Origin of the sequence: Lelliottia sp. F153, from assembly GCF_002870005.1 — a bacterium.
In the GTDB taxonomy this organism is placed as follows: domain Bacteria; phylum Pseudomonadota; class Gammaproteobacteria; order Enterobacterales; family Enterobacteriaceae; genus Enterobacter; species Enterobacter nimipressuralis.
On sequence record NZ_PKFT01000005.1, the window covers coordinates 1 to 57,671 of the forward strand.

Genomic DNA, 57,671 nt, shown 5'->3' on the forward strand with positions numbered 1-57,671 from the left:
TGACCCAGCTATCCTGAGTACTGTCCAGCGTTCTGAATGAGTAGAGAATATTTTTATCATCGATAATGCCGACATATGTCACGAGGGCCGGAAGTGCTTTCGGCGTAAAAAATGCAAACTCCCACAGCCCATAAGGCATCTCACCGGTTTCTTCCGGAGTTATAGATCCGGCCGAGTGGCAACCTGCAACTGCAAGCAAAAGTGAAAGAAAGAACCGTTTGCCCAGTTTCATTTTTTATTGCCATCCATGTCATAGGTTGTCCGTTTCCATCCCTCATCAGGACGATTTACAAAACCAATTATCTGCGAGGGTGACATACCACCATAAATCTTCCTGTGTGAGTCGAGCGTAATGCTGTTCCAGTTTGCCGAGCAGTGGATATAATCTTGTGCAATAAGATCAATCTCTTGCTGGTTAAAAAGTGGAGGAGTTATTCCCGCTCTAGTTCTTTTTCCCATCATGATCGTCTTCCCAGAAAGTTCGAGAAGCTCTGAGGTAAGACTAAGATCGTCATTATCATCTGGAATATTTTCAAACACGACTCCCGCCTCCTGCGCCGCATCGAGCATGACCCTTAGTACCACTTTGGACCAGTCGTTCTTCACCAGTCTTTGCTTCATGGTCAGCGCCGCAAATGCCCGTTTTTGCATCCCCTCAATGTGATGGGCTGGCATTCGCTCGTCTTCCCACACATCCGCGCTAATGTCGTTGGTGCGGATAAGCGGGGCCACCACTGCGGAAGCCTCAAGTACAGACAATTGTGCTACGGCATGACGGTACGCCCGCGACTTTTGAGGAGGTGTGTTGAGCGGCACCGTTTCCCCCTCGGGGCGTGTAAGGAAGATATTTTCGCGCACCACTGGCAAATAACCTCCGCCGATATCGGAGTGAGCGCCGGGCAGCGCCAGTTCAGGCCAGGCGGGCTGGACACTGTTCAGCGCAAAGTTAAAGCGGCATTCGTTCTGTGCCGTGATATGAAACACTTTCTCCGCCACGCCAGGACGCAGCATGATATTGACCTCGCCGGTGTTCGCCGTGTGCGGGTTCAGGCCGTTCTGTGGCGTGCCGATGGCGGCGACAGTATCGAAAATGCCGATGAAACGCGTTTTCCCGGCTGGCGCACCGACATAATTGACCTCCCCCATTCCGTAGCGAATGGCATTGGCGATCACTCTGTCTTTATCCTGAATACGGTTGGCAAAATGGCGTGCGGCGGCGGCTCCACGGCTAAAACCAAAGATATCAAACTGGCAGGACGTGACCGTCATCCCACCCCCAGAAATTGTCTGTCGAAGTTTGCGTAAAGTCTCTTCGATCGCCACCGCAATCTGCTTCACCGCAAGGTCCGTCTTCGCAATCACCCCGGTATCCGCCACACCTAAGGTCAGGCCAAGCATACTGTCCGGTTTGCCCGCTTCGGTACCAATCCCTTCCACATAAATTGCTGCCTGCACTTGCCCTGTATCAATGGGGATATCCGTTTTGTACAACGTATTTAACCAATGAATATTTGTATAGCCCCCGATATAGCTGGTAGCGCTGGTACCTGAAATGCCCATCTTTTCCTCGGCAGTACGGGCCAGAATAATTTCAGCATCCGGATCGGAGAGTTCGAAATGGGCAGCGGTACAGGCAGCTAACATATTCTGCGTGTTCACGGCATTATTACCGGTTCCATCAAAAAAGACGCCCAGTGTCAAAATAATATGACGTATTTCTGGCTGCGGCTTTTCATTCGGCGGAAACAGCTGTTTATAGTTATCCGGTAGGATCAGATCACTGTATTCCGTGTTAGCGCCAAGATGTTTACTGCGAATATATTCATAACTCACAGTGATATTTTCGCTATCGAGAACATCCGGATTTATAGAATACATAATCCCCTGAATAGATGCCCCACGGAGTTCTATCTGATAGTATTTCTCCTGTCGCCCGTAGCGATTAGTACGATAAAAATCGAAGATCAGCTGCAGCTTTTCATTCTCATTAATCGCGGTCGTCAGTAATGGCGTGCTTTTATCTATCGGTTTAGTAAATCGCAGGCCCGGGTGGTTCATGCCATATGCGGTGCTCGTCATACTAGAGGCAAGCTGGTAAACAAGAATTTCATCCCGATGCTGATACTGGTAGCGATTACCAATGGATTTTTCTGTTCCGCAGCCTGAAGATATTTCACCCTGACGTTCGCCTTTCATCCTTAAATAAACGGTATTACTCATATGTTGATGTCCTTATCTGGCAACATTCCCTGAGCCAATTAAATGAGCATCATTATATTACTCTTTCTCACACTGAATAGTGTCTGACAGATCATATATTTTTTAAAAGAGAACACGTTCAGAAAATAAAAAACCCGCCTTTCAGCGGGTTTTTTTATATCGATAACCGATTACTGCAGCAGCGAAATATCCGCCACGCGCAGGAACAGTTCACGCAGTTTTTCGAGCATCGAGAGGCGGTTAATACGCAGCTCTTTATCCTCTACGTTTACCATCACTTTTTCGAAGAAGGCATCGATCACTTCACGCAGTTCCGCCAGTTCCACCAGCGCTTCCTGGTAGCGGCCTTCCGCGAAGAACGGCTCCAGCTTGTCGCGCAATACCACAACCTGCATCGCCAGCGCGATCTCTTCTGGTTCTTTCAGGGTGGCAGCGTTGACACGTTCGGTGAGCTGTTCATCGGACTTCGCCAGAATATTGGAAACACGCTTGTTAGCCGCAGCCAGCGCAGACGCAGCTTCCAGCGTACGGAAGTGCGAAACCGCCTTCATGCGTGCATCAAAATCTGCCGGACGCGTTGGACGGCGTGCCAGAACGGCCTGAATGGTATCGACGGTGTAGCCTTCGTCCTGATACCAGGCGCGGAAACGGCCCAGCATAAAGTCGATAACGTCATCCACTACTTTGGCGTTGGTCAGCTTATCGCCGTACAGACGTACCGCTTCTTCAGTCAGCGTCTGCAGATCCAGATTCAGGTTCTTCTCAACGATGATACGCAGCACGCCGAGCGCCGCACGACGCAGTGCAAACGGGTCTTTGTCGCCTTTTGGATGCTGACCGATACCAAAGATCCCCGCAAGGGTATCCATTTTATCGGCAATCGCGACGGCACAGGCCACCGGATTAGACGGCAGTTCATCGCCCGCAAAGCGTGGCTGATACTGCTCATTCAGCGCAACCGCGACATCTTCCGCTTCGCCGTCATGACGTGCGTAGTGCATGCCCATAACACCCTGGGTGTCGGTAAATTCGAACACCATGTTGGTCATCAGGTCGCACTTGGAGAGCAGGCCCGCGCGAGTCGCGTGGTTAACATCGGCACCGATTTCACGGGCGATCCAACCAGACAGCTCCGCGATACGATCGGTTTTGTCGCGCAGCGTGCCGAGCTGTTGCTGGAACAGAACGGTTTGCAGGCGCGGCAGGTGATCTTCCAGACGTTTTTTACGGTCGCTATTGAAGAAGAACTCAGCATCCGCCAGACGTGGACGAACCACTTTCTCGTTACCGGAGATAATCTGGCTCGGATCTTTCGACTCAATATTCGCCACAAAGATAAAGTTTGGCAGCAGTTTGCCGTCCGCCGCGTAAACCGGGAAGTACTTCTGGTCACCTTTCATGGTGTAAACCAGCGCTTCAGCCGGAACGGCAAGGAATTTCTCTTCGAACTTCGCCGTCAGGACCACTGGCCATTCCACCAGCGAGGTCACTTCTTCCAGCAGGCTTTCGCTCAGATCGGCATTGCCACCGATTTTGCGTGCCGCTTCTTCCGCGTCTGCTTTGATTTTGGCTTTACGCTGCTCGTAATCGGCAATGACTTTGCCGCGTTCCAGCAGGATCTGCGGATACTGATCGGCGTGCTCGATGGTGAACTCAGGCTCGCCCATAAAGCGATGGCCACGGATCACGCGATCGGACTGAATACCCAGGATTGTCGCAGGGATCAGCTTATCGCCCAGCAGCAGGGTCACGGTGTGAACCGGACGTACAAAGTGCACGTCGCTCGCGCCCCAGCGCATCAGTTTCGGGATCGGCAGTTTAGCCAGCGACGTGGCAATCATGTTTGGCAGCAGCGCTTCTGCGCTTTCGCCTTTCACATGGGCGCGATACAGCAGCCATTCACCTTTGTCGGTCGCCAGACGCTCAGCCTGGTCAACGGTGATACCGCAACCACGTGCCCAGCCTTCGGCGGCTTTGCTCGGTTTGCCTTCCGCGTCGAACGCCTGGGCAATGGCCGGGCCGCGTTTTTCGACTTCACGGTCTGGCTGGGAGGCTGCGAGATTAGCAACTTTCAGCGCCAGACGGCGTGGAGCCGCAAACCATTCGATTTTACCGTGCGCCAGGCCAGCGTTATCCAGCTCAGCCGTGACATTTGCAGCGAAGGATTCCGCCAGGCTGCGCAGGGCTTTTGGTGGCAGCTCTTCAGTGCCGATTTCCACCAGGAAAGTATTCTCAGACATGGCCGCCTCTTATTTATTTCGATTGCACATCGGGAAGCCAAGGGCTTCACGGGACGCGTAGTAAGCTTCTGCAACGGCTTTGGTCAGCGTGCGAATGCGCAAAATATAGCGCTGACGTTCAGTCACGGAGATGGCTTTACGGGCGTCGAGCAGGTTAAAGCTATGGGCGGCCTTCAGAATACGCTCGTAGGCTGGCAGCGGCAGCGGAGTTTCCAGCGCCAGCAGCTGCTGCGCTTCTTTCTCGTACTGCTCGAAGCAGGTGAACAGGAAGTCCACATCCGCGTATTCGAAGTTATAGGTGGATTGCTCCACTTCGTTCTGATGGAACACGTCGCCGTAGGTGGTTTTACCCAGCGGGCCGTCGCTCCAGACCAGGTCGTAAACGCTGTCTACGCCCTGAATGTACATGGCCAGACGTTCCAGACCGTAGGTGATCTCACCGGTGATTGGCTTACACTCAAGACCGCCAACCTGCTGGAAGTAAGTGAACTGCGTCACTTCCATGCCGTTCAGCCACACTTCCCAGCCCAGACCCCAGGCACCCAGCGTTGGGTTTTCCCAGTTATCTTCCACGAAGCGAATGTCATGAATGGTTGGATCCACGCCCAGCTCTTTCAGGGAACCGAGGTACAGCTCCTGGATATTATCCGGAGAAGGCTTAATCACCACCTGGAACTGGTAATAGTGCTGTAAGCGGTTCGGGTTTTCGCCATAGCGGCCATCAGTCGGACGACGGGATGGTTGCACATACGCGGTTGCCATAGGTTCAGGCCCCAGCGCACGCAGGCTAGTCATCGGGTGTGAAGTGCCGGCGCCAACTTCCATGTCCAAAGGTTGAACAATGGTGCAGCCCTGACGAGCCCAGTAATCCTGTAACGTCAGGATCAGGCCCTGGAAGGTCTTGGTATCAAACTTTTGCATAGTATTTCGTGCTGGATACGTGTGGTTTTAAATGGAAGGGATCAGTATACCCGCTGACTGCAAGATATACAGTACGAAACGGGTTTGTTTAGGGAAAATTGGGGAAATAAGGCGCTTAGCGCATTGAGAGATGCAAAAACTGCCCGTCTGCGTCAAAAGAGCAGACAAAGCCCTCTTTACGTGCCGTAGACCCGCGCATCTCATAGCTGCCCTGAAATTGCTCAAAGCCTGTCACATCAATTTTCTGTGTGCCGGTATTATAGCGATGGGCGGCCTGATCCTTACACAGCTGCTCCATATTTAACGAACGTTCCGGGCTGACTTTGCTTTTCTGCGCCCGCTGTACCGGAGCGTCTTCCTGTGAGCTGCACCCTGCAAGTAAAACCAGCAGAATCAGTGACGCAGCGCGCGTGATCATCATTTTTATTACCGCCCTATTTTCTGGCTGTTATTTTTAGTATTAAAACTTTATAGATTATGGCCCGGCATTCTGCGAATCTCGCGACTTTCGTTCAAGCGCGCCCAGGCAAACTCAGAATTATCCAGAGAGAGGCTAGCACACAATGACAGTCAGACCGTATTTACCACCAAAACAGAGGAACTGATGCAGTCAAAAATTAGCTGGATTGATAATTTGCGAGGGATAGCCTGTTTGATGGTCGTGATGATTCATACCACGACCTGGTACATCACTAATGCCCACAGCATCAGCCCAATGAACTGGGATATCGCCAATATCCTCAACTCGGCATCGCGCGTCAGCGTCCCGCTGTTTTTCATGATTTCCGGTTATCTGTTTTTCGGTGAGCGCAGCGCACAACCGCGCCATTTCCTGCGCATTGGCCTGTGCCTGCTGTTTTACAGCGCCGTGGCGTTGCTTTATATCAGCCTGTTTACGTCAATAAACGCCGAACTGTCGCTGAAGAATTTGCTGCAAAAACCCGTTTTCTACCATCTGTGGTTTTTCTTCGCCATCATCGTAATTTATCTGGTCTCCCCGCTGATTCAGGTCAAAAACGTCGGCGGGAAGATGTTGCTGGCGTTGATGGTGGTGATTGGCCTGCTCGCCAACCCTAATACCGTCTCGCAGAAAATAGGCGGCTTCGAATGGCTGCCGATCAATCTCTATATTAACGGCGACACGTTTTACTACGTGATTTATGGAATGCTCGGGCGGGCAATCGGTATGCTGGATACACGTAAGCCCTGGCTGACGTGGCTTTGCGCCGCGCTGTTCATCGGGGCGGTGTTTGTGATCTCACGCGGAACCCTCTATGAGCTGCGCTGGCGCGGGAACTTTGCCGATACCTGGTATGTGTACTGCGGCCCGATGGTCTTTATCTGCGCCGTTTCGCTGTTGACGCTGGTCAAAAACACTCTAAACACGCGCCCACTTCCGGTACTGGGGCTGATTTCACGCCACTCCCTCGGGATTTATGGCTTTCACGCACTGGTGATCCACGCTCTGCGCACGCGCGGACTTGAGCTGAAAAGCTGGCCGTTGCTGGATATCGTCTGGATTTTCACCGCGACGTTGCTCATCAGCCTGCTGCTGTCGATGCTGCTGCAGCGCGTGGACACGCGCCGGTTTGTCAGTTGATTGCACGCTGCTTTGCCCGGTGAAACTGGCGTGGAGACGAAAACCCTGCGGCGATGGACGCCTGCTCCACGCCGCGCCCCTGCAACAGCCACTGCTGTGCAATCGCCAGCCGCAGCTGCTCCAGATAATCGCGCACGCTGATCCCCAGATGTTCCTGAAAAAGACGTGTTAAATGCCGGGGGCTGACATGCGCCAGAGCCGCAATATCGGCCAGTTGCCAGCCTTTTTGCGGTTCGGCGGTCAGCGCATCCTGCGCGCGATGGATGGCCGGGTGCAGATGATTGCGATAACGCAGCCACGGCGAGAGCTGCGGATCGTCGCCCGAACGTCGGAACCACACCACCATTTCACGGGCGACGGCCAGCGCCTTTTCCGGCCCACACAGGCGGCTCATCAGGTGCAGAGTGAGATCAATCCCTGAGGTGATCCCGGCACTGGTCCAGATGTTACCGTCCTGCACAAAAATACGATTCTCTTTGATTAGCGCACCGGGGGCCGCGTCGCGAAGACGCCCGATAACATCGTGATGCGTTGTGCACTGCTTGCCGTTGAGTAAACCCGACTTCGCCGCCAGCAGTGCTCCGGAGCAAACGCACATAACGGTGATGGCCTGACGGTGAATCTCGGGCTGCAGGCGCATCAGCCAGTGCTGAACGCTCTGCGCCTGAGGCGTCGAAAACTGATGGCGCGAATCACTCACGCCCGGTAAAACCAGCAAACTGCCCTCGGGCAGCGTCTCGGGAAGAGGCGCAATTCCGCCCATCGTCAGGCCAATCGAGGTGGGGACCTCCGGCTGCGGGCCGATGTAGTGCAGACGAAACGCATCGCCTGCCAGCACAAAGGTTTCTGCCGGGCCGGACATATCCAGCGCCAGCACTCCCGGCAACATCACAAACCAGACGTCGATACTCATCAGAGCGACTCCAGCGTCTCCGCCACAGTTTTAATTTCTGCAAAACGCCCGGCCAGTACCGTTTCGGTACGATGGCGTAGCTCGTGGGTATCGAGCGTAGTGCCCTTCCAGGTCATCGGGAAAGTCAGCGTCGCTTCACTGACGAAGGTCACCGCATAGCCCAAATCCGAGGCCACTCGCGCGGTGGTTTCACAGCACTGTTCCGTACGCAGACCACAGATGATCAGACGATTAATATCCCGTTCGCGCAACCAGTGGTCAAGACCCGTATCGGTAAAGGCGTTATGCACATGCTTCTGGAAAACGACCGCAGGCTGATGACGTAAAAAGGACATAGGAGTGACATAGCCGCTTTGCAGTGAGAACGGCCCGGTATCGTCGACATGGAAGATATCCACAACGGGGATACCGCGCGATTCACAGCCTTCAATCAGCCCCAGCATGGCCTGTTGAAATGCCTCAAAACCCTCTTCCTGCCAGTATTCACGGTGATGGAACGACTGCTGAGTATCGATATTGATTAATGCGGTGCGCGACATGGTGATTCTCCTCGCCAGTGGGTATAACCCTATACTGACGAGGAGACGGCTCCACGAGAAGACCAAAAAAGGACATCCTCATGTCCCATTGGGACAACGTCGCCTTACGACATTAACGGCAAGAGCTGCTGATAGATTTTGCGGAACACTTCGCGCCGTTCGCCGTAGCGGCTATGACGCGCCGCATCCGGCTTATGTTCCTGCTCAAGCATGAGCTGCGGAAGTAGCTGCGAAAGCGGTTTGTCCGGGTTCAGCGCAATCTGCGCCAGACGGGCTGCGCCCAGTGCAGGCCCTACGTCGCCGCCCGTGCGGTAATCAAGCTGCAAGCCGCTGATATCCGCCAGCATCTGCCGCCAGTAGCTACTTCTCGCGCCTCCGCCGATGAGGGTAATGCTGGTCGGTTTTAGCCCGCAGTCGTGAACCACATCCATCCCATCTGCCAGCGCATAGCCAACGCCCTCCAGCACCGCACGCGCCAGTTCAGCTGGGCCATGCTGATGCGTTAGACCAAAGAACACGCCTTTCGCCTCTGGGTTGTTGTGCGGTGTGCGCTCACCGGAAAGATAGGGTAAAAACCAGACAGCACCGGCATCCTCATTGGCCTGCTGGGCCGCCGCGATCAGCGCCGGAACGTCCTTAAGCCCCGTTAGATTTGCCGCCCAGTCAAGGCATGATGCGGCGCTGAGCATCACCGACATCAGATGCCATTTCCCCGGCAACGCATGGCAGAAACTGTGTACGGCGCTTTCCGGATTGCTGCGATACCCGTCGCTGACGGCAAAATAGACGCCCGAGGTGCCTAACGACAGCATTGCCTGTCCAGCATCCACCATTCCCACGCCCACCGCCCCCGCCGCATTATCGCCACCGCCCGCCACTACCGGCACGGCAGGCATATTCCAGCTTTCCGCTAACGAAGGATTCAGCACGCCGGTGATTTCACTGCCTTCGAAGAGCGCAGGCATATGATCGCGTGTCAGCTGGCAGGCATCCAGCATCGCCTCGCTCCAGTCGCGTTTAGCGACATCGAGCCACATCGTCCCTGCGGCGTCCGACATGTCGCTGGCGAAATCACCCGTCATGCGAAAACGCAGATAATCTTTTGGCAGCAAGACCTTCGCCACCTGCTTAAAAACGTCCGGCTCATGGCGCTGCACCCACAGCAGCTTCGGTGCCGTAAAGCCCGGCATCATCAGGTTACCGGTAATTTGCCGTGACGTCGGCACCCGTTCTTCGAGGATGGCGCACTCTTCGGCGCAGCGGCCGTCATTCCACAAAATCGCCGGGCGCAGCACACAGTGCGCGCTATCCAGCAGCGTGGCGCCGTGCATCTGCCCGGCAATCCCCAGCGCTTTTATCTCACGCAGACTGTGCAGTTCGCCCAGCGCTTTGATCACGCGATCCGTCGCCTGCCACCACTGTTCGGGGTCTTGTTCTGACCATAAGGGATGTGGGCGCGAAACGTGCAGCTTCTCAGTGTGTGAGGCCAGTACGTCGCCCTGCTCGTTTAACAGGATGGCTTTCACACCCGATGTGCCAAGATCAATCCCGATATACATTGCGGTGACTCCTTTAACAGAAACGCCCGGTGGCGCAAAGCGTACCGGGCCTACAATACCAATATTTTCCGTAGGCCGGGCAGGCTCAGCACCGCCCGGCGACACTGACTATTTATCGAACAAATAGTGATTGACCAGGTTTTCCAGCAGTTCCTGGTGGCCGCTCTGATGGCTCGGCGCCAGGCTATGTTGTTCAGCGTACTTCGCGATCTCGGCAAGGGATAACTGCCCTTTCAAAATTTGCTGGCCGAGTTCACTGTTCCAGCCGGAATAGCGCTTCGCAACGCGTTTATCCAGTTCACCGTCTTCAATCATGCGGGCCGCCACTTTCAGCGCCAGCGCCATGGTGTCCATCGCGCCAATATGGCCGTAGAACAGATCGTACTTATCGGTACTCTGACGGCGTACTTTGGCGTCAAAGTTCAGGCCGCCGGTGGTAAAGCCGCCTGCTTTGATGATTTCGTACATCACCAGCGCATTCTCTTCCACGCTAATTGGGAACTGGTCGGTGTCCCAGCCGAGCTGCGGATCGCCACGGTTAGCATCGACAGAGCCAAAGATGCCCAGCGCGATAGCAGAGGCGATTTCATGATGGAAAGAGTGTCCCGCCAGCGTGGCGTGGTTGGCTTCGATATTCACTTTGATCTCTTTTTCCAGACCAAATTGTTTGAGGAAGCCGTAGACCGTTGCCACGTCGTAATCGTACTGGTGCTTGGTTGGCTCCTGCGGCTTCGGCTCAATCAGCAAGGTGCCACGGAACCCGATTTTGTGTTTGTGATCGACCACCATCTGCATGAAACGGCCAATCTGCTCACGCTCCTGACGCAGGTCGGTGTTGAGCAGGGTTTCATAGCCTTCGCGACCGCCCCACAGCACGTAGTTTTCACCGCCCAGCTGATGGGTGGCGTTCATAGCCGTCACCACCTGAGTGGCAGCCCAGCTGAACACTTCAGGATCAGGGTTAGTCGCCGCACCGGCACCATAGCGCGGGTTCGTAAAGCAGTTCGCCGTCCCCCACAGCAGCTTCACGCCACTTTTCTGCTGCTTCTCGCCCAGATATTCCACCATCTGCGCAAAGTTGTTCAGATATTCTTTCAGCGAGGCCCCTTCCGGCGAGACGTCCACATCGTGGAAGCAGTAATACGGGACGTTCAGCTTGTGGAAAAACTCGAATGCCACATCGGCTTTGCGCTTCGCCAGTTCCAGCGCTTCGCCAGGCTGCTGCCATGGGCGGTCAAACGAGCCGACACCAAACATATCCGCGCCATTCCAGCAGAAGGTGTGCCAGTAGCAGGCAGCGAAACGCAGGTGATCTTCCATGCGCTTACCGAGTACAAGCTCATCCGGGTTGTAATGACGAAATGCTAGAGGATTGGTGGATTTTGGGCCTTCGTAGCGAACGCGATCGAGTTGGTCGAAATAAGCTTGCATATTGAACTCCATAATCAAGAGGTGCGGCGAGTAATCGATAATGGAGTAATAGTGAATACTCATTGCAGCTTGCTCAATTACGTTATTTCACACTGCTATTGAGAGAATGCACAAACGTGCGCTGGCTCGCAAAAATAATACGCAAGCAAACGATTTTTCGGCGCTTATTCCAGAATCATGTGTAATTAATAAGTTGCACATTTTAAAATCAGATCGCGGTCATAAATTCGCAAATAAACCAAATATCGTAATGAGAAGATAAAAATCTGTAATTGCCAGTTTGCCTTTCCCCGTTAAGAATTTGCTGCGTATCTGGCAGTGAATGATTCTTTTGTCTCAGCCTTACCACCCTACAGAAAAAGGTAAAATAATTATGACGATAAGAAACCTGTGCCTTACTCTCTGTGCTTCGCTACTGCTAACCAGCTTTGCGGGGCATGCAAAAGAAGTCAAAATCGGAATGGCCATTGACGACCTGCGCCTGGAGCGCTGGCAAAAAGACCGCGATATTTTTGTGAATAAAGCGGAATCTCTCGGTGCAAAAGTGTTTGTTCAATCTGCCAATGGCAATGAAGAAACGCAAATGTCGCAAATCGAAAATATGATTAACCGCGGCGTAGATGTGCTGGTGATAATTCCTTACAACGGCCAGGTGCTAAGTAATGTGGTAAAAGAGGCCAAACAAGAAGGAATTAAAGTCTTAGCCTATGACCGCATGATTAATAACGCTGATATTGATTTTTATATTTCCTTCGACAACGAAAAAGTCGGTGAAATTCAGGCGCAAAGTCTGGTCGACAAAGTGCCGCAGGGGAATTATTTCCTGATGGGCGGCTCCCCTGTTGATAACAACGCCAAATTATTCCGTGAAGGGCAAATGAAGGTCCTTAAGCCGTATATCGACGACGGTAAAATTAAAGTGGTGGGCGATCAATGGGCCGACGGCTGGCTGCCGGAAAATGCGCTAAAAATTATGGAAAATGCGTTAACCGCGAACAATAACAAAATTGACGCTGTGGTCGCTTCCAACGATGCCACTGCGGGCGGTGCAATTCAGGCGCTGAGTGCGCAAGGTCTGGCCGGTAAAGTCGCGATTTCCGGTCAGGATGCGGATCTCGCGGGCGTAAAACGTATTATTGCCGGCACCCAGACCATGACGGTCTACAAACCTATCACCGAACTGGCCACTACTGCTGCGGAAATCGCCGTTGAGCTGGGCAACGATCAGCAGCCTAAGGCCGATTCCAAACTGAATAACGGCCTCAAAGATGTCCCTGCCCGTCTGCTGACGCCAATCGAAGTCAACAAAGAGAACATTGATTCCACCGTCGTGAAAGACGGTTTCCACAAGAAAAGCGAACTGTAATCCCGCATCGCCCCTGCTTTGCGGGGGCATGTCGACTTGTACGATTTGACTCGGGTCATGTGGAGCAGTTATGCCGTATTTACTTGAAATGAAAAGCATTACCAAAGCTTTTGGCGCGGTGAAAGCCGTCGACAACGTGAGCCTGCGCCTGAACCCCGGCGAGATTGTCTCGCTGTGCGGTGAAAACGGATCTGGCAAATCCACGCTGATGAAAGTGCTGTGCGGCATCTACCCGCACGGCAGCTATGATGGTGAAATCGTCTTTGCCGGTGAAACGCTGCAAGCCACGCACATTCGCGACACGGAGCGTAAAGGGATCGCCATCATTCACCAGGAGCTGGCGCTGGTGAAGCATCTCACGGTGCTGGAGAATATTTTCCTCGGTGCCGAGATCTCACGCTTCGGCGTTCTGGACTACGACACCATGACCCTGCGCTGTGAAAAGCTGCTGGCTCAGGTCAGCCTTCAAATTTCGCCCAATACCCGCGTCGGCGATTTGGGGTTAGGGCAGCAGCAGCTGGTCGAAATTGCCAAAGCCTTAAACAAACAGGTGCGCTTGCTGATCCTCGATGAACCTACCGCATCGCTGACAGAGCAAGAAACTGCGGTCCTGCTGGATATCATCCGTGACCTGCAGCATCACGGCATCGCCTGCATTTATATTTCTCACAAACTCAATGAGGTGAAAGCCATCTCGGACACCATCTGCGTTATCCGCGATGGGCAACACATCGGCACACGAGAAGCTGCCGGGATGAGTGAAGACGACATCATTACCATGATGGTGGGGCGTGAACTCACCGCGCTCTACCCAAACGAGCCGCACACCACCGGGGACGAAATCTTAAGAGTCGAAAACCTGACCGCCTGGCATCCGGTTAACCGCCATATCAAACGCGTCAACAATGTCTCCTTCTCGCTGCGGCGCGGGGAGATCCTCGGCATTGCCGGTTTAGTGGGTGCAGGGCGAACCGAAGCGGTCCAGTGCCTGTTTGGCGTCTGGCCGGGCCGCTGGGAAGGCAGCATTTATCTCGACGGCGAGCTCGTACATATCAACAGCTGTCAGCAGGCCATCGCCCAGGGCATCGCGATGGTCCCGGAAGATCGAAAAAAAGACGGCATTGTGCCGGTCATGGCAGTGGGAAAAAACATCACCCTCGCGGCCCTCAACCAGTTTTCGGGTGCGCTAAGCAGCCTGGACGATGCGGCGGAACAGCAGTGCATTCTCCAGTCTTTAGCGCGCCTGAAAGTCAAAACCTCATCACCTGAGCTGGCCATCGGGCGGCTGAGCGGGGGCAATCAGCAGAAAGCGATTCTGGCGCGCTGCCTGCTTTTGAATCCACGCATCCTGATTCTGGATGAGCCGACGCGTGGAATCGACATCGGCGCAAAATATGAAATCTACAAACTCATTAACCAGCTGGTGCAACAGGGCATCGCGGTCATTGTTATCTCGTCCGAACTGCCCGAAGTGCTCGGCCTGAGCGATCGCGTTCTGGTCATGCATGAAGGCAAACTGAAAGCCAATTTGATCAACCAAAACCTGACCCAGGAACAGGTGATGGAAGCCGCCCTGAGGAGCGAACGTCATGTCGAAAAGCAACCCGTCTGATATCAAAGTCCCTGTGTCTGCGCCAGGTTTGTTCTCGGGATTTAAAGCGTTGAACCTACAGGTTTTCGTGATGATCGCGGCCATTATCGCCATCATGCTGTTTTTCACCTGGATGACCGACGGTTCGTATTTAAGCGCGCGCAATATCTCCAACCTGCTGCGCCAGACGGCGATTACCGGCATTCTGGCAGTCGGAATGGTATTCGTCATTATCTCTGCCGAAATCGATCTGTCGGTCGGTTCGATGATGGGGTTACTGGGCGGTGTCGCCGCAATCTTTGACGTCTGGCTCGGCTGGCCGCTACCCTTGACGGTGGCCGTCACGCTGGTGCTCGGCCTGCTGCTCGGCACCTGGAATGGCTGGTGGGTGGCGTATCGTAAGGTGCCTTCATTTATCGTCACCCTGGCGGGGATGCTCGCATTTCGTGGCATCCTGATCGGCATCACCAATGGCACCACGGTTTCACCCACCAGCGCGTCGATGTCGCAAATTGGTCAGAGTTATCTCTCCGATGGCGTTGGTTTTACCTTCGGCGCTATCGGCCTGATGGCATTCATCGCCTGGCAGTGGCGCGCCAGAATGCGCCGTCAGGCGCTGGGGCTCGCCTCGACGCCTTCAACGTCGGTCGTCGGGCGGCAGGCGCTGACCGCCGTCATTGTGCTGGGCGCGATCTGGCTCCTGAATGATTATCGTGGCGTGCCGACGCCCGTGCTGATTCTGACCCTGCTGTTACTGGCCGGTATGTTTATGGCGACTCGCACCGCTTTTGGCCGACGCATTTACGCCATCGGCGGCAATATTGAGGCCGCACGTCTTTCAGGGATCAATGTGGAGCGCACCAAACTCGCCGTGTTTGCGATTAATGGTCTGATGGTGGCTATCGCCGGGCTGATTTTAAGCTCGCGCCTCGGCGCCGGTTCTCCCTCTGCCGGTAACATTGCCGAGCTGGATGCTATCGCCGCGTGCGTCATTGGTGGAACCAGCCTCGCAGGAGGCATCGGGAGCGTTGCGGGCGCGGTGATGGGGGCATTTATTATGGCGTCGCTGGATAACGGAATGAGTATGATGGACGTTCCGACCTTCTGGCAGTATATCGTTAAAGGCGCCATTTTGTTGCTGGCGGTCTGGATGGACTCCGCGACCAAGCGACGGGCATGAGTCACTGATTTGGGAAAGATAAACCATGTTTGAGAAGCGTCACCGCATTACGTTGTTATTCAACGCCAACAAAGCCTATGACCGTCAGGTAGTTGAAGGCGTGGGTGAATATTTGCAGGCGTCGCAATCGGAGTGGGATATTTTTATTGAAGAAGATTTCCGCACCCGCATTGAAAACATCAAGGACTGGCTGGGCGATGGCGTGATCGCCGATTACGACGATCCCGTGATCGAGCAGTTACTAACCGACGTCGACGTCCCGATTGTGGGCGTCGGCGGCTCATATCACTCGCCCGAAAAGTACCCTCCGGTCCACTACATCGCAACGGACAATCACGCGCTGGTCGAGAGCGCATTTTTGCATTTAAAAGAAAAAGGCGTACACCGCTTCGCCTTTTACGGCCTGCCCTCCTCCAGTGGCAAAGGCTGGGCGATGGAGCGCGAATATGCGTTTTGCCAGATCGTCGCGCAGGAGAAATACCGGGGCGTGGTCTATCAGGGGCTGGAGACCGCACCAGAGAACTGGCAGCACGCACAAAATCGGCTGGCCGACTGGCTGCAAACCCTACCGCCGCAAACGGGCATTATTGCCGTCACGGATGCCCGCGCGCGCCACGTGCTGCAGGTCTGCGATCATCTGCACATTCCTGTTCCTGAGAAACTGTGCGTCATTGGCATCGATAACGAAGAGCTGACGCGCTATCTGTCGCGCGTGGCCCTGTCGTCGGTGGCACAAGGGACGCGACAGATGGGCTATCAGGCCGCGAAATTACTTCATCGTCTTCTGGATAACGAATCCTTGCCTCTTCAGCGCCTGCTGGTGCCGCCGGTTCGCGTAGTCGAGCGCCGCTCCACGGACTACCGCTCGTTAAACGATCCGGCGGTCATTCAGGCCATGCACTACATCCGTAACCATGCCTGTAAAGGCATCAAAGTGGATCAGGTGCTGGACGCGGTCGGTATTTCTCGCTCAAATCTGGAGAAGCGCTTTAAAGAAGAGGTCGGGGAGACGATCCACGCGGTGATTCACGCCGAAAAACTGGAGAAAGCCCGCAGCCTGCTGATCTCAACTTCGCTGTCGATCAACGAAATTTCACAGATGTGCGGCTATCCGTCACTGCAGTATTTCTATTCAGTATTTAAGAAAGAGTACGACACCACGCCGAAAGAGTATCGGGAGCGGTATAGCGAAGTGTTGGTGTAACGCTGTTGTAGCGCTGATTCAGCAAAGAAAAACGCCTTCCGATGGAAGGCGTTTTTTTGAGATAACTTACATGTGAGCGGCAATTAAGCGCTGGTTATCCTGGTACATCGCAAACAGGTAGTTGTTGTAGCTCTGCCCCTGCGTTGAATACCCTTTCAGCTTGTGAATCATGGTACTCGCCGTCACTTCCTGATCCGCTTTACGCAACTGAGCGCGTGACTTACGGAACGAAGAGTAGGCCGGATGCGTGTTCAGGTTTACCACGTAGGCATTCACGGAATCTTTAACCGATTCGAACTGCGAATAGCCTTTCACTTTGCCTGGCGCGTTGTTACAGCGGCCTTTGGCGCACTTCATGCCGAAGAGATTGTTGTTGTTACGCGCCAGTTTTGACGTGCCCCAACCACTCTCTGCGGCTGCCATGGTCGCGACCATGCTGCCTGGAATAATATCCACGCGCTCAAGCAGTGAGTTCCACGGCACGCGGCGGGTATTACCATTCCAGCTCACCTTGTAGCGCTTCGCGATGTCTTTCAGACGTGCGCGTTCGCTGGGTGACCAACGGCTTTCGTACTGTTTTGAAACCAGCCAGTTACGGTCTGCAGTAATTGCAGAGTTTTGGCTTGTAATATAAGGCATTACCGTCCGGAGAAACGCTTTTTTCCTTGGTGTCCCGGAAGGGTATTTTCGCAAATCAGGAAGTGAACTGCTCTTTACACTATTGCGAGAATACTCTTGTTTACTGCTAACCTTAATCTTACTGCTACTGCTGGTCGTCTTTATGACGTGGGCTTTTTTACTCGTTGTATCCGTGTGCGTCTTCGCAAGCACCTCACCTGAAAATGTCACGGTGAGCAACATGAGTATCGTAGCCCCAAATCGTCGTATGGGAGTCGATATCATTAGTTCTCCTGGTCGGATATATGCATTCCAACACCTTATTTTTTTCACAAAATTGAGAGCGGAATCTCAAATCATATCAAAAATAGTCTTCAAGAGCATCCAAAGAAATAGTCTAATTCCGAAACTATGTCACCTGAAACTTGCTCACTTAACCATCATTTCTACAAATTTGTGTGCGATATCGCAGATAAACGCCTAATTTTGCGCGAGATCACTCACCCTTTCGACTCATCCCGCCATAAAGCTCAGGGGGAGGAGTCAGCGCGATAAACCTGATGGCACACTGGTTAAAATTGCCGCGACAGGAAAATGGAATGAAACGCTCCGCTTTAGCTCTTTTGCTACTGCCCGCGATAGCGAATGCAGACTGGTCATCTCCCGGCTTTTCTACCTTTAACGCCGAAGGCGCTGGGGTGTTCACAAGCCATGCAAAGCTCGCGAAGGGTACTCGTCCTCTGACCCTCAATTTTGACAATGCGTGCTGGCAGCCCACAAATCCCATTAAACTCAATGAGATGATGTCGCTTAAGCCCTGCGAGGGAACGCCACCTCAGTGGCGCCTCTTCCGCGAGGGCGATTATCAGATGCGCATTGATACGCGCTCAGGCACGCCAACGCTGATGTTGACGGTGCAAAGTGCCGCAGAGAAACCCGTCGCAGAGGTCACTCGCCAGTGCCCGAAATGGGACGGTAAACCGCTCACCATCGAGGTGAAAGACACTTTCCCGGAAGGCTCCGTGGTACGAGATTTCTACAGCCAGCAGACGGCCACGGTGCAGCAAGGGAAAATCACCCTGCAACCCGCCGCGAACAGCAACGGTCTGCTCCTGCTTGAACGGGCCGAAACCGATAAAGCCGCGCCATTCAGCTGGCAAAACGCCACCGTCTACTTTGTGCTGACAGACCGCTTCGTGAATGGCGATCCGTCTAATGACAACAGCTATGGCCGCCACAAAGACGGTATGCAGGAAATTGGCACCTTCCACGGCGGCGATCTTAAAGGACTCACCACTAAGCTCGATTATCTCCAGCAGCTTGGCGTCAACGCCTTGTGGATTAGCTCGCCGCTGGAGCAGATTCACGGCTGGGTTGGCGGCGGCACCAAAGGCGATTTCCCGCACTATGCCTATCACGGCTACTACACGCAGGACTGGACAAAACTCGACGCCAACATGGGCAGCGAAAACGATCTCCGCCACCTGGTCGACGAGGCGCACAAGCGCGGTATCCGCATTCTGTTTGACGTCGTGATGAACCACGTCGGCTACGCCACGCTTGCGGATATGCAGGAGTATCAGTTTGGCGCGTTATACCTGCAGGGCGATGAGTTGAAAAAAACGCTGGGCGAACGCTGGACCGACTGGAAACCCGCGGCCGGGCAAAGCTGGCACAGTTTTAACGACTACATCAATTTCAGCGACAAAGCCGGGTGGGAAAAGTGGTGGGGCAAACACTGGATCCGCACCGATATCGGCGATTATGACAATCCTGGCTTTGACGATCTGACCATGTCGCTGGCCTTTTTACCCGATCTCAAAACCGAATCGACCACCCCTTCCGGTTTACCGAATTTCTACCGCCACAAGCCGGACACCCATGCCGAAGCAATCGCCGGTTACACCCCGCGCAATTATCTTACCCACTGGCTCAGCCAGTGGGTGCGCGACTACGGCATTGACGGTTTCCGGGTGGATACGGCTAAACACGTTGAACTGCCCGCCTGGCAAGAGCTGAAGGATAAATCCACTCAGGCGCTGAAAGCGTGGAAGCACGCTAATCCGGACAAAAAGCTGGATGATGCGCCATTCTGGATGACGGGTGAATCCTGGGGGCATGGCGTGATGCAAAGCGACTATTACCGCCATGGTTTCGATGCGATGATCAATTTTGACTATCAGGAGCAGGCCGCCAAAGCCGTCGATTGTCTGGCGGATATCGATCTCACCTGGCAGCAGATGGCGGAAAAATTACAGAGCTTCAACGTCCTAAGCTATCTCTCGTCTCACGACACCCGCCTGTTCCGCGAAGGTGGCCAGCGCGCGGCAGAACTGCTGCTGCTCTCTCCGGGGTCGGTGCAGATCTATTACGGTGACGAATCAGCACGGCCATTTGGCCCAACCGGCTCCGATCCGCTGCAAGGCACACGCTCAGACATGAACTGGCAGGACGTCACCGGCAGCCAGGCTTCGGGCGTCAAACACTGGCAAATTCTCGGGCAGTTCCGGGCGCGCCATCCGGCTATTGGCGAGGGTACGCAAACCACCCTCTCCCTCGCGCAAGGCTACGGTTTTGTGCGCCAGCACCAGGACGATAAAGTGATGGTGGTCTGGGCTGGAAATCACTAATTCCTGCTGCGTCCCCTTCAAGCGGAGGGGACGATCTTCAACCAGAATAATTCACCAAACAAATACAAATCAGCAAAACAAAACAACGATCCGCCCCTCTTCCCTCGATTTGCACCCGCACGATGCTAGCGTTATGGTTACCCACTTTCATTATAAGAATGCCAGATCACCTGTTATGACGTTTTCACTTTTCGGCGATAAATTCACCCGCCATTCAGGCATTACCCGCCTGATGGAGGATCTCAACGACGGGCTGCGCACACCGGGCGCCATCATGCTCGGCGGGGGAAATCCGGCCCAAATCCCGGCCATGAACGACTACTTCCACAACCTGCTGGCGGAGATGCTGCAAAACGGCAAAGCCACTGATGCGCTGTGCAATTACGATGGCCCGCAAGGCAAAACTGAGCTGCTGACGCTGCTGGCAGATATGCTGCGCGACGAACTGGGTTGGGATATCGAACCACAGAATATTGCACTGACAAACGGCAGCCAGAGCGCATTTTTCTACTTGTTTAATCTTTTTGCAGGACGTCGCGCCGATGGCAGCACCAAAAAAGTGCTGTTCCCGCTGACGCCGGAGTACATCGGCTATGCCGACTCCGGGCTGGAAGAGGATTTGTTCGTCTCTGCTCGTCCTAATATCGAGCTACTGCCCGAAGGCCAGTTCAAGTATCACGTCGATTTTGAACACCTGCACATTGGCGAAGAAACCGGCATGATTTGCGTCTCACGCCCGACCAACCCGACGGGCAACGTCATCACTGACGAAGAGCTGATGAAGTTAGACGTGCTGGCCAATCAGCACGGTATTCCACTGGTGATCGATAACGCCTACGGTGTGCCGTTCCCCGGCATTATCTTTAGCGAAGCCCGTCCGCTGTGGAATCCGAACATCGTCCTGTGCATGAGCCTCTCGAAACTGGGCCTGCCGGGCAGCCGCTGCGGCATCATCATCGCCAATGAAAAAATCATCAGCGCCATCACCAATATGAACGGCATCATCAGCCTGGCGCCGGGCGGAATGGGCCCGGCCATGATGTGCGAAATGATTAAGCGCAACGATCTGCTGCGCCTGTCGAATGACGTGATAAAGCCGTTCTACTACCAGCGCGTGCAAGAAACTATCGCGACAATTCGCCGCTATTTGCCCGAAGATCGCTGCCTGATCCACAAACCTGAAGGGGCGATTTTCCTCTGGCTGTGGTTTAAGGATCTGCCGATCACCACCGAGCTGCTGTATCAGCGCCTGAAAAAGCGCGGCGTGTTGATGGTTCCGGGGGATTACTTCTTCCCGGGGCTTGATAAGCCGTGGCCGCATACGCATCAGTGTATGCGAATGAACTACGTGCCAGACCCAGAGAAAATCGAAGCCGGGGTGAAAATCCTGGCCGAAGAGATCGAACTGGCCTGGAGTGAAGGCGGCCACTAACGGCGTACCCGCAGAACAACAAAAAAAGGCCAGATTCTCCATCTGGCCTTTTTTTAGCACTTATCCGCGCACGGTGAACCCAAGCTCTTGTGAAATCGCTTCAGCGGTTTCGCGCAGCGGTTTAAGCAGATTCTTTTCCCCCACCTGCTTCATGCGTGAGGTCGAAAGGGAAATTGAAATGGCATACGGCACCCGCCCGTGAATATCAAACACCGGGACCGCAATGCAGGACACGCCCAGTTCGTTCTCTTCTTTATCCATCGCCATGCTGCGAGAGCGGATCTCCTCCAGCTCGTCGTACATCGCACTCAGCTCGGTGATGGTATTACGCGTCAGGGGCTGAATTTGCTCCTGATGGCTCTGCCAGTAGCTCGCCACGTAATCCTGATGGCCGAACGCCATGTAGATTTTCCCCATTGCAGAACAGTAGAGCGGCATGTGCTGACCGATATAAGCGCGCGTGCGCAGCATTCCGGTCGTCGGTTCCAGCTTGTAGATCAGAATCGCATGGTCATCTTCCCGGCTGGAGAAGTTCACCGTTTCGCCCGTCACGATATTCAGATTTTCCAGATGGGGCGCCGCCACGTGAATGATATTGAGCGACGACAGCGCTTTTTGCCCCACGGCGATAAATTTCGTGGTCAGACGATAGCTGCCCGCCGCAGGCGCGGGGGTAACGTAGCCGCACGACTGCAAACCCTGCAGTAACCGATGCACGGTGCTTTTATTCAGGCCGGCAAGTTCAGATAAATGCGCAAGCGGACACCCGTTCGGATAGTTACTGAGAATTTCAATCAGCATCAGGCCGCGAAACAAGCTCTGGCTGCCTGCTGGCCTCTCTTTTTCTTGCGTCATCTCGCTCTCTTTCATGCTCATTACATCGTTCTCCGTTAATCGCGTCCTGATGGTAGCGCAAAGTGTGGTTCAGTTCACGATCTCAGCATTAAAAACACAATTCGTTGATTTTACTACATTTTGAAAAACATGAATGTCGTTGATCTGACAAAAATTGATCGCTATATTTGAAATCAGATTTCGCAATGTGAAATTTAGAGATAAAAAAGCACTCACACGCGCCCCTAACACAAACAGGAGAACAGGGATGAAAGTGACCTTTGACGAGTTGAAAGCAGCATTCAATCAGGTGCTGCTCAACCGTGGCGTCAAGGCAGAAATCGCCGATGCCTGCGCAGAGATGTTTGCGCGCACCACCGAATCAGGCGTCTATTCACATGGCGTTAACCGTTTTCCGCGTTTCATTCAGCAGCTGGATGCCGGGGACATCATTCCTGACGCGCAGCCGAAGCGCATCACCACGCTGGGAGCCATTGAGCAGTGGGACGCCCAGCGCGCCATTGGCAATCTGACGGCCAAAAAAATGATGGATCGCGCAACCGAGCTGGCCTCGGATCACGGAATTGGTCTAGTGGCGCTGCGCAATGCCAACCACTGGATGCGCGGCGGCAGCTACGGCTGGCAGGCCGCTGAAAAGGGCTATATCGGAATTTGCTGGACCAACTCTATCGCCGTCATGCCGCCGTGGGGCGCGAAAGAGTGTCGCATCGGCACCAACCCGCTGATCGTCGCCATTCCATCAAATCCCATCACCATGGTGGATATGTCGATGTCGATGTTCTCCTACGGCATGCTCGAAGTGAACCGTCTGGCAGGGCGCGAACTGCCGGTAGACGGCGGGTTTGACGACGAAGGCCATCTGACCAAAGAGCCGGGTGTGATTGAGAAAAACCGCCGCATTTTACCGATGGGCTACTGGAAAGGTTCCGGTCTGTCTATCGTGCTGGACATGATCGCCACCCTGCTGTCCAACGGTTCGTCCGTGGCGGAAGTGACGCAGGACAATAGCGATGAATACGGCGTGTCGCAGATCTTTATCGCCATCGAAGTGGACAAGCTGATCGATGGCAAAACTCGTGATGCCAAACTGCAGCGCATTATGGATTTCATTACCACCGCTGAACGCTCTGACGACGACGTCGCCTTGCGCCTGCCAGGGCATGAATTCACCCGCCTGCTGGAAGAGAACCGTCGCAATGGCATCACCATTGATGACAGCGTATGGGCGAAGATCCAGTCGCTGTAAGGAGTGACGTATGATATTCGGACATATTTCACAGCCCAATCCTTGCCGCCTGCCGCAGGCAATAGAACGGGCGCTCGCGTTTCTACGCACCACGGATTTCACCACGCTGGAACCCGGCGTGGTGGAGATCGACGGACGCGCTATCTTCGCGCAGGTTCTCGATCTCACCACCCGGCCGCATCACGAAAACCGCCCGGAAGTCCATCGCCGCTATCTGGATATTCAATTTCTGGCGTGGGGCGAAGAGAAAATAGGTTTTGCGATCGACACCGGTAATAACGAAATAAGCGAATCATTACTGGAACAGCGCGATATTATTTTTTATCACCAGATGGAAAATGAATCGCTGATTGAAATGATTCCGGGCAGTTACGCCATATTTTTCCCGCAGGATGTTCATCGCCCGCAATGTCATAAACACAAGGAGTCGGCCATTCGTAAAATTGTCGTCAAAGTGGCTGTCAGCGAATTAATGTAATTTTTCTGAATTAGACAGGAAAGCCAAATGACTCACACCGGTTTTATTATTGGTGCGTACCCCTGCGCACCCTCGTTTCACCAGAAAGGGGAACAGGAAGAGCGCGATTTCTGGCGTCAGTTAGCTGATACACCCGATATTCGCGGTCTTGAACAACCGTGCCTGGATAACCTCCACCCGCTGGGGGATGAGTGGCTGTTTCGCCACACGCCGGGGGACTGGCAAATCGTGGTCACGGCGGTGATGGAAACCATGCGTCGGCGCGGCGCCAACGGCGGGTTTGGCCTGGCCTCCGCCGATGAAGATCAGCGTCGTGAAAGCGTGACATTTTATCGTCACCTGCTTGAGAAAATTGTCGCCGTTAACGCCCGCTTCCCGGGGAAAGTGATCGCCCTGGAAATGCAGGCCGCGCCGCAGTCTGGCAACCCCTGCGTTGCGCAAGCCACCGAGGCATTCTCTCGTTCGATGAAAGAGATCGCCGCCTGGGACTGGCCATGCGATCTGGTGCTGGAACACTGCGATGCCATGACAGGCCGCGCGCCACGAAAAGGGTTTCTCCCCCTTGAAAACGTTCTGGAGGTGCTGGGCGACACGGATATCAGCGTTTGTATTAACTGGGCGCGCTCAGCCATCGAAGGACGCGACACTGCATTGCCTGTCGCGCATGTTCAGGCCGCGCAGAAGGCAGGAAAGCTCGGCGCACTGATGTTTTCTGGCACCACGGCGACGGGCGATTACGGCGACTGGCAGGATCTTCACGCGCCATTTTCGTCGTTCTGCCCCGACAGTTTAATGACGCCTGAAAAAGTCACTGAGCTATTTACTGCGGCGAGCGCCGCAACATTGAAATTCTCCGGTATCAAATTACTGGAAATAAATGCTAATGCTAACGTCAGCCATCGCATCGCCATTTTGCGCGACGGCATTAGCGTTATGAAAAAAGCAGCACAATAAAAATAAAAACCTGTATTCCCGAGCCGATTACCTTAATGAGACATTAATTATGACTATTTCTTCTCGTGCTCTACATGCGGATATTCCGCGCCAACGCTGGTTAAGAATAATTCCGCCTATTCTTATCGCCTGTATTATCTCTTATATGGACCGTGTCAATATTGCCTTCGCCATGCCAGGCGGTATGGATGAGGAATTAGGGATTACCGCCACCATGGCGGGGCTGGCAGGCGGAATATTCTTTATCGGATATCTGTTCCTGCAAGTTCCCGGCGGCAAAATCGCGGTGCACGGCAGCGGTAAAAAATTCATCGGCTGGTCGCTGGTGGCCTGGGCGGTGATCTCCGTGTTGACGGGCATCGTCACCAATCAGTATCAGCTGCTGGCACTGCGCTTTTTACTCGGTGTCGCCGAAGGCGGAATGCTGCCAGTGGTGCTGACCATGATCAGCAACTGGTTCCCGGACGCCGAGCGCGGTCGCGCCAACGCGATCGTGATTATGTTCGTACCCATTGCCGGGATCATTACCGCCCCGCTCTCCGGCTGGATCATTACGGCTCTCGACTGGCGCTGGCTGTTCATCATTGAAGGCCTGCTGTCCCTGGTGGTGCTGGTTCTCTGGACGCTGACCATCTATGACCGCCCGCAGGAGGCGAAATGGATTTCCGCCGCCGAGAAAAACTATCTGGTTGAAACGCTGGCCGCCGAGCAGCGCGCTATCGCAGGCAAAGAGGTGAAAAATGCCTCGCTCGGTGCGGTGCTGTCGGACAAAACCATGTGGCAGCTGATCGCCCTTAACTTCTTCTACCAGACCGGTATTTACGGCTACACCCTCTGGCTGCCAACCATTCTGAAGGAGCTAACCCATTCGACGATGGGCCAGGTGGGGATGCTCGCCATTCTGCCGTATGTCGGCGCGATTGCCGGGATGTTCCTGTTCTCTTCCCTCTCCGATCGCACCGGCAAGCGCAAGCTGTTCGTCTCCCTGCCGCTGATCGGTTTTGCTCTGTGCATGTTCCTCTCCGTGGCGCTGAAAGAAAACATCTGGCTGGCCTACGCCGCGCTGGTGGGTTGCGGTTTCTTCCTGCAGTCAGCAGCGGGCGTCTTCTGGACCATTCCGGCACGTCTGTTCAGCGCAGAAATGGCCGGTGGTGCGCGCGGTGTGATCAACGCGCTCGGCAACCTCGGCGGCTTCTGCGGCCCTTACGCGGTAGGCGTGCTGATCACCCTTTACAGCAAAGATGCGGGGGTTTACTGCCTGGCGATCTCCCTGGCACTGGCCTCGCTGTTAGCGCTGCTGCTGCCGGCGAAATGCGATGCCGGCGCACAGCCCAATCCAACGGTGAATCCACACAAACGTGTGGCCTGATAACGCCGGGTGGGCTGCGCTCACCCGGCAACGACAGAGAATCGCAAAGATGAGTGAAAAAGAGCCCTTCTGGCTGGGTATCGATTGTGGCGGTACTTATCTGAAAGCCGGTCTGTACAACAGCCAGGGTAAAGAACAGTGCATCGAACGGTGCGCGGTCGCCACTCTTAGCCCTCGTCCGGGCTATGCGGAGCGCGATATGTCCCTGCTCTGGCAGCGCTGCCACGAAACCGTCGCCGCACTGCTCAAACGCACGGGTGTCCGTGGCGATCAAATCAAAGGCGTAGGCATCTCTGCGCAGGGTAAGGGGCTGTTTCTGCTGGATAAACAGGATCGCCCCCTGGGCAACGCCATTCTCTCCTCCGACCGACGGGCGCTTGCGATCGTGCAACGCTGGCAGCAGGACGAGATCCCCGAAAAGCTCTACCCGCACACGCGGCAAACCCTGTGGACCGGGCACCCCGCCTCGTTGCTGCGCTGGGTTAAAGAGCACGAGCCGCAGCGCTACCAGCAAATCGGCTGCGTAATGATGGCGCATGACTATCTGCGCTGGTGCCTGACTGGCAAAAAGGGCTGCGAAGAGAGCAACATTTCCGAATCCAATCTCTACAACATGAATACGGGCGCCTACGACCCGCAGCTGACCCGCTGGCTTGGGATCGCTGAAATCGACGGCGCCTTGCCGCCTATCGTCGGTTCAGCAGAAATTTGCGGTGAAATCACCTCTCAGGCAGCCTCCCTGACCGGTCTTGCGGCGGGTACGCCCGTCGTGGGGGGCCTGTTTGATGTGGTTTCCACCGCGATCTGCGCCGGGCTGCACGACGAACACACGCTCAATGCGGTGATGGGCACCTGGGCCGTCACCAGCGGTATTGCGAAGGGTATTCGCGATAACGAACCTTTCCCTTACGTCTATGGCCGCTACGTTCATCCGCAGCAGTACATCGTTCACGAAGCCAGCCCGACCTCCTCCGGCAATCTCGAGTGGCTCACGGCACAGTGGGGCGAACTCTCTTTTGACGAGATCAACCAGGCCATCGCCAGCCTGCCGAAAGCGGCAAGCGACGTGTTTTTCCTGCCGTTTCTCTACGGCAGCAACGCCGGGCTTGAGATGACCAGCGGCTTCTACGGCATGCAGGCAATCCATACCCGCGCCCACCTGCTGCAGGCGGTGTATGAAGGGGTGGTGTTCTGTCACATGACCCACCTCAACCGCATGCTGGAGCGCTTTACCGATGTGTCTGCCCTGCGCGTCACCGGCGGCCCGACCCATTCCGATGTCTGGATGCAGATGCTGGCAGATGTCAGCGGCCTGGCGATTGAACTGCCCCAGGTCGAGGAGACCGGCTGCTCCGGCGCGGCGCTGGCCGCCCTCGTCGGCACCGGGGTTTATCCCGACTTCTTTACCGCGCAGCAAAATCTCAAACACGCCATCCGCGTCGTTGAGCCGGATATGCAGGCTCACGCCGCCTATCAGCATAAATATCACCGCTATCAGCAATTGATTTCAGCATTGCAGGGTTATCACGCCCAAATTAAGGAGCACGACCTATGAGCCGACCATTACTGCAGCTGGCGCTCGACCACACCAGCCTTCAGGCCGCCCAGCGCGATGTCTCGCTGCTGCACGACCATGTCGATATCGTCGAAGCGGGCACCATTTTGTGCCTGACGGAAGGCCTTTCAGCCGTCCGCGCGTTGCGCCAGCAGTGCCAGGACAAAATCATCGTCGCCGACTGGAAAGTGGCTGACGCCGGTGAAACGCTGGCGCAGCAGGCCTTTGATGCGGGCGCAAACTGGATGACCATCATCTGCGCCGCACCGCTGGCAACCATTGAGAAAGGCCACGCGGTGGCTGCCGCATGCGGGTGCGAAATCCAGATGGAGCTGTTTGGCAACTGGACGCTGGACGACGCCCGCGCGTGGCACCGCGTTGGAGTTAAACAGGCGATTTATCACCGTGGGCGCGACGCCCAGGCCAGTGGCCAGCAGTGGGGAGAAGAGGATCTCGCGAGAATGAAAGCCCTGTCGGATATCGGCCTGCAGCTTTCTATCACCGGCGGCATCACCCCGGCGAATTTACCGCTGTTCCGGGAGATTAACGTCAAAGCCTTTATCGCCGGACGGGCGTTGGCAGGGGCCGCTAACCCACCACAGGTGGCACAGGCGTTCCACACGCAACTCCGCGAAATCTGGGGAGAATAACCATGCGTCAGCATCCGTTAGGGATTTATGAGAAAGCGCTGTCGAAGGATCTCTCCTGGCCGGAGCGTCTGGTGTTAGCCAAAAGCTGCGGCTTTGATTTCGTCGAAATGTCGGTGGATGAAACCGACGAGCGCCTCTCACGGCTGGAGTGGAGCACCACGCAGCGCGCCTCGCTGGTCGAAGCCATGCTGGAAACCGGCGTCGCCATTCCGTCCATGTGCCTGTCGGCGCACCGCCGTTTTCCGTTTGGCAGCCGCGATGAAACCGTGCGCGAACGCGCCCGCGAGATCATGACCAAAGCGATCAAACTGGCGCGCGATCTTGGTATCCGCACCATCCAGCTGGCAGGTTACGACGTCTATTACGAAGAGCACGACGCGGGCACGCAGCAGCGTTTTGCCGAAGGGCTGGCGTGGGCGGTGGAACAAGCCGCCGCCGCGCAGGTGATGCTGGCAGTGGAGATCATGGATACCGCGTTCATGAATTCCATCAGCAAGTGGAAAAAGTGGGATGAGATGCTCGCCTCGCCGTGGTTTAGCGTCTATCCGGATGTGGGCAACCTGAGTGCCTGGGGCAACGATGTCACCGCCGAGCTGACCCTCGGCATCGACCGAATCGCCGCCATCCACCTGAAAGACACCCAGCCCGTTACCGAACAAAGCCCGGGACAGTTTCGCGATGTGCCGTTTGGCGAGGGCTGCGTCGATTTTGTCGGCGTGTTCAACACCCTGAATCAGCTCAACTATCGCGGGGCATTTTTAATCGAAATGTGGACCGAAAAAGCGAAAGAGCCGGTACTGGAAATTATCGAAGCGCGGCGCTGGATCGAAGCCCGCATGCAGGAAGGAGGCATGACATGCTAGAGCAACTCAAAGCGGAGGTCCTGGCCGCTAACCTGGCGCTGCCCGCCCACCAGCTGGTGACATTTACCTGGGGCAACGTCAGTGCAGTCGATCGCGAAAGCGGCCTGATGGTCATCAAACCCTCCGGCGTCGAATATGACGTCATGACCGCAGACGATATGGTGGTGGTGGAGATCGCCACCGGCAAGGTGGTGGAAGGCAGCAAAAAGCCATCATCCGACACGCCGACGCATCTGGCGCTCTATCGCCGCTATCCGGAGATTGGCGGCATCGTCCACACCCACTCGCGTCACGCGACTATCTGGTCCCAGGCCGGGCTGGATCTTCCCGCGTGGGGCACCACCCATGCGGACTATTTCTATGGCGATATTCCCTGCACGCGGCTGATGACGCCCGCAGAAATTGCGGGCGAATATGAGTATCAGACCGGGGAGGTGATCATCAAAACCTTTGAAGAGCGCGATCTAAGCCCGATGCAGATCCCCGCTGTGCTGGTCCACTCCCATGGCCCGTTTGCCTGGGGTAAAGATGCCGCCGATGCGGTCCACAACGCCGTGGTGCTGGAGGAGTGTGCTTATATGGGCCTTTTCTCGCGCCAGCTGACGCCGCAGTTGCCGGTCATGCAACAAGAGCTGCTGGATAAACACTATCTGCGCAAACACGGGGCGAATGCCTATTACGGCCAATGATCAGCCGGAATTGATATGCTCCTTACAATACCGCCGTTTCCAGACGGCGGGTGTTAGTCCGGTGTGTTTACGAAAGATCTGGCGAAAATACCCGACATCATTAAAGCCGCAGCGATTGGCCACCTCCGTGAGTGAGGACGCGTCATCAAGCAGCAGTTTCTCCGCTGAGCGGACGCGCTGGCGATGGATCGCCTCGGTCAACGTTAAATGAAAGGTGCGACGAAACACGCGCCCCAGATAATCCGCATTACAGTGCAGCTCTTTTGCCAGCTGCGAGGTCGAAAGGGGCAGATGAAATTGCGTGCGGATAATTTGTTTGGCTCTCCACGCGATCGACGTGCCTGCTTCGTCCTGAATTTCCTCGTTTCCCACCGAAAACGAAATTTGCTGCAAAATCAGCAGCAGCATTAATTCCAGCGCCACGCTTCGCTGTAATTTCTCCTGCTCCGTCAGGAACTGGCGGAAAAGAGACACCACATAAGAAGCCTCGCGAACACGGCAATGTTGTTCGATGGCGAGCTGCGCAAAAGCGTCTGGCCTGTGCGGCTCAGCCTCAACGTCAAAATGCAGCCAGTAAAACCGCAGATCGGCCGGGAAATCTTCAGTTCCCACGTGGCGACGGTTCGGCCATAAAACCAAACTCTCCCCCGCGTTCACCTCGAAAACCGTATTTTCCTCCTGAATCGTTAACGTCCCTTTTTCGACAAAGATGATTTCCCACGAGGTTAATTTACGGGCGGGATGACGCCCAACGCCCCGGGAAATAAATAACCCGCCGTTTTGAACGTGAATCGGAAGCGCTATGGATAATTCGAGCATCGGTATTCAATTTTCCGCTTTAAATCATATTAATATTCACCTTTCACATTGATTATTAATGAATAATTGTATTTACGCCCGATCGAAATCACATTTTCATCATCAGGTCGGAATCGTCATCTTTTTATACTTTTCCCTTCCCTTGTTGGCGCTGACTTTCAGTGCAGAATGAATTGGGTACCTTGCAGAACATAATAAAATCCCCTTCACGAGGAGTTATCGAATGACTTCCACTCCGATTACGCAAACCGATGTCGTACAACAGGCCGCCGACGAGCGCCTGTCAGTGCGCGAGAAGATTGGCTACGGCCTGGGTGATGCTGGCGGGACGGTAATCACCTGCCTGATCATGAACTTCCTTACTTTTTTCTATACCGATGTCTTTGGCCTGACGCCAGCGCTGGTCGGTACGTTGTTTATTGCCCTGCGCGTATTTGATGCCGTTTCTGACCCCATCATGGGGGTGATTGCCGACCGTACCCAGAGCCGCTGGGGGCGCTTTCGCCCGTGGCAGCTGTGGATCGCTTTCCCTATCGGGATTATCGGCGTCCTGACGTTCACCGTGCCGGAAGCCAGCATGGGGGTGAAAATCGCCTGGGCGTTCGGCACCTATCTGCTGCTTTCCGTCGGCTATACCGCCATCAACGTGCCCTACTGTGCGCTGATCAACACCATGACTACCCGCCACAGCGAGGTGATCTCCTGCCAGTCCTGGCGCTTTGTGCTGTGCGGCGTGGCAGGCTTTTTGGTCTCCGTAGGCCTGCCGTGGCTGGTCGCGGCGCTGGGTCAGGGCAACGTTGCGCAGGGTTATCAGCTGGGTGTCGGCGTGCTGTGCGCCATCGCGGTGGTGATGTTCCTGTGCTGTTTCTTCTGGGTACGCGAGCGCGTCCCGCTGGCCCTGATGGGGCGCTTTACCCTGCGCGAACATCTGGCCGGGCTGCGTAACAACGATCAGCTGCTATTGATGCTGGTTATGTCTTTCCTGCTGATTAACGTCTTTAACATTCGCGGCGGCGGATACATGTACTTCATCACCTACGTGCTGCAGGGCAGCACTGCCTATACGTCGCTGTTCTTCACCATGGTGACCTTTGCCGCCATTCTCGGTGCGGTGATCGTCAGCCCGCTTACCCGTCGTATTGATACGGTGAAACTGTACTACACCACCAATCTGGTGTTGGCCGCACTGGCATTCGCCATGTGGTTCCTGCCAACTGGCCCGGCGTATCAAACCCTGTGGCTGGCAGTGATTTTGGGCAACGGCGTGATCCTCGGCTTTACGCTGCCGTTGCACTTCTCGCTGATGGCCTTCGCCGACGACTACGGCGAATGGAAAACCGGCGTGCGCTCGTCAGGGATGAACTTCGCCTTTAACCTCTTTTTCATCAAGCTGGCGTGGGCCTCAAGTGCCGGGATTATCAGCCTGGTGTTTATCTTCGTCGCCTATCAGCCCGGTGCGGGCAACCAGACCCCGGCTTCGCTTTCTGGCATCACCACAATGGAAACGTTGCTGCCCGCTCTTTTCCACCTGCTGCTGGCCGTTTCAATACGCTGGTGCAGACTCACTAATCCGATGATGTCGCGCATCTCTACCGACCTGCGCCAGCGTCACGTTCAGTCCTGAGGAGAACAACATGTCCATCATGGAACCCGACCTGCATAAGCTCAAAATTAACGATCCGTTCCTCGGCCAGTATCAACAGCTGGTACGGGATGTGGTCATTCCCTATCAGTGGGATGCGCTGAACGACCGCATCGCCGAAGCGGAGCCGAGTCACGCCATCACCAATTTCCGGATCGCTGCCGGGCGGGAAGAAGGGGAATTTTACGGCATGGTTTTCCAGGACAGCGATGTCGCCAAATGGCTCGAAGCCGTGGCGTGGTCCCTGTGCCAGAAACCCGATCCTGAACTTGAGAAAACCGCCGACGAGGTCATTGAACTGGTGGCCGCTGCCCAATGCGACGATGGCTATCTGAATACCTATTTCACCGTGAAAGCACCTGGCGAACGCTGGACTAATCTCGCAGAGTGCCATGAACTGTACTGCGCCGGGCATATGATCGAGGCGGGCGTGGCGTACTTCCAGGGCACCGGAAAACGCGCGCTGTTAGACGTGGTCTGCAAACTGGCGGATCATATCGACCGCGTGTTTGGACCCGGAGAAAACCAGCTGCACGGCTATCCCGGCCATCCGGAAATCGAGCTGGCGTTAATGCGCCTGTATGATGTCACCCAGGAGCCACGCTATCTGGCGCTGGTGAAATATTTCGTCGAAGAGCGCGGCGCACAGCCGCATTTTTACGATATCGAATACGAAAAGCGCGGCAGAACATCGCACTGGCACAACTACGGCCCGGCGTGGATGGTCAAAGACAAAGCCTATAGTCAGGCGCATCAGCCTCTCGCGGAGCAGCAAACCGCCATCGGGCACGCCGTGCGTTTTGTCTATCTGATGACGGGCGTGGCGCACCTTGCGCGGCTGAGCGGTGACGAAAGCAAACGCCAGGACTGCCTGCGTCTTTGGAATAATATGGTGCAACGGCAGCTCTATATTACGGGCGGAATTGGCTCGCAGAGCAGCGGCGAGGCCTTCAGCAGCGACTACGATCTGCCCAATGATACGGTCTATGCCGAAAGTTGCGCCTCGATTGGCCTGATGATGTTTGCCCGCCGGATGCTGGAGATGGAAGCGGATAGCCAGTATGCCGACGTCATGGAGCGCGCGTTATATAACACCGTGCTGGGCGGCATGGCACTGGATGGTAAACACTTTTTCTACGTGAACCCGCTGGAGGTCCATCCTAAAACGCTGGCCTTCAACCATATCTATGATCACGTCAAACCGATTCGTCAGCGCTGGTTTGGCTGCGCCTGCTGCCCGCCGAATATCGCCCGCGTGCTGACTTCGCTTGGGCACTACATCTACACCGCACGCCCCGAGGCGCTGTTTATCAACCTCTACGTCGGCAACAGCGCGGCCATTCCGGTCGGAAACCACGAGCTGCAACTGCGTATTAGCGGCAACTATCCGTGGCAGGAGCAGGTGAAGATCGACATCACCTCGCCGGTTGCGGTTGAGCACACTCTCGCCCTGCGTCTGCCCGACTGGTGCGCCAGCCCGCAGATAGCGCTGAACGGTGAAGCGATAACAGGCGACGTGCGTCAGGGATATTGTTATCTCACCCGTCGCTGGCAGGAGGGGGATTCTGTGACCCTCACGCTGCCGATGCCGGTGCGTCGGTTATACGGCAATCCACAGGTGCGCCAGCAGGCAGGCAAAGTGGCCCTGCAGCGCGGCCCGCTGGTCTATTGTCTGGAAGAGGCGGACAACGGCGCGGGGCTGCACAACCTGTCGCTGCCCGCCGACAGCACCTTCCGCGCGTTCGAAGGGAAAGGATTGTTCTCGCATAAGATGTTGATTCAGGCCGACGGCATCTCACAACGCGCCGTTGAGACCGAGCCGCAACCGCTCTGGCAATACGACCGCACGCCCACTGCGCCACACACTCAGACACTAACGTTTATTCCGTGGTTTAGCTGGGCCAACCGCGGCGAGGGCGAGATGCGGATATGGGTGGATGAGGTGTAAAACCTGACCATCATCCAGGCAGCACACGCCGTGCTGCCTCGGCAAGAAAGACGCTTCGGGTGCTGAACTGCGGATGCTCGCTAATAAACGCGTCAATTTTCACTAATAAACGGCGGGGGAGCGTGATATTGATGCGCTGTGCTCTGCCGTCAAATTGCTGCATATCGATCTCCACCAGCAAAAAAAACCCCGGTACATCCGGGAAAAAGCCGGTCGCACGGCCATCGCGGTCGGTATGAATATAAGCCGGGTAGAACATAACCCCTCCTGCAAATTGACTGTTGGATATCCCTCGACTGTGACACACCCAGCCAGGCACTTAAGATCACGATAACCTATTGGCTAAGCGACATCAGTGGCAAAAAATCAAAGCGGGAAAGGAGATCGCAAAGAGAACAGGCAAAGGAGAGAGTTACAGCAGAATGTGGAGGCAGGCTCGTAATACCCGACGACGCTAAACCTGCCCGGCCTGACTACCGCAGGCCGGGCAAGCACAGCACCACCGGGAAAGCAGGTGAAGCAGCCTCATCCTTGAGGACTGCTTTTTGAACTTAGAAGCGCCAGCTCATGCCGGTCATCAGCACGAAACTGTCTTCGCGGTCGATCATTGGGCTGTTTTTAACGTCATCCGGCAACACGGTATAAACCGCGCTGGCATTCAGGAACAGGTTATTGGTCAATTTGTATTTCGCAACCAGGCCCACGTACGGGTTCCAGCTATCGCCCGCGGTGTATTCGTTCATACCGCTGTGGCGAGACTCTTTGCCGGAAACACCGTAGTAATAGTCGTTGAAGCTTTCGTCATAGTAAAACACACCCACGGACGGAATCAGGGTCAGGCGCTCCATGCGGATCGGGTGGAAGTAGGAAATTTCACCCACCACGCCGCCACTTTCGTCCATGGCATCCGCCGCAACGCCAAACTTCAGGCTACCCCAGCGCTCGTGGCGATAGTAGGCGCCTCCCAGAAATGCAGATGCTTTGCGCTCATCGAGCTGCTTCATCGCGTGGTCGTCATTGTCATCGGGATCAAAATGCAGCGGCATCCAGGACGCCGTCAGGCTGAGTTCATTCTTACTGTCTTTCCACAACGCCCAACCGGCGGTGGTCTGACGCACGTAGAAATTATCGCCTTCATAACTAATGAGTGGAATCGCAGTCGTATTTTCGTTATACCCTTTGTAAGGCGATTCATTGAAAACAGCGCCCGCACCCAATGAAAATTCACCCGCCATTGCTGATGAAGCGAAAAATAAGGTTGTGGTGATGAGCAAATTCTTTTTAGTAATCATTCCCTGTATCCATTAAATGCCTAACAAACGAGGCGAATAATAATGGTTACAAATTTGCCGATGCAATGAATGTGTTTATATAATATTATATATGAAATCATATAGATGAGCGTACGTGATGAATAATTTACAGATTAAGCCGCGCGAGTTAAAAATTATTTCCGTTATTGCCGCCACCGGCAGTATCGGAGACGCCGCCGCGTTGTTGGGCATGGCGCAGGCCAATGTCAGTAAATATCTCGCAGATTTTGAAACCCGCGTGGGTTTGAAAGTTTTTGAACGTACCACCCGTCAACTGGCGCTCACGCAGTTCGGCGAGGTGCTGCTCCCTTATATCAACGCATCACTTGATAAAAATAATCAACTCATTAATTTTATTGCCGATTATAAACATGAAAAAAGCGGACGCGTCACGATTTACGCGCCTACAGGGATCAACACCTATCTCGCTCGCCATGTGATCCATCTTCTCGAAGAGATCGGCGATATTCGTATTTGTTTAAAAACCTATAACCCTAATCGTAATGAATTATCTGAAGGCGTCACGTTTCCTGACGACTGCGATATCTTAATTACCTATGCACAACCCAAAGATGAAAGCCTGGTTGCTTATCAACTAACAAAATATTCCGTTACCGCCTTCGCTACGCCAGAATATATCAAAAAGCGCCCCATTAACGGACCCGATGATTTAATTAAACACTCCTGTATTTTGTTAGATTCCATATTAGTGGATGATGCTAACATCTGGCGTTTTCGCGTTCATGGCAGCGACGAAGTGCGCGATTATAAAGTCACCGGTAATTATATTTGTGATAATACACAAACGGCGCTTGAGCTGGCGCGCAACCATCTCGGTATCGTGTTTGCGCCAAAAGAGAGCCTGAAAAGCGAGATCGAACAGGGCATCTTAATGCCCTGTTTTTCTCATCAGGAGGAGTGGTGGCTGGATCTGACGGCTATTTTCCGCAAGCGCGAATATCAGCCGTGGCGGGTTCAGTACATTCTGGATGGTGTGCTGAACAGTCTGCGAGAGCGAATTAAGCAGGCCGTCCCAGGGGCGACCCGCTCTGATTAATTAGAACAGTCCCAGCGGTTTGTCGGAATAACTCACCAGCAGGCATTTCGTCTGTTGATAGTGATCCAGCATCATCTTATGGGTTTCACGTCCGATGCCCGATTGTTTATATCCCCCAAATGCCGCGTGGGCCGGATAGGCGTGATAACAGTTGGTCCAGACACGCCCGGCCTGAATACCGCGTCCCATTTTGTACGCCAGATTACCGTTGCGACTCCAGACCCCGGCCCCCAGCCCGTATTGCGTATCGTTGGCCAGCTCGAGCGCATCCTCCATGGTTTTAAAGGTCGTCACCGCCAGCACCGGACCAAAAATCTCTTCCTGGAAAACGCGCATGTTGTTTTGACCAAACAGAATGGTCGGCTCCAGGTAATAGCCGTCCTTCAGATCGCCTTCCAGCACTTTGCGTCGGCCACCCGTCAGGACATCCGCGCCCTCTTTTTTGCCGATATCGATATAGTTAAGAATGGTTTCCAGCTGCCCATGAGAAACCTGTGCGCCCATCTGCGTCACGCTGTCCAGTGGGTTTCCGCTGCGAATGGATTCCACACGACGAATGGCGCGCTCCATAAAGCGTTCATAAATCGATTCCTGAACCAGCGCGCGGCTCGGGCAGGTGCAGACTTCGCCCTGGTTGAAGGCAAACAGCGCAAAGCCTTCCATCGCTTTATCAAAGAAGGCGTCCTCTTCGTCCATCACATCGGCGAAGAAGATGTTCGGCGATTTACCACCCAGCTCCAGCGTCACTGGAATGATATTCTGCGTGGCGTACTGCATGATCTGCTGGCCGACTTCCGTGGAGCCGGTAAACGCCACTTTCGCGATACGTTTTGAGGTCGCCAGATATTCACCGATTTCGCCGCCCGCGCCGTTCACCACGTTTATCACCCCTGGCGGCACCAGATCGCCGATGATTTCCATCAGCAGCAAGACCGACAGCGGCGTTAAGCGCGCCGGTTTGAGCACCACGCAGTTACCCGCCGCCAGCGCGGGCGCCATTTTCCAGCTCGCCATCAGCAGCGGGAAGTTCCACGGAATGATTTGCCCGACCACGCCCAGCGGCTCCTGGAAGTGATAAGCCACGGTGTCGCTGTCCACTTCGCTGATCCCGCCCTCCTGGGCGCGAATACAGGAGGCAAAATAGCGGAAATGGTCAATCGCCAGCGGCACGTCCGCGGCGGTGGTTTCGCGGATCGGTTTACCGTTATCCCAGGTTTCTGCCGCGGCCAGCAGCTCGAGGTTTTGCTCCATTCGGTCGGCGATTTTGAACAGGATCGCGGCGCGGTCTTGAACGGAGGTGTGCGCCCATTTCTCTTTCGCTTTGTGGGCCGCATCGAGCGCCAAATCGATATCTTTTTTGCCGGAACTGGCAATTTCGCACAGCGGTTGCCCGGTCACCGGGGTCAGGTTGGAGTAGTATTCGCCGTCGACCGGCGCGACCCAGCCGCCGCCAATGAAGTTGTCATACCGGGGTTTTAGCTTGAGAGGATAACCATACTCGCCAGGCTGCATACGCGTTGAGGGAGGATTGTTCGTCATGACCGTCTCCTTGCTGTTGGTGTCTAACAAGGGTAGTCACAGCTGGCGATTTTCTCGCCAGCCGCTTACAGCTTTACGACAGGTATCACGGATTATTTGCGCGGTTATTTTTCGATCTGCGGGAACAGCAGCGAATCACGTAACAGGTGGTCATTACCCCGACGGCGCGTGAAGCCAATACGATTGAAATACTCCAGAATTTGTATTGCCAGTTTGCGGCCCACGTTCAGGCGATCGCGGAAGTCGGCAGCGCAGGTCGATCCCTTTTCCTGATGCAGATCGCGGATCAAACTGGCAAAGGTGACGATGCGATCGTTACGGTAATAGCGATCTTTAACGATCGCGGTAATCAGCCCCTGCTGCGCGGCGTGGCGCAATACCTGACGCATCACCACTTCATCCGTTGCAGTTTCGCGGGCCAAATCGCGCACCCACCAGGGTTCATCGCCAAACAGCGGCGCGGCTTTTTGCCAGATGGCGTCCTGTTCCGGGGTAAATCCGGCTTTGTGATCCGGCAGATGTAACCAGCCGTGATGGCTGTGGATCATGCCGCTTTCGCGCATCTTTTCTATCAGCAGCAGCACCAGCGCGTCGTCTTCCATCGGCAGCGCCATACGGCGCAGGCGTTCGCGGCCTGGGCCTGGCTCGTCCTGATGCTGTTCGTGGTAGGTCGCAAGCGTAGAGAGCACCTTGCGCTGCCAGTGGGCGGCAACCGGTGCGTTAAGCAGGCTGTATCCGGCCTGAATAAAGCCCGGCTGCTGCGTGAGCTGCCGCAAACTGTCACCGCTCAGCTGACGCCCCCAAGCGAAATCGGCGAGATTCACCGCACCGCGCTCGAGATGCACCGCCAGCGCAGCCTGGTCGTCTTCTGCCTGTGCCAGCGCCGCCAGCCACTGCAGATATTCAGGCTTACGTTTACCGCGACGCGGCGGATTGAGCGTCACCACGCGGGCGCCCGCCAGGGTGACGCGCGCAGAGATATCGCGCAGCACCAGCCGGTCGTTATCCGCCAGCCACAAAGGGGTATCCAGCACCAGCTCAGCCAAATCGTTTTCCAGTAAAGAGACACGGCCGGTCACGTGGCTGGCGGCGTGGTGGATATGCAGCGGCTGCCACTGGGTGAGCGGCGCGTGGGTGTGCAGAGAGACAATCACCCGCGTGGAAGGCTCCGGCGGCGCGTCGGCCAGCAGCCAGTCACCGCGATTGAACTGCTCTTTTTCCGCATCACCGGCGATATTCAGGGCGATACGCTGCCCGGCATGGGCCTGTTCCGTGGGCTGGTTCTGTGCGTGCAGCCCGCGCACGCGCATCGGTTTATTCACGCCCGTCAGCCACAGACTATCGCCCACCTTCACTTCACCGCTGAGTGCCGTCCCGGTCACCACCAGTCCGGCCCCTTTCACGGTGAACGCGCGATCTATTGCCAGACGGAAGCTGTGATCGCTGGCCGGTTCGCGGGAGGAAAGATGCTGTAAATGGTCGCGTAGTTCGTCGATTCCGCGCCCTTCTGTCGCTACTGTGACGAAAACCGGCGCATCGGTGAAACCGTACTCCAGCAGAGTGGCGCGAATCTCTTCGCGCACTTCGTCAATGCGGCTCTCGTCGACGCGATCCGCTTTGGTGAGCGCCACCGTCAGCTGCGGCTGGCCCGTCAGCTGTAAAATCGCCAGATGCTCACGCGTTTGCGCCATCACGCCGTCGTCGCAGGCCACCACCAGCAGAGCGTGATCGATACCGCCGACCCCGGCCAGCATATTGGCAAGAAACTTTTCATGACCTGGCACATCGATAAAGCCGAGTACCCGACCGTCTGGCAGCGGCCAGTAAGCGTAGCCAAGATCGATGGTCATGCCGCGCTTTTTCTCTTCCGGCAGACGATCGGCATTCACGCCGGTAATGGCATGTAACAGCGTCGTTTTTCCGTGGTCAACGTGACCGGCAGTGGCAATAATCATTTCAACAACATCTCCAGGAACCGTTCTTCATCTTCAAGGCAGCGCAGATCCAGCCACAGGCGACCATCGTAAATGCGCCCGATAATCGGCGTAGGCAGCGCACGCCAGCGCGCAGACAAGGCGTCGAGCTGGCTTCCGCGCCCGTCGCGCGGCGTCAGAGTCAGCGCGGCGCTGGGCAGGCGGTCAACGGGCAGCGATCCGCTGCCAATCTGCGACTGACAGGATTCCACGCGCACGTCGAAATCGGGGAAGTGTGCGGTGACTTGCGACAGTAGCAGTTCCGCCTGAGCGCGAATCGAGGCTGCATCGCGCGCCAGCAGACGCAGCGTTGGCAGACGTTCGGCCAGTTTCTCCGGATGGAGATAGAGCCGCAGCGTGGCGTCCAGCGCAGCGAGGGTCATTTTATCAGCGCGCAGGGCGCGTTTCAGCGGGTGCTGCTGGAGCTTCGCAATCAGTTCACGTTTACCGACCACAATCCCGGCCTGTGGGCCACCGAGCAGTTTGTCGCCGGAGAAGCTCACCAGGCTCACGCCTGCGGCGATCATCTCCTGCGGCATCGGCTCTTTCGGCAGACCGTAGAGGCTTAAATCCACCAGCGAACCGCTGCCCAGATCGGCAATGACCGGCACGTTCAGTTCGCGGCCAATCTCCGCCAGCTCCGCCTCTTCCACCGTTTTGGTAAAGCCTTCAATGTGATAGTTGCTGGTGTGGACTTTCATCAGCAGCGCGGTGTTTTCGTTAACCGCCGCGCGATAATCTTTCGCATGCGTGCGGTTGGTGGTCCCGACTTCATGCAGCTCGCAGCCCGCCTGACGCATCACGTCAGGAATGCGGAACGCGCCGCCAATCTCCACCAGCTCGCCGCGCGACACCACCACCTCTTTGCCGCTGGCGGTAGCCGCCAGCATCAGCAGAACCGCCGCCGCGTTATTGTTCACAATGCAGGCATCTTCCGCGCCCGTTATCTGGCACAGAAGATCAGCCAGCGCGCGGTCGCGGTGTCCACGCCCGGCACCGTCCAGATCGTACTCCAGCGTCACCGGGGATCGCATTGCCTGCGTGACCGCCGTTATCGCCTCTTCCGCCTGTAGCGCGCGGCCTAAATTGGTGTGCAGCACCGTTCCCGTCAGGTTGATCACCGGACGCAACGCGCTTTGCGTATGCGCTGTCAGCCGTTTCTCCACCTCGTGCGCCCAGTCCTCGCACCACTGCGGCAGCGTATTTTGCGTCTGAATGTGCAGGCGGGCTTCATCCTGCATCGCATTCAGGAGCGCCACCATGCAGGTGTGCCCGGACCGTTCAAGAAGAGGGGTGAATCGGGGATCGCGCAGCAGGCGATCGGTCGCAGGGATCTGGCTGTAGAGGGAACGATGAGTAGTCATTAACATGCCTGGCGGTTGGAGTTCTACCCCCCTCCCGACGGGAGAGGGAGTCAACGTGCAGAGGGATTGTACAGCGTACAGAGGTGAAGTGTTATAACCCGCGTCAAGCCTTTGGTGGTTCGGTGCGGGCAAAGCTTTCGCGGCTAAAGAGCGTTTCGGCCAGTTTGACCAGCAGCGGGCGATCCACGCACCAGCCGGGAGAAACGCGGCGGAAATTGAGATAGCCAATCGCGCAGGCGATGGCGATGGTCGCCAGATTGAGCGCGTCGGTTTTGAGTTTCCCGTCCTGAAGCAACTGTTCGCACATATCAAGACTGCGGCTGATTTTTTCCCGCTGACGCACCAGCTCCGCTTCGGATTGCTGCGCGGCAGGTCGCGCCTGTTCACGCACCGACACCAGCGCCGCATCCATGATGCCGTCGGCCAGCGCTTCGATCTGTTTAATCGCCAGCGCCGCTTTCGGCTCACGGGGCACCATCGCCGGGGCAATCCCGAGCAGCTCGATGTACTCGGCAATAATTGGAGAATCAAACCAGGTTTCGCCATCATCGGTTACCAGCGCCGGCACTTTCCCGAGCGGGTTGTACTGTGCCACGCCGGTTTCCGCGTGATAGGGCTGTTCGTTCACAAACTCGAACGTGATGCCTTTTTCCAGCAGGAGAATCGAAATCTTACGTACGAAGGGGCTGGTGTAGCTGCCGATGAGTTTCATTGCCTGATCCTTTACGCCAACAAAAGTGTAAGTATGGATCAGGCAACAAAAAAAGCAGAACGTTAATGGTCGAGATACAGGTAATGCATCCAGCTGGTCATGCGCAGCAGCACTTTCCTCATGACGGAGACGTGCGCGAAGTGGTCGGAATAGACCGCCACCTGGGCATAAATCCCGTCTGGGAGGGCATCGACGTCCGCACTAGGGTCCAGATCAATAGTGGCAAGCACGCCGTCTGTGCCAGGTACCACCGTCAGGGATTGCAGTGAGCCTTGCGCCTGGTAGGAACCGCCCGGCACGACCGGCAGAATGCTGCTCAGTTTGCCGTGGAACACTTGCCCCGGCAGCGCGTTAAACACTACTTCCGCGTCATCACCTGGTTTCAGGCGCAGCAGAGAGTTCTGGCGGAACTGAGCGACAATCTGGCGTTTTTGGTCAGGAATAAAGACCATCACCGGACGCAGCGGAAGTGCAGCGGCATAAGTGCCGGGGCGAATCAGCACCTGAGTGACATAACCATCGCTCGGCGCACGCACCACCGTTTGTTCGAGGTTGTACTTCGCCTCGGTCAGCTGTGCCCGCAGGCTGGCAATCTGCGACTGCTCGCCGTTGACCATGCTGTCTAACTGGCTTTTGATTTGTGCCTGATCGGCCACCGAGGCTTTCACCATCGCATCCTGCGCCAGATAGTTTTGCTGTGCGTTGTCGATATCGCTTTCAGAAAACGGGTTTACCTTCGCCCGGCTGCCTTTCAGATAGCGCTGGTAATCCTTATACAGGCGGTCGCGCTCTGCGGAGACGCGGGTGGTATTGGCCTGCGCTTCCGACAGCTGGCCTTTCAGCACGTCAATATTATAGGTGGCGGTGACCAGATCAGCCTGAATTCTGTCGACTCGGGCCTGATAGCGAACCGGATCGATTTTAAATAACACGTCGCCTTTTTTAATTAGCTGGTTATTTTTATCCGTCACTTCACTCACCACCCCGGTCACTTGCGGCGTGATCGGAATAGAAATCACCGCTTTTTGCGCCGTAAATGTATAAGGGTGGTTATAGTTCATTAATAAGATCAAACCAGCGACGATAAATACCCCACCTAATGCGGCGGTAGCGAGCGTCCATTGGTTAACCGGAATACGGAAGATTTTAAAGATCGCCCAGGCAAACGCGACATAGGTCAGAATAATTAGCAGATCCATGATTAGCTCTCCGGCGTATTTTTTTCTGCGGGCGTTGGCTCCGCGGCTAGCCGGTGTTCCAGCTCGGTAACGCGTCTGGTGAGGGCATCAATATCGGGTTGCTGCGGGGGCTGCGCAATGTGATTTTGCATCCCCCATCCGCGCTCGGGCTGGTACAGCGTGGCCCAAATCCACAGAAATGGCCAGATGATATGCAGCGTAAACAGGCTGACCCAGCCCGCTGTATGGATCGCATCGGCATGGGGATGATTACGCTTTTTCGCCATCAAATAGGGGATATCATGAATCGCAATGATCCCATAAAAAATGACCAGAAAAACGAAAATCAATACGCCCAGCGCGAAATAGTTAAGGAACATATTTGCCTCACTAAAATAGCTTCAACTCTTTAAAAATATTAAATGGTAAGCAACCAAATTAATTTCTTACTGTGCAATTTCTTTGCACATATAAATTAGAGCCGTGGAGTATTATTATTAAAATATCTCCGCGCAAGTTTAATAGCGTGACAAAATATATCCTGACTAATAATCTACTTAATCTTACATTAGCAGATTAATCCTCATTACGCTTTTTCTCCATAACACGAAGGGATGAAAGCATGTTGAGGAAAATCAGTGACTGGATTACAGCCTGGCTGAATTGACAAAACAGAAGTGGGCGGCGATCACACCTGGAGAATTCTGCCTTCAAATTTATTGTGAAGATGATCACAAACATCCAACAAACCCGCCAACATAAAATGTGATTATGATCACATAAAAGCGTCAATCCTGGCGGATTTTTCCCCTGTGTATTTTTTTTACACACCACATTTGTGACGAAGATCACTTCAATTTTAGCCCCACCCCCTACATTTACGTGATTGAGATCACACAAAATTTCGCTGTCTGGACAGTTGAACGATTCAGTGCCAGATTTCACAGCATCAGAACAGGGCTCGGCTACCTCTGCCGCCGCACATTAACGATAAACCTCGGGCCGCAAGCCTAAGCGTAAACAGAAGAAGGGGTGTTTTATGTCATCCGATATCAAGATCAAAGTGCAAAGCTTTGGTCGTTTCCTGAGCAACATGGTGATGCCAAATATCGGCGCGTTTATCGCGTGGGGTATCATCACTGCGTTATTTATTCCGACAGGGTGGTTGCCGAACGAAACGCTGGCGAAACTCGTTGGCCCTATGATTACCTATCTGCTGCCACTGCTCATCGGTTATACCGGTGGTCGCCTGGTTGGCGGCGATCGCGGCGGTGTGGTCGGTGCTATCACCACCATGGGCGTTATCGTCGGTGCGGATATGCCGATGTTCCTCGGTGCGATGATTGCAGGTCCTTTAGGCGGCTGGGCAATTAAGAAATTTGACGTCTGGGTTGATGGTAAGATCAAATCCGGCTTCGAAATGCTGGTGAACAACTTCTCCGCTGGCATCATCGGTATGATCCTGGCGATTCTGGCGTTCCTGGGTATCGGTCCTGCGGTTGAAGTGCTGTCGAAAGTGCTGGCTGCGGGCGTTAACTTCATGGTCGTTCATGACATGCTGCCGCTGGCCTCTATCTTTGTAGAACCAGCGAAAATCCTGTTCCTGAACAACGCGATTAACCACGGTATCTTCTCACCGCTGGGTATTCAGCAGTCCCATGAACTGGGCAAATCCATCTTCTTCCTGATTGAAGCTAACCCAGGTCCGGGTATGGGTGTTCTGCTGGCGTACATGTTCTTCGGTCGCGGTAGCGCTAAACAGTCTGCTGGCGGCGCGGCTATCATCCACTTCCTGGGCGGTATCCACGAAATTTACTTCCCATACGTGCTGATGAACCCACGTCTGATCCTGGCCGTTATCCTCGGCGGTATGACTGGCGTGTTCACTCTGAGCGTGCTGGGCGGCGGTCTGGTTTCTCCTGCATCTCCAGGTTCTATCCTGGCGGTTCTGGCGATGACGCCTAAAGGTGCCTACTTCGCTAACATCGCGGCAATCTGCGCGGCAATGGCAGTCTCCTTCGTGGTTTCCGCTATCCTGCTGAAAACCAGCAAGGTGAAAGAAGAAGACGATATCGACGCTGCGACCCGTCGTATGCAGGATATGAAAGCCGAATCTAAAGGCGCTGCAACGCCGCTGACTGCGGGTGATGTCTCTAACGACCTGAGCCACGTGCGTAAAATCATCGTAGCCTGTGATGCCGGGATGGGTTCAAGCGCCATGGGTGCTGGCGTGCTGCGTAAAAAAGTCCAGGATGCGGGCCTGACCAACATCTCCGTGACCAACAGCGCAATCAACAGCCTGCCACCGGATGTCGACCTGGTCATCACGCACCGCGATCTGACAGAACGTGCGATGCGTCAGGTTCCACAGGCACAACACATTTCACTCACGAACTTCCTCGACAGCGGCCTGTACTCTAGCCTGACCGAGCGTCTGGTGGCGGCACAGCGTCACACCGACAACGAAGTGAAAGTCCGTGATAGCCTGAAAGACAGCTTTGATCCAAACGACAGCCACCTGTTCCGTCTGGGCGCTGAAAACATCTTCCTCGGCCGCACCGCGAGCCACAAAGAAGAAGCGATTCGCTTTGCGGGTGAGCAGCTGGTGAAAGGCGGTTACGTCGAGCCAGAATATGTTGATGCGATGCTGGCGCGTGAGAAACTGACGCCAACGTATCTGGGTGAATCCATCGCGGTGCCACACGGTACGGTTGAAGCGAAAGATCGCGTTCTGAAAACCGGCGTGGTGTTCTGTCAGTACCCGGCAGGCGTGCGCTTCGGTGAAGAAGAAGACGACATCGCCCGTCTGGTGATTGGTATCGCCGCTCGCAACAACGAGCACATCCAGGTGATTACCAGCCTGACCAACGCTCTGGATGATGAATCCGTCATCGAGCGCCTGGCACAGACCACCAGCGTTGAAGAAGTGCTGGCGCTGCTGAACAAGTAACAGCGTCCTATCCCCTCTCCCAAACGGGAGAGGGTTAGGGTGAGGGAAATGCCTCACCCCAGCCCTCTCGGGTAAAAACATTGATGAAGGTTAATACTATGAAAGCATTACATTTTGGCGCAGGTAATATCGGTCGTGGTTTTATCGGCAAACTGCTGGCAGACGCGGGCATTACGCTGACATTCGCCGATGTGAATCAAGTGGTGCTCGACGCCCTGAATGCCCGTCATAGCTACCAGGTTCACGTCGTGGGCGAAAACGAGCTGGTTGAAACCGTCTCGGGTGTGAATGCCGTCAGCAGCATTGGCGACGACGTTATTGACCTGATCGCCAGCGTTGATCTGGTGACCACCGCCGTCGGTCCGGTTGTACTTGAGCGTATCGCCCCTGCCGTCGCGAAAGGTCTGGCAAAACGTAAAGCCCAGGGCATCACCACGCCACTGAATATCATCGCCTGTGAAAACATGGTGCGCGGTACCACGCAGCTGAAAGGCCACGTTCTGGCCGCCGTCGCCGACGAAGATAAAGCCTGGGTCGAAGAGCACGTTGGCTTTGTCGATTCCGCCGTGGACCGTATCGTCCCGCCGTCTGAATCCGCCACTCACGATCCGCTGGAAGTGACCGTTGAAACCTTCAGCGAGTGGATTGTTGATAAAACTCAGTTCAAAGGCCCGCTGCCGACGATCCCGGGTATGGAATTAACCGATAACCTGATGGCATTTGTCGAACGCAAACTCTTCACGCTGAACACCGGGCATGCTATAACCGCGTACCTCGGAAAATTGGCCGGTCATCAGACCATTCGTGATGCGATTCTCGATGAGAAAATCCGTGCGGTGGTAAAAGGTGCGATGGAAGAGAGCGGCGCGGTCCTGATCAAACGCTACGGTTTTGATGCCGAGAAACATGCGGCATACATTCAGAAAATCCTCGGTCGTTTTGAAAACCCGTATCTGAAAGATGACGTTGAGCGCGTCGGTCGTCAGCCGCTGCGTAAACTGAGCGCCGGCGATCGCCTGATCAAACCGCTGCTGGGCACGCTGGAGTACGACCTGCCGCACGCCAACCTGGTAAAAGGGATTGCGGGGGCCATGCACTATCGCAGCGAGCAGGACCCACAGGCGCAGGAGCTGGCTCAATTGATCGATACCAAAGGCCCGCAGGCGGCACTTGCCGAGATTTCAGGGCTTGAGGCCAATAGTAGCGCGGTTGTGGAGGCGGTTAACGCATATAACGCAACCAAATGATTCAGGATCAGGCGCAGGTTCTCCTGCGCCCGAACGACAGATTGTCAGATATGCAGGCAATAATGGAACAAACCCAGGCCTTTGAAAACCGTGTGCTTGAGCGTCTGAATGCTGGCAAAACCGTACGAAGTTTCCTGATTGCCGCCGTCGAGTTACTCACCGAGGCGGTGAATATTCTGGTACTTCAGGTGTTCCGCAAAGACGACTACGCGGTAAAATATGCTGTAGAACCGTTACTGGACGGCGACGGACCGCTGGGCGATCTGTCGGTGCGCCTGAAGCTCATTTATGGCCTTGGCGTCCTCAGCAGGCCCGAGTATGAAGACGCGGAACTGCTGATGGCCTTGCGCGAAGAGCTAAATCACGACGGTAATGAGTACGCTTTTACCGACGATGAAATTCTCGGGCCGTTTGGCGAATTACACTGCGTCACCGCCCTGCCGCCGGCACCGCATTTCGATAACAGCGATCCTGAACTGTATGCGATGCAAAAGCTTCGTTATCAACAGGTTGTGCGTTCTACGATGGTCCTTTCCCTGACTGAGCTGATTTCACGAATCAGCTTAAAAAAAGCGTTTCAGAAGTAACCCTGCGCACATTGGTGTATCCTTCCCTTAATTCCCCCGTTTTTAGAGCTATATGTGATGAAAGAAGTCGAAAAGAACGAAATTAAACGCCTGAGCGATCGCCTGGATCTGATCCGCCACCAGCAGGCTGATATGTCGCTGGTTGAGTCCGCTGAGAAATACGCTGAGCTGGAAAAAGAGAAAGCGACGCTGGAAGCAGAAATCGATCGTCTGCGTGCCGTGAAAGGCCACAAGCTGAGCAAAGAAGCGCAGAAGCTGATGGACATGCCGCATCGCCGTGCGATCACCAAAAAAGAACAGGCCGACATGGGCAAGCTGAAAAAAAGCGTGCGCGGCCTGGTGGTTGTGCACCCGATGACCGAACTGGGCCGTGAAATGGGTCTGAAAGAGATGACCGGCTTTTCGAAGACGGCGTTCTGATTTAGCTGCCGGGTGGCGCCATGCTTACCCGGCCTGCCCCCTCCCCTTAAAATTGGCCCAACCAATCCCCTGACCAATACTTCCCTGGTTCACACTTCCATTATTTCTGCTCACAAAATCATTGCCCATCCATAACATTTGATTAACCATTTGTTGTCATTACCCCTACATCACACTATTGGCAGGACCACTTTTACACAGACTGTGACGCTGAGATGAGCGCAGACTCACCGCGAAGCGGAATGTGTGGTCCTCAGGAGACCTGCAATGAGCCTCTGGCAACAAAACTACGATCCGGCCGGTAACATCTGGCTGTCGAGCCTGATCGCATCGCTACCGATTCTGTTCTTCTTCTTCGCGCTGATTAAGCTCAAGCTGAAGGGCTATCTCGCCGCAACCTACACCGTCGCGATTGCGCTGGTGGTGGCGCTGTTCTTCTACAAAATGCCGGTCGATCACGCCCTTGCGTCGGTGGTGTATGGTTTCTTCTACGGATTGTGGCCAATCGCCTGGATCATCATCGCGGCGGTGTTTGTTTATAAAATCTCGGTGAAGACCGGGCAATTCGACATCATTCGCTCGTCGATTCTCTCCATTACCCCGGATCAGCGCCTGCAAATGCTGATTGTCGGTTTCTGCTTCGGCGCGTTCCTCGAAGGGGCGGCGGGCTTTGGTGCACCGGTGGCGATCACCGCTGCGCTGCTGGTGGGTCTCGGCTTTAACCCGCTGTATGCTGCGGGCCTGTGTCTGATCGTCAATACCGCGCCGGTAGCCTTCGGCGCGATGGGGATTCCCATTCTGGTCGCTGGGCAGGTCACCGGTTTAGACAGCTTCGAAATCGGCCAGATGGTGGGGCGTCAGCTGCCGTTCCTGACCATTATCGTGCTGTTCTGGATCATGGCAATTATGGACGGCTGGCGCGGCGTGAAAGAGACCTGGCCTGCGGTGGTGGTTGCAGGTGGTTCGTTTGCTATCGCCCAGTATCTCAGCTCGAACTTTATCGGCCCGGAACTGCCGGACATCATCTCGTCGCTGGTATCGCTGGTCTGCCTCACCCTGTTCCTGAAGCGCTGGCAGCCGGTGCGCATCTTCCGCTTTGGCGATATGGGCGCGGCGCAGGTCGATCAGACTCTGGCACGCACCCATTACAGCGTCGGCCAGATTGTGCGTGCCTGGTCGCCGTTCCTGTTTCTGACCGCGACGGTCACCCTCTGGAGCGTCCCACCGTTCAAAGCGCTGTTCGCCCCTGGCGGTGCGCTGTACGACATGGTGATTAACATCTCCGTGCCGTTCCTCGACAAAATGGTTGCCCGCATGCCGCCGGTCGTTCACGAAGCGACGCCGTATGCTGCGGTCTATAAGTTCGACTGGTTCTCTGCAACCGGCACGGCGATCCTGTTTGCGGCGATTCTTTCTGTGGTGTGGCTGCGGATGAAACCGGCGGCGGCTATTCAGACCTTTGCCAGCACGCTGAAAGAGCTGGCGCTGCCGATTTACTCTATCGGTATGGTGCTGGCGTTCGCGTTTATCTCGAACTACTCCGGTTTGTCATCGACGCTGGCATTAGCCCTGGCCCATACGGGGCACGCCTTCACCTTCTTCTCGCCGTTCCTCGGCTGGCTGGGCGTGTTCCTGACCGGTTCCGATACGTCATCCAACGCCCTCTTTGCCGCGCTTCAGGCGACCGCCGCGCAGCAGATTGGTGTTTCGGACGTGCTGCTCGTCGCGGCGAATACCACCGGCGGCGTGACCGGCAAAATGATCTCCCCACAGTCCATCGCCATTGCCTGTGCAGCGGTGGGACTGGTGGGTAAAGAGTCGGACCTGTTCCGATTTACCGTCAAACACAGCCTGATTTTCACCTGCATGGTGGGCGTGATTACCACGCTTCAGGCCTACGTCTTAACCTGGATGATTCCATGATAGTGATGCCCAGACGCCTGTCCGACGAGATTGCCTCTCGCGTGCGGGCGCTGATTGAAGAACAACAGCTGGAAGCGGGCATGAAGTTACCCGCGGAACGCCAGCTGGCGGCGCTGCTTGGCGTGTCGCGTAATTCACTGCGCGAAGCGCTGGCGACGCTGGTCAGCGAGGGCGTGCTGCTCAGCCGTCGCGGCGGCGGGACCTTTGTCCGCTGGCAGCATGACGACTGGTCCGAGCAAAACATCGTTCAGCCTCTTAAAACGCTGATGGAGAACGATCCGGATTACAGTTTCGATATCCTCGAAGCCCGCCATGCCATTGAAGCCAGCACCGCCTGGCACGCGGCGATGCGCGCGACGGACGCCGACAAAGAGAAGCTCAAAGCCTGCTTTGAGGCGACGCAGAGCGATAACCCGGATATCGCCTCGCAGGCGGACGTACGTTTTCATCTCGCCATTGCCGAGGCCTCACACAACGTGGTGCTGCTGCAAACCATGCGCGGTTTTTTCGATCTGCTGCAATCCTCTGTTAAGCAGAGCCGCCAGCGCATGTATCTCGTTCCGCCGGTCTTTGCCCAGCTCACGGAGCAGCATCAGGCCGTGCTCGACGCCATTCTGAAAGGCGACGCCGACGCCGCGCGTAAAGCGATGATGGCCCATCTCGGTTTCGTCCATACCACCATCAAACGATTCGATGAAGATCAGGCCCGACAGGCGCGCATTACCCGCCTGCCCGGCGATCATGATATTTCCAGGGAGAACAAAGCATGATTATTTCCGCAGCCAGTGACTATCGCGCAGCGGCGCAGCGCATCCTGCCCCCATTCCTGTTCCACTACATCGACGGCGGGGCGTATTCCGAATACACCCTGCGCCGCAACGTGGAGGATCTGTCCGAAGTGGCGCTGCGCCAGCGTGTGCTGAAAAACATGTCCGATCTGAGTCTGGAAACGAAGCTGTTCAACGAGACGCTGTCGATGCCTGTGGCTCTTGCACCCGTTGGCCTGTGCGGCATGTATGCTCGTCGCGGCGAGGTGCAAGCGGCGGCGGCGGCTGATGCCAAAGGTATCCCGTTTACGCTCTCGACAGTCTCCGTGTGTCCGATTGAAGAGGTGGCACCGACCATTAAGCGCCCGATGTGGTTCCAGCTGTATGTCCTGCGCGACCGCGGCTTTATGCGTAACGCCCTGGAGCGTGCCAAAGCGGCAGGCTGTTCAACGCTGGTGTTTACCGTCGATATGCCGACGCCGGGCGCCCGCTATCGCGATGCCCACTCGGGTATGAGCGGCGCGAACGCGGCCATGCGTCGCTACTGGCAGGCGGTCACGCATCCGCAGTGGGCGTGGGATGTGGGCGTCAACGGTCGTCCACACGATCTGGGTAATATTTCGGCGTATCTCGGCAAACCGACCGGGCTGGAGGATTATATCGGCTGGCTGGCGAATAATTTTGATCCGTCGATCTCGTGGAAAGATCTGGAATGGATCCGCGAGTTCTGGGACGGCCCGATGGTCATCAAAGGCATTCTCGATCCGGAAGATGCACGCGATGCGGTGCGTTTTGGCGCAGATGGCATTGTGGTGTCGAACCACGGCGGGCGTCAGCTTGACGGCGTGCTCTCCTCCGCGCGCGCGCTGCCGGCCATCGCCGACGCAGTGAAAGGCGATATTGCGATTCTGGCCGACAGTGGCATCCGCAACGGGCTGGACGTGGTGCGCATGATTGCCCTCGGCGCTGACAGCGTGCTGCTGGGCCGGGCGTATCTGTATGCGCTGGCGACGCATGGCCAGGCGGGCGTGGCGAATCTGCTGAACCTGATCGAAAAAGAGATGAAAGTGGCGATGACGCTGACCGGGGCTAAAACCATCGGTGAGATCAGCAAGGATTCGCTGGTGCAGGAGCTGAGTAAATTACCGGCGGCGCTGGCACCATTGGCGCGAGGGGACGCGGCGTAGGGAAAGTGGTATCCTGCCCCCGCATTTTAAGGGGGCAGCATGCTTAACATCGTTTTATTCGAACCAGAAATTCCACCGAATACCGGGAATATCATCCGCCTGTGCGCCAACACCGGTTTTCGTTTGCATATTATCGAGCCAATGGGTTTTGCGTGGGATGACAAACGCCTGCGCCGTGCCGGGCTGGATTATCACGAATTTACCGCCGTGGTCCGCCATCACGATTACGCCGCGTTTGTGGAGGCGGAAAAGCCGCAACGTATGTTTGCCCTGACAACGAAAGGCACGCCTGCACACAGTGCGGTGAGCTATCAGGAAGGCGATTATCTGATGTTCGGTCCGGAGACGCGCGGGCTGCCTGCCACTATTCTTGACGCCCTGCCTGCTGAGCAAAAAATCCGTATTCCGATGATGCCGGACAGCCGGAGCATGAACCTGTCGAACGCGGTGTCGGTAGTGGTATACGAAGCCTGGCGCCAGCTGGGGTATGCTGGCGCGGTATTACGAAGCTGATGTTGTCGGGTAGCGGTTCGCTTACCCGCACGAAGTTTTAAATCCCGTCGCCATACTCAAAGGTATGGTGGATACCGTTGAAGTGCTGATCCATATCCATCGCGGGTTTATCGCTCTCTGGCTTGCCAACGATACGCGCTGGCACGCCAGCGGCGGTGGTATGCGGTGGAACAGGTTGCAGCACCACGGAACCGGCGCCGATTTTCGCGCCGCGCCCCACTTCGATATTGCCGAGAATTTTCGCGCCCGCGCCAATCATCACCCCTTCACGGATCTTCGGATGGCGATCGCCACTGGTTTTACCGGTACCCCCGAGGGTGACGGACTGCAGAATCGACACGTCATCTTCGATCACCGCCGTTTCCCCGACGACAATCCCCGTGGCGTGGTCGAGCATGATCCCGCGACCAATTTTCGCCGCCGGGTGGATATCGACCTGGAAAGTGACGGAAACCTGGTTCTGCAAGAAGATCGCCAGCGCGCGGCGGCCCTCATTCCACAGCCAGTGGCCGATACGGTAGGCCTGCAAGGCGTGGAAGCCTTTCAGGTACAGCAGCGGCGTTGAATATTTATCGACGGCAGGGTCACGCGTGCGCACGGCCTGAATATCACAGGCGGCGGAGGCGATCATTTCAGGGTCAGCAGCATACGCCTCTTCCACCACTTCGCGAATAGCGATCGCGGGCATAATGGAGGACGCCAGTTTATTGGCGAGCATATAGCTCAGGGCGCTGCCGAGGTTTTCATGCTTGAGTAGCGTCGCGTGGTAGAAACTGGCCAGCATTGGCTCGCAGTCGGCCAAAGCCCGGGCTTCGGCTTTAATATTGTTCCAGACGATATCCAGTTCTTCACACGGCATTGCATACTCCAGGCGGTATCATAATGACCGGCCAGTTCTGCGCCAGCCGGGTCATTCAGGTGACTAAGGTTCCCTGCGATTAATTACTACTGCGCTCGTCCTTGCGTGAGCGACCTAACAGCGTTAATGCTGCCTCGCGCGCATTTTTTCCGCAATACAATACCTGATAAATTTCCTCGGTTATTGGCATTTCGACACCAAAACGGTGCGCCAATTCCCGAACTTCTTTGGTATTGCGATAGCCTTCAACCACCTGACCAATCTTTTCCTGCGCGCCGATCACGTCCATGCCCTGTCCAAGCATCATGCCGAAACGGCGGTTGCGAGACTGGTTATCAGTGCAGGTCAGCACCAGATCGCCTAAACCAGCCATCCCCATAAAGGTGGCAGGATCGGCGCCCAGCGCAGTCCCGAGACGAGACATTTCAGTCAGCCCACGGGTGATCAGCGCTGTACGCGCGTTGGCGCCAAAGCCGATACCGTCGGACATCCCGGCACCAATCGCGATGACGTTTTTCACCGCGCCGCCCAGCTGAACACCGATAAAATCGGGATTGCTGTAGACGCGGAAGCTCTTACCGCAGTGCAGCAAATGCTGGAGATCGTCGGAGAAGGTCTGATCGGTCGATGCCAGAGAGATGGCCGTTGGCAGGCCTGCGGCCAGCTCTTTTGCAAACGTCGGCCCGGAGATCACGGCGAGCGGAATGTCATCACCCAGAATTTCGCGGGCGACATCCTGCAAGAGACGTCCGGTTTCCGCTTCCAGCCCTTTCGTCGCCCACACAATGCGCGCATCCGGGCGCATCAGCGCCTTGATCTGGTGCAGCACCTGGCCAAAGACATGGCTCGGCACAACCACGAGAATATTGCGGCTGGCGGCAAGCGCGGTGGCAAGATCGCTTTCGAGATGCAGCGAATCAGGGAAAGGCACGTCAGGAAGAAACGCCACGTTGCAGCGGTCGTGTTGCAACGTCGCGATATGTTTGGGATCGTGGCCCCAGAGAACCACTTCGTGACCATTTCTTGCCAGAGTGATGGCAAGAGCGGTGCCGTAAGAGCCGGCACCGATCACAGTCATTGACGCATTAACTGTACTCATCAGGCATCCTGATGTTGGTCAGTACCTTCGCCAGCTTGCTGCTGCAGATAGTTCATGAACAGCGCATCAAAGTTTACTGGCGCAAGGTTCAGTTGCGGGAATGTACCGCGGGATACCAGGCTGGTGATGCATTCGCGAGCATACGGGAACAGGATGTTCGGGCAGTATGCACCCAGGCAATGCGCCAGCTGATTACCTTCGATACCGCCAACGGAGAAGATACCACCCTGCTGTACTTCACACAGGAATGCAGTTTCTTCGCCCAGCGCAGCGGTAACGGTCACGCGCAGCACAACTTCATACACGTCTTCTGCCAGTTGGGTAGAAGCAGTATCAAGATCAAGTTTAACCTCTGGCTGCCAATCTTTCTGGAAAACGTGTGGCGCATTTGGAGCTTCGAAAGAGACATCTTTGGTGTAGATGCGCTGGATCTGGAAACTCATTTCGTTGTTGTTTTGTTCTGACATGGAAATACCCTTTTTAATTGTCCTAAAACGCTATCACAGCAGGGGATCGAGCCCGCCGCGTGCATCCAGCGCATACAAGTCATCACAGCCACCAATGTGCTGCGCATCAATAAAAATCTGCGGAACCGTCGTGCGGCCACTACGTTTGATCATCTCTTCACGTTTTGCCGCATCGCCATCAATGGGCAGTTCCTGGAAAGTTACCCCTTTGCTGTTTAGCAGCGCTTTTGCACGATGGCAAAACGGGCAGGTCGCTTTGGTGTAGATTTCAATATTGGCCATCACGTCGTTCCTCTTATTTACCGCGAACTAAAGGCAGATTCTCACCGCTCCAGCCAGAGACGCCGTCTTTCAGTACGAAGACTTTATCGAAGCCAGCTTTGGTGAGTGCGCTCGCTGGGTCCTGAGCCTGCATGCCGGTACCGTCAACCACGATAATCGGTTTGTCTTTATGCTTTTCCAGCTCGCCAAGATTGTTGGCTTTGATTTCTGTTGGCAGCAGGTTAATAGACCCTGCAATGTGCCCTTTACGGAAATCATCACGCTGGCGCAGATCCACAACGACCGCGTCTTCTTTGTTGATGAGGCGCGTTGCTTCACCACGGGTAATAACCTTAACTTTAGACGTAAGGCCTTTAAACGTGGTGAACAGCACAGCGGCCAGTAAACCAATCCACGCGATACTGAGTACTGGGTGGCGGCTAACAAATTGCATAATTTCTTGCATGGGGGGTAACAACTCCCGACGTAGTGATTAAAAAAACCAGGACAGGAGTATACCTGTGCGTTGTGGCAAATACAGCCAGCGAGAATAAGCTAATCCATTTTCTGCGGCATGCCACGAAAAAAAAGCGTCAAAATGAGCACACCCGCCGCCTGTCCCCTCCCTTTCTTTGATCTTCTGCGGCTATTTTATCGATTCAGCTGTAGTAAAATTACGCAAATTTTTTGTCTCTTGAGCATGAGGTTGTCGCAATGTCGGTTTCTAAAAAACCTATGGTACTGGTGATTCTGGATGGTTATGGCTATCGTGAGGACAGCCAGGATAACGCCATTTTCAACGCTAAAACCCCGGTCATGGATGCGCTGTGGGCAAAACGTCCGCATACCCTGATTGACGCTTCTGGCCTGGAAGTTGGCCTGCCAGACCGTCAGATGGGCAACTCCGAAGTGGGACACGTCAACCTGGGCGCCGGTCGTATCGTCTATCAGGACCTGACTCGCCTGGACGTTGAAATTAAAGAACGTACTTTCTTCACCAACCCGGTGTTGACCACCGCCGTTGATAAAGCAGTCAACGCGGGCAAAGCCGTCCACATCATGGGCCTGCTCTCTGCCGGTGGTGTTCACAGCCACGAAGATCACATCCTGGCGATGGTTGAGATGGCTGCCGAACGCGGCGCAGAGAAAATCTATCTGCACGCTTTCCTCGACGGCCGCGACACCCCACCGCGCAGCGCGAAATCCTCCCTGCAAACCTTTGAAGAGAAATTTGCTGAACTGGGCAAAGGCCGCGTGGCGTCTATCATTGGCCGCTACTTCGCCATGGACCGCGACAACCGCTGGGACCGCGTTGAGAAAGCGTACGACCTGATGACCCAGGCAGCAGGCGAATTCCAGTTTGATACCGCTGTTGCCGGTCTGGAAGCCGCTTACGCGCGCGATGAAAACGACGAATTCGTGAAAGCGACCGTGATCCGTGCTGAAGGCCAGGCCGATGCCGCAATGGAAGACGGCGATGCGCTGATCTTCATGAACTTCCGCGCTGACCGTGCGCGCGAAATCACCCGCGCTTTCGTGAACGCGGATTTCGACGGTTTTGCCCGTAAAAAAGTCGTGAACCTCGACTTCATCATGCTGACCGAATACGCCGCAGACATTAAAGTCCCTTGCGCGTATCCACCAGCATCACTGGCAAACACCTTCGGCGAGTGGATGGCGAAGAACGACAAAACGCAGCTGCGTATTTCTGAAACCGAAAAATATGCGCACGTGACCTTCTTC

Annotated in this window: 51 protein-coding genes and 1 pseudogene (1 of these 52 running past the window's edge); 27 read left to right on the forward strand and 25 right to left on the reverse strand. The window is 55.3% G+C overall.

Translation table 11 applies throughout. The features are described from left to right. The 5 genes and pseudogenes from F153LOC_RS13380 to F153LOC_RS13400 all read right to left on the reverse strand — a co-directional run. A pseudogene (locus F153LOC_RS13380) lies at positions 1 to 232 on the reverse strand (DUF2931 family protein); the annotation flags it as partial. Beyond that, entirely contained in the window at positions 229 to 2,220 is a 1,992-nt protein-coding gene (gene tssD / locus F153LOC_RS13385) for a type VI secretion system tube protein TssD (RefSeq protein ID WP_102105024.1), read from the reverse strand. The pseudogene F153LOC_RS13380 and the gene tssD, both read right to left, overlap by 4 nt. A gap of 170 nt (positions 2,221 to 2,390) precedes the next feature. Beyond that, positions 2,391 to 4,460, reverse strand: a complete 2,070-nt coding sequence (glyS, locus tag F153LOC_RS13390; protein ID WP_100778136.1) for a glycine--tRNA ligase subunit beta — start codon at positions 4,458 to 4,460, stop codon at positions 2,391 to 2,393. 9 nt (positions 4,461 to 4,469) lie between these two features. Further along, entirely contained in the window at positions 4,470 to 5,381 is a 912-nt protein-coding gene (glyQ, locus tag F153LOC_RS13395; protein WP_011915428.1) for a glycine--tRNA ligase subunit alpha, read from the reverse strand. Between the two features lie 115 nt (positions 5,382 to 5,496). Then, entirely contained in the window at positions 5,497 to 5,802 is a 306-nt protein-coding gene (locus F153LOC_RS13400; RefSeq protein WP_100778137.1) for a YsaB family lipoprotein, read from the reverse strand. 183 nt (positions 5,803 to 5,985) lie between these two features. Between F153LOC_RS13400 and F153LOC_RS13405 the strand changes: the two genes are divergently transcribed. Then, entirely contained in the window at positions 5,986 to 6,981 is a 996-nt protein-coding gene (locus tag F153LOC_RS13405; RefSeq protein ID WP_102105025.1) for an acyltransferase, read from the forward strand. Here F153LOC_RS13405 and F153LOC_RS13410 read toward each other — a convergent pair. The 4 genes from F153LOC_RS13410 to xylA all read right to left on the reverse strand — a co-directional run bounded on the left by F153LOC_RS13410 (position 6,974) and on the right by xylA (position 11,423). Next, positions 6,974 to 7,894, reverse strand: coding sequence for a GlxA family transcriptional regulator (locus F153LOC_RS13410; protein ID WP_102105026.1), 921 nt, complete (start codon positions 7,892 to 7,894; stop codon positions 6,974 to 6,976). The genes F153LOC_RS13405 and F153LOC_RS13410 overlap by 8 nt on opposite strands. Further along, complete coding sequence (locus F153LOC_RS13415) at positions 7,894 to 8,433, reverse strand: isochorismatase family protein (protein WP_102105027.1); 540 nt, start codon at positions 8,431 to 8,433, stop codon at positions 7,894 to 7,896. The genes F153LOC_RS13410 and F153LOC_RS13415 overlap by 1 nt, the downstream gene beginning before the upstream one ends. Before the next feature lie 104 nt (positions 8,434 to 8,537). Next, a complete protein-coding gene (gene xylB / locus F153LOC_RS13420) occupies positions 8,538 to 9,992 on the reverse strand; it encodes a xylulokinase (protein ID WP_102105028.1) in 1,455 nt (484 codons plus the stop codon). Between the two features lie 108 nt (positions 9,993 to 10,100). Next, a complete protein-coding gene (gene xylA, locus F153LOC_RS13425; protein WP_102105140.1) occupies positions 10,101 to 11,423 on the reverse strand; it encodes a xylose isomerase in 1,323 nt (440 codons plus the stop codon). Positions 11,424 to 11,796: 373 nt separating this feature from the next. Here xylA and xylF point away from each other — a divergent pair, with 373 nt between their 5' ends. From xylF to xylR, 4 genes are all read left to right on the forward strand, one after another. Beyond that, complete coding sequence (gene xylF / locus F153LOC_RS13435; RefSeq protein ID WP_100778142.1) at positions 11,797 to 12,789, forward strand: D-xylose ABC transporter substrate-binding protein; 993 nt, start codon at positions 11,797 to 11,799, stop codon at positions 12,787 to 12,789. A 70-nt stretch (positions 12,790 to 12,859) separates the two neighbouring features. Next, positions 12,860 to 14,401 (forward strand): xylose ABC transporter ATP-binding protein, encoded by a 1,542-nt coding sequence (locus F153LOC_RS13440; protein WP_102105029.1) that lies wholly within the window; start codon positions 12,860 to 12,862, stop codon positions 14,399 to 14,401. Continuing rightward, a complete protein-coding gene (gene xylH / locus F153LOC_RS13445; RefSeq protein WP_102105030.1) occupies positions 14,379 to 15,560 on the forward strand; it encodes a xylose ABC transporter permease XylH in 1,182 nt (393 codons plus the stop codon). Before F153LOC_RS13440 ends, xylH begins: the two co-directional genes overlap by 23 nt. Before the next feature lie 25 nt (positions 15,561 to 15,585). Further along, complete coding sequence (gene xylR, locus F153LOC_RS13450; protein WP_100778145.1) at positions 15,586 to 16,764, forward strand: D-xylose utilization transcriptional activator XylR; 1,179 nt, start codon at positions 15,586 to 15,588, stop codon at positions 16,762 to 16,764. Positions 16,765 to 16,830: 66 nt separating this feature from the next. Here xylR and F153LOC_RS13455 read toward each other — a convergent pair whose 3' ends face one another. Next, positions 16,831 to 17,667, reverse strand: coding sequence for a protein bax (locus F153LOC_RS13455; protein WP_102105031.1), 837 nt, complete (start codon positions 17,665 to 17,667; stop codon positions 16,831 to 16,833). 314 nt (positions 17,668 to 17,981) lie between these two features. Between F153LOC_RS13455 and F153LOC_RS13460 the strand changes: the two genes are divergently transcribed. Together F153LOC_RS13460 and avtA are read left to right on the forward strand one after the other, a co-directional pair. Beyond that, positions 17,982 to 20,012 (forward strand): alpha-amylase, encoded by a 2,031-nt coding sequence (locus F153LOC_RS13460; protein WP_102105032.1) that lies wholly within the window; start codon positions 17,982 to 17,984, stop codon positions 20,010 to 20,012. 175 nt (positions 20,013 to 20,187) lie between these two features. After that, a complete protein-coding gene (gene avtA / locus F153LOC_RS13465; RefSeq protein WP_100778148.1) occupies positions 20,188 to 21,444 on the forward strand; it encodes a valine--pyruvate transaminase in 1,257 nt (418 codons plus the stop codon). A 60-nt stretch (positions 21,445 to 21,504) separates the two neighbouring features. Here the strand turns inward: avtA and yiaJ are convergent, their stop codons facing one another. Continuing rightward, positions 21,505 to 22,320, reverse strand: coding sequence for an IclR family transcriptional regulator YiaJ (gene yiaJ, locus F153LOC_RS13470; RefSeq protein ID WP_100778149.1), 816 nt, complete (start codon positions 22,318 to 22,320; stop codon positions 21,505 to 21,507). 226 nt (positions 22,321 to 22,546) lie between these two features. Here yiaJ and yiaK point away from each other — a divergent pair, with 226 nt between their 5' ends. Genes yiaK through araD form a run of 8 tightly spaced genes read left to right on the forward strand, consistent with a single transcriptional unit; the run spans position 22,547 to position 30,103 of the window. Continuing rightward, positions 22,547 to 23,545, forward strand: coding sequence for a 3-dehydro-L-gulonate 2-dehydrogenase (yiaK, locus tag F153LOC_RS13475; RefSeq protein ID WP_102105033.1), 999 nt, complete (start codon positions 22,547 to 22,549; stop codon positions 23,543 to 23,545). Positions 23,546 to 23,555: 10 nt separating this feature from the next. Continuing rightward, entirely contained in the window at positions 23,556 to 24,023 is a 468-nt protein-coding gene (locus tag F153LOC_RS13480) for a YhcH/YjgK/YiaL family protein (protein ID WP_102105034.1), read from the forward strand. Between the two features lie 27 nt (positions 24,024 to 24,050). Continuing rightward, positions 24,051 to 24,977, forward strand: coding sequence for a DUF4862 family protein (locus F153LOC_RS13485; protein WP_102105035.1), 927 nt, complete (start codon positions 24,051 to 24,053; stop codon positions 24,975 to 24,977). 49 nt (positions 24,978 to 25,026) lie between these two features. After that, complete coding sequence (locus F153LOC_RS13490; protein ID WP_100778153.1) at positions 25,027 to 26,346, forward strand: MFS transporter; 1,320 nt, start codon at positions 25,027 to 25,029, stop codon at positions 26,344 to 26,346. Positions 26,347 to 26,395: 49 nt separating this feature from the next. Next, on the forward strand, positions 26,396 to 27,901 hold the full coding sequence (locus F153LOC_RS13495) for an FGGY-family carbohydrate kinase (protein WP_102105036.1): 1,506 nt from the start codon (positions 26,396 to 26,398) through the stop codon (positions 27,899 to 27,901). Next, positions 27,898 to 28,551, forward strand: coding sequence for a 3-keto-L-gulonate-6-phosphate decarboxylase UlaD (gene ulaD, locus F153LOC_RS13500; protein ID WP_102105037.1), 654 nt, complete (start codon positions 27,898 to 27,900; stop codon positions 28,549 to 28,551). Before F153LOC_RS13495 ends, ulaD begins: the two co-directional genes overlap by 4 nt. A 2-nt stretch (positions 28,552 to 28,553) precedes the next feature. Beyond that, positions 28,554 to 29,414, forward strand: coding sequence for an L-ribulose-5-phosphate 3-epimerase (locus F153LOC_RS13505; RefSeq protein WP_102105038.1), 861 nt, complete (start codon positions 28,554 to 28,556; stop codon positions 29,412 to 29,414). Further along, entirely contained in the window at positions 29,408 to 30,103 is a 696-nt protein-coding gene (gene araD / locus F153LOC_RS13510; protein ID WP_100778157.1) for an L-ribulose-5-phosphate 4-epimerase, read from the forward strand. The genes F153LOC_RS13505 and araD overlap by 7 nt, the downstream gene beginning before the upstream one ends. Here the strand turns inward: araD and F153LOC_RS13515 are convergent, their stop codons facing one another. Further along, a complete protein-coding gene (locus F153LOC_RS13515) occupies positions 30,104 to 30,922 on the reverse strand; it encodes an AraC family transcriptional regulator (RefSeq protein ID WP_102105039.1) in 819 nt (272 codons plus the stop codon). A 223-nt stretch (positions 30,923 to 31,145) separates the two neighbouring features. Here F153LOC_RS13515 and F153LOC_RS13520 point away from each other — a divergent pair, with 223 nt between their 5' ends. Continuing rightward, positions 31,146 to 32,546 (forward strand): MFS transporter, encoded by a 1,401-nt coding sequence (locus F153LOC_RS13520; RefSeq protein WP_100778159.1) that lies wholly within the window; start codon positions 31,146 to 31,148, stop codon positions 32,544 to 32,546. 10 nt (positions 32,547 to 32,556) lie between these two features. Next, on the forward strand, positions 32,557 to 34,512 hold the full coding sequence (locus F153LOC_RS13525) for a glycoside hydrolase family 127 protein (protein ID WP_102105040.1): 1,956 nt from the start codon (positions 32,557 to 32,559) through the stop codon (positions 34,510 to 34,512). A 10-nt stretch (positions 34,513 to 34,522) separates the two neighbouring features. Here F153LOC_RS13525 and F153LOC_RS13530 read toward each other — a convergent pair whose 3' ends face one another. Together F153LOC_RS13530 and F153LOC_RS13535 are read right to left on the reverse strand one after the other, a co-directional pair. Next, the gene (locus F153LOC_RS13530; RefSeq protein WP_102105041.1) at positions 34,523 to 34,771 is read right to left on the reverse strand and encodes a type II toxin-antitoxin system HicB family antitoxin; all 249 of its coding nucleotides are present in this window, start codon (positions 34,769 to 34,771) and stop codon (positions 34,523 to 34,525) included. A 292-nt stretch (positions 34,772 to 35,063) separates the two neighbouring features. Beyond that, the gene (locus tag F153LOC_RS13535; protein WP_102105042.1) at positions 35,064 to 35,804 is read right to left on the reverse strand and encodes a MipA/OmpV family protein; all 741 of its coding nucleotides are present in this window, start codon (positions 35,802 to 35,804) and stop codon (positions 35,064 to 35,066) included. 118 nt (positions 35,805 to 35,922) lie between these two features. On the opposite strand from F153LOC_RS13535, the gene F153LOC_RS13540 reads away from it, so the two are divergent. Next, entirely contained in the window at positions 35,923 to 36,882 is a 960-nt protein-coding gene (locus tag F153LOC_RS13540) for a LysR family transcriptional regulator (protein WP_100778162.1), read from the forward strand. On the opposite strand, the gene aldB is transcribed toward F153LOC_RS13540, so the two are convergent. The 6 genes from aldB to F153LOC_RS13570 all read right to left on the reverse strand — a co-directional run bounded on the left by aldB (position 36,883) and on the right by F153LOC_RS13570 (position 44,028). Further along, positions 36,883 to 38,421 carry an aldehyde dehydrogenase AldB gene (gene aldB, locus F153LOC_RS13545; RefSeq protein WP_102105043.1) on the reverse strand — a complete coding sequence of 513 codons (1,539 nt, stop codon included), beginning with the start codon at positions 38,419 to 38,421 and terminating at the stop codon, positions 36,883 to 36,885. Between the two features lie 104 nt (positions 38,422 to 38,525). Next, complete coding sequence (selB, locus tag F153LOC_RS13550; RefSeq protein WP_102105044.1) at positions 38,526 to 40,376, reverse strand: selenocysteine-specific translation elongation factor; 1,851 nt, start codon at positions 40,374 to 40,376, stop codon at positions 38,526 to 38,528. Next, positions 40,373 to 41,758: an L-seryl-tRNA(Sec) selenium transferase gene (selA, locus tag F153LOC_RS13555; protein WP_102105045.1), complete on the reverse strand. Its 1,386-nt coding sequence runs from the start codon at positions 41,756 to 41,758 to the stop codon at positions 40,373 to 40,375. The genes selB and selA overlap by 4 nt, the downstream gene beginning before the upstream one ends. 103 nt (positions 41,759 to 41,861) lie before the next feature. Further along, positions 41,862 to 42,470, reverse strand: a complete 609-nt coding sequence (locus F153LOC_RS13560) for a glutathione S-transferase (protein ID WP_102105046.1) — start codon at positions 42,468 to 42,470, stop codon at positions 41,862 to 41,864. Positions 42,471 to 42,532: 62 nt separating this feature from the next. Next, positions 42,533 to 43,669 carry an HlyD family secretion protein gene (locus F153LOC_RS13565; RefSeq protein WP_102105047.1) on the reverse strand — a complete coding sequence of 379 codons (1,137 nt, stop codon included), beginning with the start codon at positions 43,667 to 43,669 and terminating at the stop codon, positions 42,533 to 42,535. A gap of 2 nt (positions 43,670 to 43,671) precedes the next feature. Next, positions 43,672 to 44,028 (reverse strand): DUF3302 domain-containing protein, encoded by a 357-nt coding sequence (locus F153LOC_RS13570; RefSeq protein ID WP_102105048.1) that lies wholly within the window; start codon positions 44,026 to 44,028, stop codon positions 43,672 to 43,674. Positions 44,029 to 44,687: 659 nt separating this feature from the next. Here F153LOC_RS13570 and F153LOC_RS13580 point away from each other — a divergent pair. The 8 genes from F153LOC_RS13580 (at position 44,688) to trmL (ending at position 53,242) form a co-directional block, all read left to right on the forward strand. Beyond that, positions 44,688 to 46,598, forward strand: coding sequence for a PTS mannitol transporter subunit IICBA (locus F153LOC_RS13580; protein ID WP_102105050.1), 1,911 nt, complete (start codon positions 44,688 to 44,690; stop codon positions 46,596 to 46,598). Between the two features lie 83 nt (positions 46,599 to 46,681). After that, entirely contained in the window at positions 46,682 to 47,845 is a 1,164-nt protein-coding gene (gene mtlD / locus F153LOC_RS13585; protein ID WP_102105051.1) for a mannitol-1-phosphate 5-dehydrogenase, read from the forward strand. After that, positions 47,842 to 48,432 (forward strand): mannitol operon repressor MtlR, encoded by a 591-nt coding sequence (gene mtlR, locus F153LOC_RS13590; protein WP_102105052.1) that lies wholly within the window; start codon positions 47,842 to 47,844, stop codon positions 48,430 to 48,432. Before mtlD ends, mtlR begins: the two co-directional genes overlap by 4 nt. 57 nt (positions 48,433 to 48,489) lie before the next feature. Beyond that, positions 48,490 to 48,852 (forward strand): YibL family ribosome-associated protein, encoded by a 363-nt coding sequence (locus F153LOC_RS13595; protein WP_100778172.1) that lies wholly within the window; start codon positions 48,490 to 48,492, stop codon positions 48,850 to 48,852. A 267-nt stretch (positions 48,853 to 49,119) separates the two neighbouring features. Then, positions 49,120 to 50,775, forward strand: coding sequence for an L-lactate permease (lldP, locus tag F153LOC_RS13600; RefSeq protein ID WP_102105053.1), 1,656 nt, complete (start codon positions 49,120 to 49,122; stop codon positions 50,773 to 50,775). Then, on the forward strand, positions 50,772 to 51,545 hold the full coding sequence (lldR, locus tag F153LOC_RS13605) for a transcriptional regulator LldR (RefSeq protein ID WP_100778174.1): 774 nt from the start codon (positions 50,772 to 50,774) through the stop codon (positions 51,543 to 51,545). The genes lldP and lldR overlap by 4 nt, the downstream gene beginning before the upstream one ends. Further along, entirely contained in the window at positions 51,542 to 52,729 is a 1,188-nt protein-coding gene (gene lldD, locus F153LOC_RS13610; protein ID WP_100778175.1) for an FMN-dependent L-lactate dehydrogenase LldD, read from the forward strand. Before lldR ends, lldD begins: the two co-directional genes overlap by 4 nt. Positions 52,730 to 52,768: 39 nt before the next feature. Then, positions 52,769 to 53,242, forward strand: a complete 474-nt coding sequence (trmL, locus tag F153LOC_RS13615) for a tRNA (uridine(34)/cytosine(34)/5-carboxymethylaminomethyluridine(34)-2'-O)-methyltransferase TrmL (RefSeq protein ID WP_100778176.1) — start codon at positions 52,769 to 52,771, stop codon at positions 53,240 to 53,242. Between the two features lie 37 nt (positions 53,243 to 53,279). Here trmL and cysE read toward each other — a convergent pair whose 3' ends face one another. From cysE to F153LOC_RS13640, 5 genes are all read right to left on the reverse strand, one after another. Next, entirely contained in the window at positions 53,280 to 54,101 is an 822-nt protein-coding gene (cysE, locus tag F153LOC_RS13620; RefSeq protein ID WP_059180464.1) for a serine O-acetyltransferase, read from the reverse strand. 79 nt (positions 54,102 to 54,180) lie between these two features. Further along, entirely contained in the window at positions 54,181 to 55,200 is a 1,020-nt protein-coding gene (gpsA, locus tag F153LOC_RS13625) for an NAD(P)H-dependent glycerol-3-phosphate dehydrogenase (RefSeq protein WP_100778177.1), read from the reverse strand. Further along, positions 55,200 to 55,667 carry a protein-export chaperone SecB gene (secB, locus tag F153LOC_RS13630; RefSeq protein ID WP_100778178.1) on the reverse strand — a complete coding sequence of 156 codons (468 nt, stop codon included), beginning with the start codon at positions 55,665 to 55,667 and terminating at the stop codon, positions 55,200 to 55,202. The genes gpsA and secB overlap by 1 nt, the downstream gene beginning before the upstream one ends. A 33-nt stretch (positions 55,668 to 55,700) precedes the next feature. Next, on the reverse strand, positions 55,701 to 55,949 hold the full coding sequence (grxC, locus tag F153LOC_RS13635) for a glutaredoxin 3 (protein ID WP_100778179.1): 249 nt from the start codon (positions 55,947 to 55,949) through the stop codon (positions 55,701 to 55,703). A gap of 13 nt (positions 55,950 to 55,962) precedes the next feature. After that, positions 55,963 to 56,394 (reverse strand): rhodanese-like domain-containing protein, encoded by a 432-nt coding sequence (locus tag F153LOC_RS13640; RefSeq protein WP_095280187.1) that lies wholly within the window; start codon positions 56,392 to 56,394, stop codon positions 55,963 to 55,965. Positions 56,395 to 56,642: 248 nt separating this feature from the next. Here F153LOC_RS13640 and gpmM point away from each other — a divergent pair, with 248 nt between their 5' ends. Next, a protein-coding gene (gpmM, locus tag F153LOC_RS13645) for a 2,3-bisphosphoglycerate-independent phosphoglycerate mutase (protein ID WP_102105054.1) crosses the window boundary here: on the forward strand, positions 56,643 to 57,671 show its 5' portion. The gene runs 516 nt beyond the window's last position; only the first 1,029 of its 1,545 coding nucleotides appear in the window; its start codon is at positions 56,643 to 56,645; its stop codon lies off the right edge, out of view.

What these genes read in the sequence shown, in the direction of transcription:
- tssD (WP_102105024.1), bottom strand. Translation starts at nt 2,220, where the DNA reads ATGAGTAATACCGTTTATTTAAGGATGAAAGGCGAACGTCAGGGTGAA.
- glyS (WP_100778136.1), bottom strand. Translation starts at nt 4,460, where the DNA reads ATGTCTGAGAATACTTTCCTGGTGGAAATCGGCACTGAAGAGCTGCCA.
- glyQ (WP_011915428.1), bottom strand. Translation starts at nt 5,381, where the DNA reads ATGCAAAAGTTTGATACCAAGACCTTCCAGGGCCTGATCCTGACGTTA.
- F153LOC_RS13400 (WP_100778137.1), bottom strand. Translation starts at nt 5,802, where the DNA reads ATGATGATCACGCGCGCTGCGTCACTGATTCTGCTGGTTTTACTTGCA.
- F153LOC_RS13405 (WP_102105025.1), top strand. Translation starts at nt 5,986, where the DNA reads ATGCAGTCAAAAATTAGCTGGATTGATAATTTGCGAGGGATAGCCTGT.
- F153LOC_RS13410 (WP_102105026.1), bottom strand. Translation starts at nt 7,894, where the DNA reads ATGAGTATCGACGTCTGGTTTGTGATGTTGCCGGGAGTGCTGGCGCTG.
- F153LOC_RS13415 (WP_102105027.1), bottom strand. Translation starts at nt 8,433, where the DNA reads ATGTCGCGCACCGCATTAATCAATATCGATACTCAGCAGTCGTTCCAT.
- xylB (WP_102105028.1), bottom strand. Translation starts at nt 9,992, where the DNA reads ATGTATATCGGGATTGATCTTGGCACATCGGGTGTGAAAGCCATCCTG.
- xylA (WP_102105140.1), bottom strand. Translation starts at nt 11,423, where the DNA reads ATGCAAGCTTATTTCGACCAACTCGATCGCGTTCGCTACGAAGGCCCA.
- xylF (WP_100778142.1), top strand. Translation starts at nt 11,797, where the DNA reads ATGACGATAAGAAACCTGTGCCTTACTCTCTGTGCTTCGCTACTGCTA.
- F153LOC_RS13440 (WP_102105029.1), top strand. Translation starts at nt 12,860, where the DNA reads ATGCCGTATTTACTTGAAATGAAAAGCATTACCAAAGCTTTTGGCGCG.
- xylH (WP_102105030.1), top strand. Translation starts at nt 14,379, where the DNA reads ATGTCGAAAAGCAACCCGTCTGATATCAAAGTCCCTGTGTCTGCGCCA.
- xylR (WP_100778145.1), top strand. Translation starts at nt 15,586, where the DNA reads ATGTTTGAGAAGCGTCACCGCATTACGTTGTTATTCAACGCCAACAAA.
- F153LOC_RS13455 (WP_102105031.1), bottom strand. Translation starts at nt 17,667, where the DNA reads ATGATATCGACTCCCATACGACGATTTGGGGCTACGATACTCATGTTG.
- F153LOC_RS13460 (WP_102105032.1), top strand. Translation starts at nt 17,982, where the DNA reads ATGAAACGCTCCGCTTTAGCTCTTTTGCTACTGCCCGCGATAGCGAAT.
- avtA (WP_100778148.1), top strand. Translation starts at nt 20,188, where the DNA reads ATGACGTTTTCACTTTTCGGCGATAAATTCACCCGCCATTCAGGCATT.
- yiaJ (WP_100778149.1), bottom strand. Translation starts at nt 22,320, where the DNA reads ATGAGCATGAAAGAGAGCGAGATGACGCAAGAAAAAGAGAGGCCAGCA.
- yiaK (WP_102105033.1), top strand. Translation starts at nt 22,547, where the DNA reads ATGAAAGTGACCTTTGACGAGTTGAAAGCAGCATTCAATCAGGTGCTG.
- F153LOC_RS13480 (WP_102105034.1), top strand. Translation starts at nt 23,556, where the DNA reads ATGATATTCGGACATATTTCACAGCCCAATCCTTGCCGCCTGCCGCAG.
- F153LOC_RS13485 (WP_102105035.1), top strand. Translation starts at nt 24,051, where the DNA reads ATGACTCACACCGGTTTTATTATTGGTGCGTACCCCTGCGCACCCTCG.
- F153LOC_RS13490 (WP_100778153.1), top strand. Translation starts at nt 25,027, where the DNA reads ATGACTATTTCTTCTCGTGCTCTACATGCGGATATTCCGCGCCAACGC.
- F153LOC_RS13495 (WP_102105036.1), top strand. Translation starts at nt 26,396, where the DNA reads ATGAGTGAAAAAGAGCCCTTCTGGCTGGGTATCGATTGTGGCGGTACT.
- ulaD (WP_102105037.1), top strand. Translation starts at nt 27,898, where the DNA reads ATGAGCCGACCATTACTGCAGCTGGCGCTCGACCACACCAGCCTTCAG.
- F153LOC_RS13505 (WP_102105038.1), top strand. Translation starts at nt 28,554, where the DNA reads ATGCGTCAGCATCCGTTAGGGATTTATGAGAAAGCGCTGTCGAAGGAT.
- araD (WP_100778157.1), top strand. Translation starts at nt 29,408, where the DNA reads ATGCTAGAGCAACTCAAAGCGGAGGTCCTGGCCGCTAACCTGGCGCTG.
- F153LOC_RS13515 (WP_102105039.1), bottom strand. Translation starts at nt 30,922, where the DNA reads ATGCTCGAATTATCCATAGCGCTTCCGATTCACGTTCAAAACGGCGGG.
- F153LOC_RS13520 (WP_100778159.1), top strand. Translation starts at nt 31,146, where the DNA reads ATGACTTCCACTCCGATTACGCAAACCGATGTCGTACAACAGGCCGCC.
- F153LOC_RS13525 (WP_102105040.1), top strand. Translation starts at nt 32,557, where the DNA reads ATGTCCATCATGGAACCCGACCTGCATAAGCTCAAAATTAACGATCCG.
- F153LOC_RS13530 (WP_102105041.1), bottom strand. Translation starts at nt 34,771, where the DNA reads ATGTTCTACCCGGCTTATATTCATACCGACCGCGATGGCCGTGCGACC.
- F153LOC_RS13535 (WP_102105042.1), bottom strand. Translation starts at nt 35,804, where the DNA reads ATGATTACTAAAAAGAATTTGCTCATCACCACAACCTTATTTTTCGCT.
- F153LOC_RS13540 (WP_100778162.1), top strand. Translation starts at nt 35,923, where the DNA reads ATGAATAATTTACAGATTAAGCCGCGCGAGTTAAAAATTATTTCCGTT.
- aldB (WP_102105043.1), bottom strand. Translation starts at nt 38,421, where the DNA reads ATGACGAACAATCCTCCCTCAACGCGTATGCAGCCTGGCGAGTATGGT.
- selB (WP_102105044.1), bottom strand. Translation starts at nt 40,376, where the DNA reads ATGATTATTGCCACTGCCGGTCACGTTGACCACGGAAAAACGACGCTG.
- selA (WP_102105045.1), bottom strand. Translation starts at nt 41,758, where the DNA reads ATGACTACTCATCGTTCCCTCTACAGCCAGATCCCTGCGACCGATCGC.
- F153LOC_RS13560 (WP_102105046.1), bottom strand. Translation starts at nt 42,470, where the DNA reads ATGAAACTCATCGGCAGCTACACCAGCCCCTTCGTACGTAAGATTTCG.
- F153LOC_RS13565 (WP_102105047.1), bottom strand. Translation starts at nt 43,669, where the DNA reads ATGGATCTGCTAATTATTCTGACCTATGTCGCGTTTGCCTGGGCGATC.
- F153LOC_RS13570 (WP_102105048.1), bottom strand. Translation starts at nt 44,028, where the DNA reads ATGTTCCTTAACTATTTCGCGCTGGGCGTATTGATTTTCGTTTTTCTG.
- F153LOC_RS13580 (WP_102105050.1), top strand. Translation starts at nt 44,688, where the DNA reads ATGTCATCCGATATCAAGATCAAAGTGCAAAGCTTTGGTCGTTTCCTG.
- mtlD (WP_102105051.1), top strand. Translation starts at nt 46,682, where the DNA reads ATGAAGGTTAATACTATGAAAGCATTACATTTTGGCGCAGGTAATATC.
- mtlR (WP_102105052.1), top strand. Translation starts at nt 47,842, where the DNA reads ATGATTCAGGATCAGGCGCAGGTTCTCCTGCGCCCGAACGACAGATTG.
- F153LOC_RS13595 (WP_100778172.1), top strand. Translation starts at nt 48,490, where the DNA reads ATGAAAGAAGTCGAAAAGAACGAAATTAAACGCCTGAGCGATCGCCTG.
- lldP (WP_102105053.1), top strand. Translation starts at nt 49,120, where the DNA reads ATGAGCCTCTGGCAACAAAACTACGATCCGGCCGGTAACATCTGGCTG.
- lldR (WP_100778174.1), top strand. Translation starts at nt 50,772, where the DNA reads ATGATAGTGATGCCCAGACGCCTGTCCGACGAGATTGCCTCTCGCGTG.
- lldD (WP_100778175.1), top strand. Translation starts at nt 51,542, where the DNA reads ATGATTATTTCCGCAGCCAGTGACTATCGCGCAGCGGCGCAGCGCATC.
- trmL (WP_100778176.1), top strand. Translation starts at nt 52,769, where the DNA reads ATGCTTAACATCGTTTTATTCGAACCAGAAATTCCACCGAATACCGGG.
- cysE (WP_059180464.1), bottom strand. Translation starts at nt 54,101, where the DNA reads ATGCCGTGTGAAGAACTGGATATCGTCTGGAACAATATTAAAGCCGAA.
- gpsA (WP_100778177.1), bottom strand. Translation starts at nt 55,200, where the DNA reads ATGAGTACAGTTAATGCGTCAATGACTGTGATCGGTGCCGGCTCTTAC.
- secB (WP_100778178.1), bottom strand. Translation starts at nt 55,667, where the DNA reads ATGTCAGAACAAAACAACAACGAAATGAGTTTCCAGATCCAGCGCATC.
- grxC (WP_100778179.1), bottom strand. Translation starts at nt 55,949, where the DNA reads ATGGCCAATATTGAAATCTACACCAAAGCGACCTGCCCGTTTTGCCAT.
- F153LOC_RS13640 (WP_095280187.1), bottom strand. Translation starts at nt 56,394, where the DNA reads ATGCAAGAAATTATGCAATTTGTTAGCCGCCACCCAGTACTCAGTATC.